A 55,127-nucleotide genomic window follows, 5' to 3' on the forward strand; every position below is an offset into this window, starting at 1 on the left:
GCCAGCACCGGGAAGGCGGTGATGGACATGGCGGTGCCGAGGAAGAGGGAGAAGCCCAGCGCGCCGGGGCTGCTGCCGTCCTCGGTCACCGGGGTGTGCCAGGCGTACAGCCCGGCGGCCACTCCCGCCCCGAGGGCGAACGGCAGGGCCACCGACCCCAGGGACACGGCGGTCACCTGGCGGCCGGCCCCGCGCAGCCGCCCCATGTCGAAGTGGTGGCCCACCCCGAACATGAAGAGCACCAGGCCGACCTGGGCCAGTACCTGGAGGTACGGACGGGCGGCCACCGGGAACAGCACCTCCACCGGGTCACCGGGAAACAGCCCGAGCAGGCTGGGCCCGAGCGCGATACCGGCGACGATCTCCCCCATGACGGCGGGCTGGCGCCACCGTTCGGCGAGCCGGCCGCACAGGAAGGCGGCGACCAGGATCAGGGCGAGCGCGGCCAGCACCGGTCCGAGCACACTGTCGACTCCGCCGGCCGCCAGATGGTGAGGGGCCGAGTTCACCGCTCGCCCGCCGCGGCGGACGGCGCGGCCTCGTGCATCACGGCGCCCGCGTAGGCACCGTTGGTGACGTTGACGACGCCTTCGCCGGACTCCACCGTGGTGGCCCGGGCGAGCGCCCCGCCGTAGCCGTTGACGACGGTGAACACGCCCCACGCCACGGTCCACTCGCGCAGCACGCCGTCGGCGTCGGGGAACAGCTCCGGGTCCGGGACGACCCGGCGCTGGATGACGTACGGGCCGTCGAGGGCGGCGGTCAGCCGCTCGCGCCAGATCTCCGGGGTGACGTCGTCCTGCCAGCCGAGCACCACGCCGTGGCCGCCGTGGAGCAGCGTCGGCTTCAGCGCGAGATCGTCCTGGTGGGCCAGCGCGTACTCCAGGAGGTCGACGCGGCTGCCGTCCTCCAGCGTGACCTCGCCGGCCCGGACCATCCGGGTCCACGGCAGGATCCGGTCCAGGCTCTCCAGCTCCGCCGCGTCGAACAGATGGCGGTTGGCCTCGTCGGAGAGCATCGCCAGGGCGCCCTTGCTGGCGAACAGCTCCGAGTCCATCGGCGTGAAGATCTTGACCTCGCCGCGGTGGGCCGCGTCCAGCACCGGCTCCATCAGGGCCGCCGCCTCGTCGGACTCCAGCAGGTCCTCGATGAGGAACATCCGCGAGATGATGTCGACCTTGCGCTCACCGAGCCAGACCGCGCCGTCGCGGATCTCCAGCTGACCGATGTGGCACGGGTGGGCGTCCAGGCCGAGGGCCTGCCAGCGCTCGCAGAACTGCTCCATGTACGGCGCCAGGCTCTCGAAGCTGCTGGGCCAGTCGGTGAGGGCGACCACCGGCCGCGAGCCCGGCGCGAAGCCGGTCTCCACGAACATGTTGTTGACCTGCTCCCGCATGGTGTCCACGTACGTCAGACCGCGGCGCTCGGCGTACCCGGACAGCACCGGGTGCTCCAGCAGGGCCCGGCACATGTCGGCGTTGTCCATCCCGCCGAGGGTGCTGCCCATGTTGAACTCCAGCAGGCGCAGCCCGGTCGCGTCGGCGTACATGTCGGCGCGGGCCTGCCGGGTGACGGACGTGCCCCGGCTGCGGAGGATGGCGGAGACCTGGAGGTCGGTCATCCCCACCGCGGAGGCGAAGGCGGCCAGATCGCCGCCGAAGAGCCGGTCGGGAAGGCTGACCAGGGCGGTCCGCAGGTGCTCCAGGTCCGCGGCGATACGGGCCTGCTCCTCGTGCCCGAGGAACACCGGACGGGAGAGAAAACGGCCCTGGTAGATCGTGTTGAGCAGCTTCGACTCGGGCTGGGAGCCGACGAGTTCGGCCGCCGTGGCGCCGCTTACGGCCACCTCGGCCAGATACTCCTTGGTCAGGGACACGCGATCCATGAATGTGACCTCTCGTAGCACCGGGATTCGACGGGGGAATCACGGCGTGAGCAGAAAGACGGTGGCGCCCGGTGCACTTGCGGGCTCTGCGCAGATTAGGTTCCGGACGGCAGCTCCCCAAGCTGCAACTTTTCCCCGGCCGGTCCGGTGATCCTGCACAAAAGTGCAGCACAACAACTTGCACCATCAGGGACGTTGCACCGCGCCCGCGCACTGAACAGACTTCAGGCGACGCCATGCGGCCTTAATCGGCTTGAGCAGGAGAGCCCTATGAATTTCGGAATAGTCGAATTCGGCTACGCGTTCGGTGAGACACAGGAGGTCGCCGAGGTGGCGGCCGACTACGTGCCGGACCCGGAGCGCATCATCGGGTGGGGCTACACCACCTTCCATCGCGCGCCGGAGGACGTGCACGCCCTCCAACTCGCCACGCAGGCCGGCGAGGAGGCCCTCAAGCGGGCCGGCATGACCGCGGCCGAGCTGGGCCTGGTCGTGTACGCCACCTCCGACCATCCGGAGTACCCCCACTGGGACTCCTCCGCCGCCCTGGCCCGGGAGCTGGGCACCCCGCTGGTGCAGACGCTGCTGCTGAACGAGGGCTGCGCCTCGGGTGTCACGGGCCTCGGACTGATCGCCGGCCAGCTGGCCATTCAGCCGGAGCTGGACAACGTACTCTTCGTCGCGGTGAACCGCACCAGCGAATTTCACCGGAACCGCATGACGGTCAACAATTCGGTGCACAGCGACGCCGCCGTGGCCGTGATTCTCAAGCGCGACCACGAGGACAACCAGTGGCTGTCCACCTCCCAGATCACCGACCCCGATCTGTGTGATTTCTTCCGCAGCGAATACGGCGGAAGCGTCGCCCCGCTGCCGCCGCTGAGCTGGAACAGCCTGACCGCGCCGAGCGGACTGCTGCGCGTGCAGGAGCACTTCGACCGTGACCCCAAGCGGCTCATGGCCTTCGTGCACGACCTGGAGCAGCGCGTCGTCCAGGTCGTCGAGGACGCCTGCCGGCGGGCCGGGGTGGAGCGCGCCGACCTGGCCCGGGTGATCTACATCAACGACGGCCGGTCCTCCATGCAGGAGATCGCCGACGCGCTGGAGATCCCGGTGGAGCGCACCAACGTCGAACTCGCCGCCGTCCATGGCCACATGGGCGCCGCCGACCAGCTGGTCTCGCTCGGCGAGCACCTGGAGCGGGGCGAACTGCGCAAGGGCGACATGGTGGCCCTGTGCGGCATCGCCATCGGCATGCGCTGGTACTGCACCCTCGTCCGGATCTGACGGGCGGCGAGGACACCACCATGGACATCACCCACCTGACCGAAGCCATCGGCACCGCGGTGGCCGAGGGGCGGGCGCCGGAACCCGGTGCCCGGCTGGCCCTCGCCGCCGTCGAGGACCCGGCCCCGCTGCGCCGGATCGGCGCCGCCCTGAAGTCCCTGGACCCCGAGGCCCCCGGCCTGCGCCCGGTCCGGCTCTCCGTGCTGGGCAGCGCCACCCTCGGCGCCCTGCCCGACCTGCTCCGGGCCACCCTGGTCGCCGCCGGGCTCGGCCCGCGCGTCCGGACCGGCGAGTACGGCCGGTTCGAGATGGAGCTGGCCCTCGGCACCTTCCAGGAGGAGCACCAGCCCGACGCGGTGCTGTGCGTGCTCTCGGAGGAGTTCTTCCTGCCGGCCACGCCCCAGGGCATGCCCGTCAAGGAGGTCGTCGCCCACGTCGAGAACAGGCTCGCCGAGCTGCGCGGCCTGCTCGGCGCCGCGGCCGGGCACACCCCCGCCGCCCTGGTCCTGAACACCGTGCCGCTGTCCCGGGCGGTACGGGACTCCTTCATCGCGGTCCGCGACCGGGCGGTCCTGGCGCAGGCGTGGCACCGGCTCAACGCCGACCTGCTGGGGCTCGCCGCCGAGGAGCCGCAGCTGGTCACCCTGGACCTGGCGGGGCTGCTGGCCCTGGACGCGGTGCCCGCCCGGGACCGGCGGCTGCACTCCTTCGCCGACATGCCGTACACCGACCACGCGCTGCTGCTGCTCGCCCAGGAGACCCGCCGGGTGCTCCAGGCCCGGGCCGGGCTGTCCCGGAAGGTGCTGGCGCTGGACGCGGACAACACCCTGTGGGGCGGGGTCCTCGGCGAGCTGGGCGCCCACGGTGTGCAGCTGGGCGGGCTCTACCCGGGCAAGGCCTACGCGGCCCTCCAGCGGGTGGCCGCCGGCCTGCGCAAGCAGGGCGTGGTGCTGGTCCTGGCCAGCAAGAACGACGCCTCCCTGGTCGAGGAGATGCTGACCGGGCACCCGGAGGCGGCGCTGCGCCCGGACACCTTCTCGGTGCTCGCCGCCAATTGGGACGCCAAGGCGGAGAACCTGAGCCGGGCCGCGGGCTCCCTGGGCCTCGGCATCGACTCGTTCGTCTTCATGGACGACTCCCCCTACGAGCGCGAGCACGTCGCGGCCGAGCTGCCCCAGGTGGCGGTGGTCTCCGCCGACGGCGATCCGGCCCATCTGGTGGAACGGCTCCTGCGGCAGGGCTGGTTCGACGTACCGGAGCTGACCGCGACCGACCACCAGCGGCCCGACCTGTACCGCTCGCGGGCCCTGCGCAGCGAGTACTCGGGGTCGTTCAGCTCATCCGAGGACTACCTCACGGCGCTCGGCATCACCGTGACCGCGGCCCCGGCCACCCCGTTCACCACCAGCCGCATCGCCCAGCTGGCCGCCCGTACCAACCAGTTCAACCTCACCGACGTGCGGTTCGACGACAGCGCGACGGCCGCGATGCGCGATTCCGCCGATCACCTGGTCGCCTCGTTCTCGGTGTCCGACCGGTTCGGTGACGAGGGCGTCGTCGGCGCGGCCTGGGTGGAGCGCGGGGAGCGCGAGTGGCGGGTGCTGAACCTGGTGCTCAGCTGCCGCGTCCTGGGCCGTGGCGTGGAACTGGCCGTCGCCGACTGGCTGTTCGAGCGGGCGGCGCAGGCCGGTGCCGACCGGGTCACCGCCCGGTTCGTGCCGACGGCGAAGAACGCGGTCGCGGCCGACGTCTGGGAGCGGGCCGGCCTGACGCTCGTCTCCGAGGACGCGGACGGCGTACGGGACTTCGCCGTCGACCTCGCCGGCCGCCCCCCGGTCGCCCCCGCCTGGATCGCCCTGACCTCCCCCACCCCCTCCCTCGACACTCAGGAGAACACCGCATGACCACCACCCCGGACCTGACGGACGAGACGGCCGCCAAGGTCGTGGACATCCTCAGCGGCATCCTCGGCACCACGCCGGCCACGCTGGCGGCACAGCCGCTGCTGGGCTCGTACAACTGGGACAGCCTGACCACCCTGGAGGCGCTGGTCGCCCTGGAGGGCGAGTTCGGCGTCGAGATCGACCTGCGCGCCCTGCACTCCCAGCGCACCGCGGGTGACCTCGTCGAGCTGGTGAGGGCGGCCCGCGATGGCCGCTGACGACTTCCACTTCCTGCACGGCAGCTGGACGGTCGCCAACCGCCGCCTGAAGACCCGGCTGGCCGGCGCCGACGACTGGGAGGAGTTCTCCTCCCAGGCCGTGATCCGCCCGCTGTTCGGCGGCGAGGCCAACGTCGAGGAGATCCACTATCCCGACGAGAGCATGTACGGGCTGACGTTGCGGCTCCACGACGCCCAGCGGGACATCTGGTCCCTGCACTGGGCCACCAGCGAAGGCCGGCTCTTCCCGCCCGTGGAAGGCCGCTTCACCGACGGCACCGGCGTGTTCGAGGGCGATGACGAACACCGCGGCACACCGGTGCGGGTCCGCTTCACCTGGACTCCGGGCGGTCCGGACGCGGCGCGCTGGGAGCAGGCGTTCTCCGCCGACGGCGGCCTCACCTGGGAGCTGAACTGGGTCATGGAGTTCTCCCGGACCGCACCGGCCGAAGGGACGGGGTAGATGCGCGTCGCGGTGGTCGGCGGCGGCCTGCTCGGCACCCTGCTGGCCTGGCGGCTGGCCACCGGGCCGGGCCGGGAGCGGCGCCGGGTCGAGCTGTGGGCCGGCGACCACCAGGAACGCGAGGAGGACGCCACCACCCGCTCCGGGGGCATGGTCCGGGCCTACGCGGGCACGGCCGTGGACAGTCTGCTGGCCGCGCGCAGCCTGGCCGAGCTGCGGTCCAGCCCGACCCTGCGGGACTGGGCCGGGTACCGGGAGACGGGCTCGGTCGTGGTGCAGGCGGCCGGTACCGGAGCGGCCGGAACGGACACCGCCGCTGCGCTCGCCGTGGTCGAGGATCTGCTGCCGGGTCACGCCGCGTGCGCGGAGGCGCCGGAGCTGGCCCGGAGGTTCTCCTTCCGCGATCTGCCCGACGGCGCCTGGGGCATCGTCGAGGAGCACGCCGGCTATCTCTTCCCCGACCGGCTGCGGGACGCCGTACTGACCCACCTGCCCGCCGACCGGGTCCGGGTGCTGCCGCGTGCGGCCGGATCGGTGGACCCCGCTCCCGCGGTCCGGCCCGCGGACGGCGGGCCGCCCATGGGCTACGACGCGGTGGTCCTGGCGACCGGGCCGTGGACGCCGGCGCTGCTGGAGCGCAGCGGGCTGGACGCGGCCGGGTACCGGACCAAGCAGATCCAGTACACGTGGTGCAGCGGCTGGCCGGCCGGGCTCGGCGTGTTCATGGACGAGACCTCCGGCCTGTACGGGCGTCCGGCGGACGGCGGCGGCATGATCGGCGTCCCCACCCGCCTGTGGGACGTGGCCCCGTCGGCCGCCGAGGTCCGCGACGGCGTCACCGACGAGCTGCGCAAGGCGGTGGAGACGCGGCTGCCGGGGACCGTTGCCCTCGGCTTCCGGACCGTGCCGGCGCTGGACTGCTACTACGAACAGCCCGGCGCGGCCCTGCGGCAGGTGGTGCCGGGCTCCGCCCTCTACACCTTCGCGGGCGGCAGCGGCGGCGCGGCCAAGACGGCTCTCGCCGCGAGCCGGGACGCGGCGGCGGCCCTGCTGGACGGGGACCCGCGAGGCGGATCGGCCCTCCCGGTGGCTCAGCCGACCGCGGCCTGATCCGGCCGGCTCCGGTCGCCCTGCTGCTCCACGGCGAGGAGCACCCCGAGCTGGACCAGGTTGGAGGCGCCCAGCTCGACCTTGATGGCGGCCACGTGGTTGTCGTAGGCGCGCTTGCGCAGTCCGACGCGCCGGGCGATGTACGCACCGCTGTGGCCGGCCATCAGCAGTTCCTTGATGCGCGTCCGGATCTCGGGCACGACCTCCGCGGAGGCGGCCCGGGGTCCCGTCAGGTTGAACGGCTTGCCGTGCGACCAGGCCCGTTCGTAGAGGTCGACGAGGAAGCCGACGACCCCCGGGTCGGAAATGGCGCTGGCGCTGCCGTGGTCCCTCGCGGTGGAGATGACCGCGACCCGCCGGTCGATGATCACCATCCGGTCGAAGTGCGAATCGGCCACGGTGCGGAACTCGCCGCCGAGTTCGGTGGCCCGCCGCACGTATTCCTTCATCGGCTCGTTGAACCGGGCGGCGTGCTGGTAAATGGTGCGCACGCGCACCCCGCTGGCCAGGCACGACTCCGTCTTGGCCAGGGCCTGGTCCAGCGCGTCGGGCGTCCGTGTCCAGCCCGGCTGGGCCGACGCGATCTCAACAGTGGCCGAACACGCCTGTTCCTCGATGAAGGCGTTGATGGCTGAAGCGGGCGAAAGGATGGTCAGCGCGGGGATTCTCCCCGCTGTCCTCTCGTTCCCCCCAGGTATGGCTGTGCTGTAGTGCGGCATCCTTACCCCCATATTGACGCAGCAACCCCAGGATCTTACGGCGTCCCTTTTGCGACGCGCATAGATTATTCACGCCAACCAGACCAAATTCCGCCCGTGATTCAGGTCACACACACCACCATCAGGGCCCGGCTCCGAAGCGCCGGGCCCTTTCTGACCTGCGGGTTCGCCGGGTCAGTCAGCTGTTGGTGCGTGCTCCTCCCGGCGAGCCTCGTAGGGCTCAGTCCTCGATTACCGGATTGCACGGCGAGAGAAACGGATCCAGGCGCTCCTCGACGAGCCCCCTGCGGACGACGCGCACCCGGAACGCGTTGTCGGCGTTCGGGATGTCGCCTTCGTCGGAGCGGTCGTAGAGCAGCCCCCACGAGCCGGGGAAGCGGCGCGCGATGTACGCCACCAGTTCGTCCAGCTGCCCGGCCTCGTAGCCGATGTGGTTCGTGTGGCCGGCGGCCGTGACGACGTCCAGCCCGTTGAAGACGTCGAGCACGACCTTGCAGCTGGAGGACCACTGGACCGCGTCGATCCGCGCACGCAACTCATCGACACCCGCCCTCAGAGACTGCGGGTCGTCCTCGTACGGGTCCTCGGAGATACCGAACCAACCATGGAACTCGTACATCCCTCACTCCAGCGGAGTCGTGTCGATCACCGGCTCGACGCCGTACCGGCGTCCGTATTCCTGGAGCTTATCGATCACCCCTGGTCCGGGCGGTCCGTCGAACTGGAAGTACGGCGTGCGGCCACTCTGGATCGCCGCCTCGAACGTGGCTTGCGCCTGCTTGCGGAACTTCTTGTTCAGGGTGAAGTCCGCGGGCTTCGCCTGGGCCACGTACTCGTCGCTGATCGCGTCGAACTCACGTCCGTCCGGGTCGTTCGCGAACCTCCTGCGGGGCTCTCCGCCAAGCTTCTCGGCCAGCTTGTCCGCGTCGGCGTCGGGCTTGTTGACCTCGATGAGGTCGCCGAGCCCCCCGTTGTCCTCGTACGGCGCGAGGCCCAGCGGATCGCTGAACCGGTGGGGGTTGTGCACGTACACCGTGGGGTTGGGCGCGGGCGCGAGACCCAGCGGATCGGGCGTGATGTACCGGGCGGTCTGCGGGTCGTAGTAGCGGTGGTGGTTGTAGTGGAAGCCGGAGCGCTTGCCGCGGGCGTCGCCACTGGCGTGGCGGTCCGGCCAGGTGGCGTCGATGTTGTTGCCACCGCTGTCGTACGCGTAGGACTCGCCTCTGGCCGGCCGTGACGGCGGTGACCCGGCCCGTCGCATCAAGGCCGAAGCGGCGCGGCCCGCGCAGGGCGTCGTCCACCCAGTCCGACGTCAGCGTCTCCCCGACGCTGCGGGTCAACGACAGCGCGCCTCCGGCGGCACGCAGCGTGGCAACCGGACGCACTGTCTCGTTGGGGGCCTCGACGCCCCGAGTGCCGTGGATTATGTGGGCGACCTTGAGGGACTCGGGCTTCACGGTGAGCCCCGTCTCCTCGTAGAGCTCGCGGACCAGCAGCGGACCCGGGCAGCCGTCGACAGGGCGTACGCGGACGAGTCCGCTGATACCCGGCCACAGGTCGACGAAGCGGCATAACCGTTCCGCGCGCTGACCGAAGTCAGCACGCTGCGGACTCCGCGCGGACCGCAAAGGCCGCCCAACCCGCTCCGTCGCAGGTCAGACGGCCTTTCGCCGTACGCATCAGACGTTGAAGCGGAACTCCACCACGTCGCCGTCCTGCATCACGTAGTCCTTGCCCTCCATGCGGGCCTTGCCCTTGGCGCGGGCCTCGGCGACCGAGCCGGTCTCGACCAGGTCGGCGAAGGAGATGACCTCGGCCTTGATGAAGCCCTTCTGGAAGTCGGTGTGGATGACACCGGCCGCCTCGGGGGCCGTCGCGCCCTTCTTGATGGTCCAGGCGCGGGACTCCTTGGGGCCGGCCGTCAGGTAGGTCTGAAGGCCGAGGGTGTCGAAGCCGACGCGGGCGAGGGTGGCGAGGCCGGGCTCGTCCTGGCCGACGGACTGGAGGAGTTCCAGGGCCTCCTCCTCGTCCAGCTCGGCGAGGTCCGCCTCGAGCTTGGCGTTGAGGAAGATCGCCTCGGCCGGGGCGACCAGGGCGCGCTGCTCGTTCTTGAAGTCCTCGTCCACCAGCTCGTCCTCGTCCACGTTGAAGACGTAGAGGAAGGGCTTGGTGGTGAGCAGGTGCAGGTCGTGGAGGAGTTCCGCGCGCTCGCTGCCCTGGACGATGCCGTGCGCGAAGAGCGTGTCGCCCTTCTCCAGGATCTCCTTGGCCTCCTCGACGGCCTTGACCTTGGGCGCGATGTCCTTCTTGATCCGCGACTCCTTCTGGAGGCGGGGCAGGACCTTCTCGATGGTCTGGAGGTCGGCGAGGATCAGCTCGGTGTTGATCGTCTCGATGTCGTCCTTCGGCGAGACCTTGCCGTCGACGTGGACGACGTTCTCGTCCTTGAAGGCGCGGATGACCTGGCAGATCGCGTCGGACTCGCGGATGTTCGCGAGGAACTTGTTGCCCAGGCCCTCGCCCTCCGAGGCACCGCGCACGATGCCGGCGATGTCGACGAAGTCGACCGTGGCCGGAAGGATGCGCTCCGACTTGAAGATCGAGGCGAGCTGGGCGAGGCGGGCGTCGGGCACGCCGACGACGCCGACGTTCGGCTCGATCGTGGCGAACGGGTAGTTGGCCGCCAGCACGTCGTTCTTGGTCAGGGCGTTGAACAGGGTCGACTTGCCGACATTGGGCAGGCCGACGATTCCGATCGTGAGCGACACGTTGCGACTTCCCGTAGTTGAGTGGGCCAGGGGCTGCCAGGGGCCAGAGACCGACACTGGCCGATCCACCAGTTTACGGCGTCCCGCGCGCCCGCCTCGCGAGAGCGGTGATCGCCCGGCCAAGCTCTGGCCATCGGCGTGTCTCACGGGCGATTCGGCACATAAACAGACCTAGGTTGGTCCCTGTGGAGCAACACGGATCGCGACCCCCGAACGACGGACCGCGACGCGGCACGCCCCCGTCGGCCCCGCTGCCGGCGCAGGGACGACGCCGGGTGGACGGCGAGCGCGGGCCCGGCGGCGGGCGTGGGCTCGGCGGTGAGCGCGGGCGCGGTGGTGAGCGCGGGCGCGGTGGTGAGCGCGGGCGCGGTGGTGAGCGCGGGCGCGGTGGTGAGCGCGGGCGCGGTGGTGAGCGTCGGCCCGCGCCGGGTGACGGGCGGGCCGTGCGGCCGGTACAGGGAGCGGGACCTGGTACGGCGGGCCGGCGGCTGCCGAACCCCCGGCTGACCGGGCTCGGCAGCGGGCTGTTCTGCCTGGCGGCGATGTTCCTGCTCGGCTTCCTGGACCAGCTGCTGTTCGGCTCCTCCCCGACGGTCTACGGCGTGCTGTTCCTGCCGGTGTGCGTGCTGACCGCGCTGTGGGTGCGTGGCGGGGACGTGCTGACCGCGCCCGTCGTCGTACCGATCGCGTTCGCCGTGGGGCTGCTGCCGGTCGCCGAGGACAGCGGGGGGCTGCTCGGCCGCCTGATGGGGCTGGTCACCGGGCTCGCCACCCAGGCGGGCTGGCTGTACGCCGGGACGCTCGCCGCCGGGGTCATCGTGCTCGTCCGCAGGGTGCGGTGGGTACGACGACGCCGGCGACGGAGCTGACGGCGGCCGGCCCGGCCCCTAGGCGCGCTGGGCCGCTCTCATCGCCGCGCCCACGATCCCCGCGTTGTTCTGGAGCTGGGCGGGGACCATCTCGGCCTTGACGCCCTCGATGAGGTGCAGGAACTTGTTCGCCTTGCGGCTGACCCCGCCGCCGATGATGAACAGCTCCGGCGAGAACAGCATCTCCACGTGGGCCAGGTACTTCCCGACGCGGTGCGCCCACTGCTCCCAGCTGAGGTCGTGGTCCTCCTTGGCCTTGCTGGAGGCGCGCTTCTCGGCGTCGTGGCCGTCCAGCTCCAGGTGGCCCAGCTCGGTGTTGGGGAGCAGGACGCCGTCCACGAAGACGGCGCTGCCGATGCCCGTGCCGAAGGTGAGCAGGATGACCGTGCCCTTGCGGCCCTGCCCGGCGCCGAACTCCATCTCGGCGACGCCCGCCGCGTCCGCGTCGTTGACCACGGTCACCGGGAGGCCGCCGAGCCGGCCGCTGAACAACGCGCGCGCGTCCGTGTCGATCCAGCTCTTGTCGACGTTCGCCGCCGTACGGACCGTGGCGCCGCCGGTGACCACGCCGGGGAAGGTCAGGCCGACCGGGCCCGTCCACCCGAAGTGGTCCACCACCTGTTTGACCCCGTCCGCCACGCCGTCGGGCGTCGCCGGGTGCGGGGTGAGCACCTTGCAGCGCTCCTGGGCCAGGTCGCCCCGGTCCAGATCCACAGGGGCGCCCTTGATGCCGGATCCGCCGATGTCCACGCCGAAGATCTGCATGGCTCCACGTTACGACGGACCACTGACGGTCACGCCCCCGAGGTGCCGCTCCCGCCGCGCTCGGCGACCAGGGCCGCCGCCTCTTCGCGCAGGTCGCGGCGGAGTTCCTTGGGCAGCGAGAAGGTGATCGACTCCTCGGCGGCCTTGACGATCTCCACGTCGCCGTAGCCGCGCTCGGCGAGCCACTGGAGGACCTGCTCGACCAGCACGTCGGGCACGGAGGCGCCGGAGGTGACGCCGACGGTCGTGACGCCCTCCAGCCATGCCTCGTCGATCTCGTCGGCGAAGTCCACCAGGTAGGCCTCGCGGGCGCCGGCGAGCTTGGCGACCTCGACCAGCCGCTTGGAGTTGGAGGAGTTGCGCGAGCCGACGACGATGACCAGCTCGGCCTCGGCGCCCATCTGCTTCACGGCGAGCTGCCGGTTCTGCGTGGCGTAGCAGATGTCGTCGCTGGGCGGGGAGACGAGCCCGGGGAACTTCGTCTTCAGGGCGTCGACGGTCTCCATGGTCTCGTCCACGGAGAGGGTGGTCTGGGAGAGCCAGACGACCTTCGACGGGTCGCGGACCTCCACCTTCTCGACGTCCCCGGGACCGTCGACCAGCTGGATGCGCTCGGGGGCCTCGCCGGAGGTGCCGATGACCTCCTCGTGCCCCTCGTGGCCGATCAGGAGGATGTCGTAGTCCTCGCCCGCATACCGGACGGCTTCCTTGTGGACCTTGGTGACCAGGGGGCAGGTGGCGTCGATGGTGGCGAGCCGGCCCTGCCGGGCCTCCTCGTGCACGACGGGGGCGACGCCGTGCGCCGAGAACATGACGATGTTGCCGGGCGGCACCTCCTCCGTGCGCTCGACGAAGATCGCGCCCTTCTTCTCCAGGGTCTGCACGACGTACTTGTTGTGGACGATCTCGTGCCGGACGTAGATCGGGGCCCCGTACTGTTCGAGGGCCTTCTCGACGGCGATCACGGCGCGGTCCACGCCGGCGCAGTAGCCCCGGGGGGCGGCGAGCAGGACACGGCGGCCAGAGGAAGCGGTCATGCGTCCCATCGTAAGGCCGCGTTCGGGGGCGGAGAGATCGCGTGCCCATGGCCGCGCGGGGAAGACTTGTGCGTATGTCCGACACCGGAACGACAGCCTCCGCGACCGGCACGCACCACCGGTTGCGGCGCAGCCTCGGCTTCCGGGACCTCGTGGTCTACGGGCTGCTGTTCATCGCGCCGATGGCACCGGTCGGGGTGTTCGGCACGCTGGACGCGAAGTCGCACGGCGCGGTGGCGCTGGTGTACGTGGTGGCCACGGTCGCCATGGCGTTCACCGCTTTCAGCTACGCGCAGATGGTGCGGGTCGTACCGCAGGCCGGGTCGGTGTTCGCCTACGCGCGCGCGGGGCTCGGAAAAGGGGCCGGGTTCATCGCGGGCTGGATGGCGATGCTCGACTACGTGCTCATCCCGGCGGTGGCCTACCTCTTCTCCGGCATCGCGATGAACGCGCTGGTCCCCGAGGTGTCCCGGTGGGTGTGGACGGCCCTGGCCGTGGTCGTCACCACCCTCCTGAACCTGTGGGGCGTACGGGCCGCCGCGCGCGTGGGCCTTCTCGTCCTGGCCCTGGAGATCGTGGTCCTGGTCGTGTTCGTGGTGTCGGCGGTCGTGGTGCTGGCGCGGGACGGGGCGCAGCGGGGGGTGCTGTCACCGCTGTCCGGGGACGGCACGCAGGGCGCGTTCGCGCTGTCGGCGGTGATCGGCGCGGTGTCCGTGGCGGTCCTGTCCTACCTGGGCTTCGACGCGATCGCGACGTTCGCCGAGGAGGTCACCGGGGGCTCGGCGAAGGTGGCGCGGGCGCTGCTGTTCTGCCTGGCGCTGGCCGGGGTGCTGTTCGTCGCGCAGACGTATCTGGTGGCGCTGCTGGAGCCGACGACGTCCGCGCGGCTCGCACGGCATCCCGGGGCTCAGGGGTCGGCCTTCTACGACGCGGTGGACTCCGCCGTCGGCACGTGGCTGCACGACCTGGTGGCCGCGAGCAAGGCGATCGGGGCGGCGTTCGCGGCGCTGGCCGGGCAGGCGGCGGCCGGGCGGCTGCTGTTCGCGATGGGCCGCGACCGGCGGCTGCCGCGGGCCCTGTCCCGCACGGACGCCGGTGTGCCGCGGGTGGCTCTGCTGTGCGCGGCGGTGATCACGCTGGTCGCGGCGGGGTGGGCGGCGCGGCGGGACGACGGCCTGGACAAGCTGGTGTCGGTGGTCGACATCGGGGCGCTGTCCGCGTTCACGCTGCTGCACGCGAGCGTGGTGGGGTACTTCGTGGTGCGGCGGGGGGAGCGGAACTGGTGGCGGTATGTCGTGGTGCCGGTGGCGGGGGCGGCGATCACGGTGGCCGTCATCGCGGAGGCGGCGGGCGCGGCCCAGGCGGTGGGCGCGGTGTGGCTGGCGATCGGCTTGCTGGTACTGGTGGGCCAGCGGGGCCGGCGGGGCCGGCGGGAACCGCTCAGCAACTGACCGGCGCGACTGCCCGCAGCTACGGCGGCGTGGGGCCGACGGCCGGGTAGCGCCCCGAAGGGGCGCGGGGAACCGCGCGGTCAGCCGTGACGGAGTCGCGGACGGAAACGGCCCGCAGCCCTACGGCGCGTAGCCGGACTGTCGGTGGCGGCCACTACGCTCGACGCCATGGCTGTGAACACGTCCCCCCGAACCCCGCTCCCCGTGGGCGAGGTCTCCCGGCTGATCGGCGGCTGGATCGACCGGCTCGGCGCGGTGTGGGTCGAGGGGCAGATCACGCAGCTGTCCCGCCGCCCCGGCGCCGGTGTCGTGTTTCTCACGCTGCGCGACCCGTCGTACGACATCTCCGTGAGCGTGACCTGCTACCGCCAGGTGTTCGACGCGGTCGCGGACGTCGTCGGCGAGGGCGCCCGTGTCGTCGTCCTGGCGAAGCCCGAGTGGTACGCCCCCCGCGGTCAGCTGTCCCTGCGCGCCGCCGAGATAAGGCCCGTAGGCGTCGGCGAGCTGCTGGCCCGGCTGGAGCAGCTGAAGAAGGCTCTCGCGGCCGAGGGCCTGTTCGCGCCGGAGCGGAAGAAGCCGCTGCCGTTCCTGCCGCAGCTGATCGGGCTGGTGTGCGGCAGGGCCTCCGCCGCGGAGCGGGACGTGCTGGAGAACGCCCGGCACCGCTGGCCCGCCGTCCGCTTCGAGGTGCGCAACGTCCCGGTGCAGGGCGTCCACGCGGTCCCCCAGGTCGTGCAGGCGGTGAAGGAACTCGACGCGATCGACGAGGTGGACGTGATCATCGTCGCGCGCGGCGGCGGCAGCGTGGAGGATCTGCTGCCCTTCTCCGACGAGCAGCTGGTGCGGGCCGTGGCCGAGTGCCGTACGCCCGTGGTGTCCGCGATCGGGCACGAGCCGGACAACCCGCTGCTGGACCACGTCGCCGACCTGCGCGCCTCCACGCCGACCGACGCGGCGAAGAAGGTCGTGCCGGACGTCGGCGAGGAGCTGGAGCGGGTGCGGATGCTGCGGGACCGGGCGCGGCGCTGCATGAACGCGTTCGTGGAGCGGGAGGAGCGGGGGCTGGCGCACGCCCTGGCACGGCCGTCGATAGAGGATCCGCACCGGATGATCGACGAGCGCGCCGACCATGTGGCCGCGCTCCTCGACCGCGGCCGGCGGACCCTGGGGCATCTGCTGGACCGCGCGGACTCGGAGCTGACGCACACGCACGCGCGCGTGGTGGCGCTCTCCCCCGCGGCGACGCTCCAGCGCGGTTACGCGGTGCTGCAACGGGCGGACGGGCACGTGGTGCGCGATCCGGCCGAGGTGACGGCGGGCGAGGCGCTGCGCGCCCGCGTCGCCGACGGTGATTTCACAGTGAAGGTGAGCGAATGACGAGCAAGGTGGACGAGACGCTGTCGTACGAGCAGGCGCGCGACGAGCTGATCGAGGTCGTACGGCGGCTGGAGGCGGGCGGTACGTCGCTGGAGGAGTCCCTGGCGCTGTGGGAGCGCGGCGAGGAGCTGGCCAAGGTGTGCCGGCGCTGGCTGGAGGGGGCCCGGGCCCGGCTGGACGCGGCGCTGGCCGAGGAGGAGGAGACGGACGGGGAAGCGGAGAAGGGCGGCGAGTAGGGGCGGCGCGGGGTTGTGAAGCGAGTCACCACACCCCCGATTTAGTTGAACGTTAAACCTCACGTGTCGTAGGGTCGGTGACGTCAGCCGGTCCGGCGCCCCGGGCCGGACACGCCCCCGAGGAAGTCACCCATGTCTCTCGTTCTTGACCCCGCCGCCCAGGACCTGCTGTTCCGCGAGGCCCGCACCGCGAACGCCTTCACCGACGAGCCGGTGACCGAGGAGCAGGTGCAGGCGATCTACGACCTGGTCAAGTACGGCCCGACCGCCTTCAACCAGACCCCGCTGCGCATCACCCTGGTCCGCTCGGCCGAGGCCCGTGAGCGCCTGGTGAAGCACATGGCCGAGGGCAACCAGGCCAAGACCGCCACCGCGCCGCTGGTCGCGATCCTCTCCGCGGACAACGAGTTCCACGAGGAGCTGCCGACCCTGTTCCCGGCCTTCCCGCAGGCCAAGGACGTCTTCTTCGCCGAGCGCCCGGTCCGCGAGGGCTCCGCCACGCTGAACGCCGCGCTCCAGGCCGCCTACTTCATCGTCGGCGTCCGCGCCGCCGGCCTCGCCGCCGGCCCGATGACCGGCTTCGACCACGAGGGCGTCCGCAAGGAGTTCCTGGACGACGACCACACCCCGCTGATGGTCGTCAACATCGGCAAGCCGGGCCCGGACGCCTGGTACCCGCGCTCCCCGCGCCTGGCCTACGAGGACGTCGTCACGACCGTCTGAGCCACGCGAGCACGACAGAGGCCCCCGGCACCGCCGGGGGCCTCTTCACGTACGCGGAGGTGGTACGGGCCCACCTCATGGCTCACCGCATCTTCAGCGCCGCCGCCATCGTCGTCAGCTCCCCGAAGGAGCCGGTGCCCGCCACCACCGTCGTGGAGCCGGGCGTGTCCTCGAGCACCAGGGCGTCGTACCGGCCGCCGGTGTAGCGGGTCCAGGTACGGCCGTCGATCCGCTCGGTCCGCTTCGTCGCCGACGCGCCCTGACTGGCCTGGTCGATGAAGTCGGCGGGCTTCTCCGTGGACTGCTCGATCTGCACGTACTGGCCGTCCGGCGTCTGGTAGCCGAGGTGCCAGCGGTCGGACTTCTCACCCTGGAAGCGCACGGAGGTCGGCTTCCAGGTGCTCGGCAGGCCCTCCGGCGCGGCCACCGGGTAGCTCGCCGCGCGGCGGGCCGTGACCAGTTCGACCCGGTAGTCGACCCGCTTGAGATCGGGAGCGTGATCGTCGTGCGGGATGGCGATGAAGTAGACGACCAGCCCCGCGATGCCGATCAGGGCCAGGGAGAGAATCATGTCCCGGGCCGTCTTCTGCTTGCCGTTCGAACCTGCCACGCCCCCTATCGTCGCAGGTGCCCCAAGCGCTCATCCGTGGGGTCCCCTGCTCATTTTGTCTGCCTAACGATAGAGTCGGGACCAAGACCCTCATCCGGCCGTCGTCGTATCAGAAAGGTGCGCTCCGATGACCGAAAATCACCACCTGCCGTCCGAGCTGGACGTCCCCTCCGAGGCTCCCGACCGCAACCTCGCCCTCGAACTCGTCCGCGTGACCGAAGCCGCCGCGATGGCCGCGGGCCGCTGGGTCGGGCGCGGCGACAAGAACGGCGCCGACGGTGCCGCGGTGCGCGCCATGCGGACCCTCGTCTCCACCGTGTCGATGAACGGCGTGGTCGTCATCGGCGAGGGCGAGAAGGACGAGGCCCCGATGCTCTTCAACGGGGAGCACGTGGGCGACGGCACCGGTCCCGAGGTCGACATCGCCGTCGACCCGATCGACGGCACCACGCTGACGGCCAAGGGCATGCCGAACGCGATCGCCGTCCTCGCCGCCGCCGAGCGCGGCGCGATGTTCGACCCGTCCGCCGTGTTCTACATGGACAAGCTGGTCACCGGCCCGGAGGCGGCGGACTTCGTCGACATCAACGCGCCCGTGGAGGTGAACATCCGGCGGATCGCCAAGGCCAAGCGGTCCTCACCGGAGGACGTGACCGTCGTCATCCTGGACCGGCCGCGGCACGAGCGTCTGATCCGCGAGGTCCGGGAGGCCGGCGCCCGCATCAAGCTGATCTCCGACGGTGACGTGGCCGGCTCGGTGTACGCGCTGCGCGAGGGCACCGGCGTCGACCTGCTGCTCGGCATCGGCGGCACCCCGGAGGGCATCATCTCGGCCTGTGCCGTCAAGTGCCTGGGCGGGACCATCCAGGGCAAGCTGTGGCCGAAGGACGACGAGGAGCGTGCGCGGGCCATCGACGCCGGGCACGATCTGGACCGGGTGCTCACGACGGATGACCTGGTGTCCGGGGAGAACGTGTTCTTCGTCGCGACCGGGATCACCGACGGGGAGTTGCTGCGGGGGGTCCGGTACCGGTCGGAGACCGCGCTGACCGAGTCGATCGTGATGCGGTCGAAGTCGGGAACGGTGCGGCGGATCTTCTCCGAGCACCGGCTGAGCAAGCTGCGGGCCTACAGCGCGATCGACTTCGACCGGGCGAAGTAAGGGCGGCTGCCCGGAGGGGGCGCGTGGAGCGTCGGCGGCCGCGGGTCGTCCGTGGTCGCTCGCGCGGTTCCCCGCGCCCCCGGATCAGGAAGCGCCCTCGGTGCGGAGAGGGCGCTCCTTGTCCACGTGTTTCAGCCCGCCATGCGGTTCGCCCCTGCCCGCGCCGCCTTCTTCAGTTCCAGGTCCCTGCGGCGGCGCCTCGCCAGGACCACTCGGCGTTCGGCTGCCGTGAGGCCGCCCCAGACGCCGTAGGGCTCGGGCTGGAGGAGGGCGTGTTCGCGGCACTCGACCATGACCGGGCAGCGGGAGCAGACCCGCTTGGCCGCCTCTTCGCGGGACAGCCGGGCGGCGGTCGGTTCCTTCGACGGGGCGAAGAACAGGCCGGCCTCGTCGCGCCGGCACACCGCCTCGGTGTGCCAGGGTGCGTCTTGGTCCCTGTCTCGCGCTGGCACCCGCTGGGCCGGAACGGCAGCGACCTGCAAGGACGAATGCGGCGGTTGCAGCACGGTCTACTCCTGACGACGGCTTCGCGAGCGAGAGACGATGCAGCAAGGCCTACCCGCTGTGCGCGCGCCTATGCACAGCGTTCCCGTCCGCAGGCGCGCGGCACGCCGTTCACGCCCCGGGGTCAGTGCCCCAGGTGTTTGCGCAGCTTGCGGTCCACCTTGTCCTGAACACGCTCCAGGATGTCCGCGACGCTTTTGCCCCGCTTCGGCCGCGCCTCCACGTTGCCGAGGACGGCCCAGCCGTCGACGTAGACCACCGGCGCGTCGGAGTCGACCGAGTCCAGCGGGCTCACCTCGAAGTTGCCGAGCACGCCACCGCCGGTGCCGCGCAGCGAGATGTTCTCCGGGACGCGGATCTGGACGTCACCGAAGACGGAGACCGCCTTGATGACCACCTGCTGGTACTCGAAGATCGCCTCGCTGAGGTCGATCTCGACGCTGCCGAAGACCGCGTACGCGTGCAGCCGCCGCCCGGCCCGCCAGCGGCCCCGGCGCATGGCGCTGCTGAACACCGCCACCACGTTCGCGTCGGCCTCCACCGGGATCGCGCCAGGGGTGGGCCGGGGCGGCACCGGGGTGTAGGCGGGCGCGGTGGGGCCCTGGTGGGCGGCGGGCAGGTCCCGGATGAAGACCTCCAGCTCACCCACCGTCTTGGCGTGCAGCACCCCGTCCACGCGCTCGGCGTGCTCGTCGGCGGTCAGCCGGCCCTCGGCCAGGGCCTCGCGGAGGATGTCGGCGACCCGGTCGCGGTCGGCGTCGGAGGCCCGCAGCGCGGTGGCGGGTGTGGGTGCGGTCTGCTTCTGAAGGTCCACGACGGCAGCGTACCCAAACACGATAGATCGCGACACCCCCAACTGAGCCCCACCTCACAGGTTCGCTGTCGGCGGCAGGTTCTACGCTGGGGAGGCTCGCCGGCGTCGGCGGGCCGCCGTCCGTCAGAGTGAGGAATGGGCTGAGATGCCGAGTAGTTCCCCCCCAACCCGCCCAGCGTTCGCGTACACCGATCTGCTCCCCCAGGGCGAGGACACCACCCCGTACCGGCTGGTGACGTCCGAGGGCGTCTCCACCGTGGAGGGCCCGGACGGGCGGACGTTCCTCAAGGTGGAACCGGAGGCGCTGCGCAAGCTGGCCGAGGAGGCCATCCACGACATCCAGCACTACCTGCGCCCGGCCCACCTCGCCCAGCTGCGCCGGATCATCGACGACCCGGAGGCGTCCGGCAACGACAAGTTCGTCGCGCTGGACCTGCTGAAGAACGCGAACATCGCGGCCGCCGGCGTGCTGCCCATGTGCCAGGACACCGGCACGGCGATCGTCATGGGCAAGCGCGGCCAGAACGTGCTGACGGCCGGCGAGGACGAGAAGCACCTGTCCCACGGCATCCACGACGCCTACACCAAGCTGAACCTGCGCTACTCGCAGATGGCTCCGCTCACCATGTGGGAGGAGAAGAACACCGGCACCAACCTGCCGGCCCAGATCGAGCTGTACGCCACCGACGGCGGCGCCTACAAGTTCCTGTTCATGGCGAAGGGCGGCGGCTCCGCCAACAAGTCCTTCCTGTACCAGGAGACGAAGGCCGTCCTGAACGAGGCCTCCATGATGAAGTTCCTGGAGGAGAAGATCCGCTCGCTCGGTACGGCCGCCTGCCCGCCGTACCACCTGGCGATCGTCGTCGGCGGCACCAGCGCCGAGTACGCGCTGAAGACCGCGAAGTACGCCTCCGCGCACTACCTGGACAACCTGCCGGCCGAGGGCTCGCCGCTCGGCCACGGCTTCCGGGACGAGGAGCTGGAGGAGAAGGTCTTCGAGCTGACCCAGAAGATCGGTATCGGTGCCCAGTTCGGCGGCAAGTACTTCTGCCACGACGTCCGCGTGGTCCGCCTGCCCCGGCACGGGGCGTCCTGCCCGGTCGCCATCGCCGTCTCCTGCTCCGCCGACCGGCAGGCGGTCGCGAAGATCACCGCCGAGGGCGTCTTCCTGGAGCAGCTGGAGACCGACCCGGCACGCTTCCTGCCGGACACCACGGACGCGCACCTGGAAGAGGGCGACGTCGTCAAGATCGACCTCAACCAGCCGATGGACACGATCCTCGCCGAGCTGACCAAGTACCCGGTCAAGACGCGGCTGTCGCTGACCGGCCCGCTGGTCGTGGCCCGTGACATCGCCCACGCCAAGATCAAGGAGCGGCTGGACGCGGGCGAGGAGATGCCGCAGTACCTGAAGGACCACCCGGTGTACTACGCCGGTCCGGCGAAGACGCCCGAGGGCTACGCCTCCGGTTCCTTCGGCCCGACCACCGCCGGCCGCATGGACTCCTACGTCGAGCAGTTCCAGGCGGCGGGCGGCTCCAAGGTGATGCTCGCCAAGGGCAACCGCAGCAAGCAGGTCACCGACGCGTGCGCCGCCCACGGCGGTTTCTACCTCGGCTCCATCGGCGGCCCGGCCGCCCGTCTCGCCCAGGACTGCATCAAGAAGGTGGAGGTCCTGGAGTACGAGGAGCTGGGCATGGAGGCGGTCTGGAAGATCGAGGTCGAGGACTTCCCGGCGTTCATCGTGGTGGACGACAAGGGCAACGACTTCTTCACCGACCCGGCCCCGCAGCCGACGTTCACGTCGATTCCGGTGCGGAGGCCCGGGCTGGCGTGACCCCGCTCCCGCCGTCGCTCCCGGGCCGGTACCGGCCCGGGGCGACGGACCACGGGGGCCGGCGCGGGCCGTGACACACGATCAGCGGCCTGGCCACCCGCCCGGCTCAATCCCCGGAACATTCCGGTCCCGGCGACCGCTGTACCCGGCATGAGCGAATACCGCATCGAACATGACTCCATGGGCGAGGTCCGGGTCCCGGCCCATGCCAAGTGGCGGGCGCAGACGCAGCGTGCCGTGGAGAACTTCCCGGTCTCCGGACAGCGCATCGAGCGGGCGCACATCGAGGCGCTGGCCCGCATCAAGGCGGCGGCGGCGAAGGTGAACGCCGAGCTGGGCGTGCTGGACAAGGAGGTCGCGGAGGCGATCCAGGACGCGGCCGGCGAGGTCGCCGCGGGGAAGTGGGACGAGCACTTCCCGGTGGACGTGTTCCAGACGGGCTCGGGCACCTCGTCCAACATGAACACCAACGAGGTCATCGCGACGCTGGCGACCGAGCGGCTCGGCCGGGACGTGCATCCCAACGACCACGTGAACGCCTCGCAGTCGTCCAACGACGTCTTCCCGTCGTCCATCCACATCGCGGCCACCGCGGCCGTCACCCATGACCTGATCCCGGCCCTGGAGCACCTCGCCGCCTCCCTGGAGCGCAAGTCCGAGGAGTTCGCGGACGTGGTGAAGTCGGGGCGGACGCACCTGATGGACGCGACCCCGGTGACGCTCGGGCAGGAGTTCGGCGGGTACGCGGCCCAGGTGCGGTACGGCGTCGAGCGCCTCAGGGCCTCGCTTCCGCGCCTCGCCGAGCTGCCGCTGGGCGGCACGGCGGTCGGCACCGGCATCAACACGCCGCCCGGGTTCTCCGCCGCCGTCATCGAGGAGGTCGCCCGGGTCACCGGGCTGCCGCTGACCGAGGCCCGCGACCACTTCGAGGCGCAGGGCGCCCGGGACGGCATCGTGGAGACCAGCGGACAGCTGCGGACCGTCGCCGTCGGCCTGACGAAGATCGCCAACGATCTGCGCTGGATGTCCTCCGGGCCGCGCACCGGTCTCGCCGAGATCCGGCTGCCCGACCTCCAGCCCGGCTCCTCGATCATGCCGGGCAAGGTCAACCCGGTGGTCCCGGAGGCCGTGCTGATGGTCGCCGCGCAGGTCGTCGGGAACGACGCCACCATCGCCACCGCCGGTGCCGCCGGGAACTTCGAACTGAACGTCATGCTCCCGGTCATCGCCAAGAACGTCCTGGAGTCGGTCCGGTTGCTCGCCAACGTCTCGCGGCTGCTGGCCGACCGGACCGTCGACGGCATCACCGCCGACCGCGAACGCGCCCGTGAGTACGCCGAGTCGTCCCCGTCGGTGGTGACCCCGCTGAACAAGTACATCGGGTACGAGGAGGCCGCGAAGGTCGCCAAGAAGTCCCTCGCCGAGCGCAAGACGATCCGCCAAGTCGTCCTGGAGGGCGGGTACGTGGAGCGCGGTGACCTGACGCCGGAACAGCTGGACGAGGCGCTGGATGTCCTGCGGATGACGCGCCCGTAACCGGGAGCGAACCTTTCCGGCCACCCCGGACCGCCGTGACCCGCGCCGCAGCGTCGTATGCCCGCGGCACCTAATATCTGTGCATGACGGACGACGGAGCGATGACACGAGTGGCGGCGGGACCGGCGACCTACTGGACCCCGGGGACGCACATCCTGTGGCGCTACCGGGCGAACGGCGGCGACCAGTACCACATCGCCCGGCCCGTCACCGTCGTACGCGACGACGCGGAGCTGCTGGCGGTGTGGCTGGCCCCCGGCACCGAGTGTGTGAAGCCGGTCCTGGCCGACGGCACGCCCGTGCACCTGGAGCCGCTGGAGTCCCGGTACACCAAGCCGCGCACGGTCCAGCGGGACCGCTGGTTCGGCACGGGCGTGCTGAAGCTGGCCCAGCCCGGCCGGCCCTGGTCGGTGTGGCTGTTCTGGGAGCCGGGCTGGCGGTTCAAGAACTGGTACGTCAACCTGGAGGAGCCGCTGGCCCGGTGGGCGGGCGGGGTGGACTCCGAGGACCACTTTCTGGACATCTCCGTGCATCCGGACCGGAGTTGGCACTGGCGCGACGAGGACGAGTTCGCGCAGGCCCAGCGGGACGGACTGATGGACCCGGCGACCGCCGAGCGGGTGCGGGCGGCGGGCCGGGAGGCGGTGGAGGTGATCCGCGCGTGGGGGACGCCGTTCACGGACGGCTGGCCGCGCTGGCGCCCGGACCCGTCCTGGACGGTACCTTCTCTCCCCGAGGACTGGGGCCGCACACCCGCGCGCGTATCCTCATGAGACCCTTGATGCGCCCCCAGGCAAGAAACGTAGGATCGTCCTCCGCAAGGGTGTAGAAGAGCAACTGCCAGGGCATGCGCCGGGCTTGACCGATCGTCACCGAGGGGCGGCAGGACGTGAGCGAGGGGTACCAGGGCACCACCACGAAGGCACGCGGCGACCGGGCCGCCGGCCGCGCGGATCTCGCCACCGGCACAGCGACCGCCTGCGACCCGGCCGGAATTCCGTTCCTGGGGCACGTATTGCGGGTATCGGGACTTCGGCGGGACCAACTGCGCGCCCGGCGCACCCGGCGCACAGCCCCGGACGGATGGATGCGACACGCGTGACGGAGCAGCCCACCTCCTTCGAACGCCCCCAGCCGGGCGTCGACCCCGCGGAGGCCCGCGGGGCGCTCCTGCGTACCCAGCAGCAGCCCCCGACGCAGCTCGGCAGCCCGGCCTTACCCGTACAGGCCCGGGCCGACGGAACGCCCTCCGGCCCGGGCACGGCCACGCCCTGTGGCAAGGGGAAGGAGTCCGCAGCCGGCCAGGGGAAGGAGCCCTCAGTCAACGGCCCCGAGCACGCTCAGCCCGCCACCACCGAACCCGACGCCCACCGCCCGCGCCCCGCGCCGGAGGTCATCCCGGCGCAGCCCGGCGCGGAGCAGGAGCGGGCGCCGGGCGGTCAGGAGCGCCGTACCGGGCGGGGTCTGCCGCCGGGGCGGCCGATGCCCATGCGGCGGGACGGGGACCGGCTCAGGTTCGTGGGCGCCGCCACCCGGCGGATCGCACGCGGGCTCGACCTCGACGAGATCGTGATGGGGCTGTGCCGGGCCACCGTGCCGACGTTCTCCGACGCGATCCTCGTCTATCTGCGCGAACCGCTGCCGGTCGGTGACGAGCGGCCCAGCGGTCCGGTGGTGCTGCGGCTGCGCCGCACCGACCGGATACCTCAGGAGCGGGACACCGACGGGGTGCTGCTGCCGCCGGCGTTCGAGCCGGAGCCGGAGCCGTCCGTGCTCGCGGACCTGTCGACGCTCACCACCGAGCTGTGCGAGGTGCGGCCGGGCGGTGCGCTGAACGAGGTGCTGCGCGGGGTGCGCCCGGTGTTCGCCGACGCGCCCGCCGCCCGGGACGCGCTGCCGGAACTGCTCGGCGAGGGCGGTGAGGCGGTCGTACCGGGCGAGCGGCACGCGATCCTCGCGCCGCTGCGCGGCCGGCGCCGGGTGATCGGCGCGGCCCTGTTCCTGCGGCGCCCGGACCGGATCGCCTTCGAGGCGGACGATCTGCTGGTGGCCGCGCAGCTGGCCACGCACAGCGCGCTGGGCATCGACAAGGCGGTGCTGTACGGCCGCGAGGCGTACATCGCCGACGAGTTGCAGCGCACGATGCTGCCCGAGACCCTGCCCCGGCCGACCGGAGTCCGGCTGGCCTCCCGCTATCTGCCGGCGGCGGAGACCGCGCGGGTCGGCGGCGACTGGTACGACGCGATCCCGCTGCCGGGCAGCCGGGTCGCGCTGGTCGTCGGCGATGTGATGGGCCACTCGATGACCTCGGCGGCGATCATGGGCCAGCTGCGCACCACCGCGCAGACCCTGGCCGGGCTCGATCTGCCGCCGCAGGAGGTGCTGCACCACCTGGACGAGCAGGCGCAGCGCCTGGGCACCGACCGCATGGCGACCTGCCTGTACGCGGTCTACGACCCGGTGACGCACCGCATCACGATCGCCAACGCCGGCCATCCGCCGCCCGTGCTGCTGCATCTGGGCGGCCACGCGGAGGTGTTGCGGGTGCCGCCGGGCGCGCCGATCGGGGTCGGCGGGGTCGACTTCGAGGCGGTGGAGCTGGAGGCGCCCGCCGGGGGCACCCTGCTGCTGTACACCGACGGCCTGGTGGAGTCCCGGCTGCGGGACGTGTGGACCGGCATAGAGCAGCTGCGGGAGAAGCTGGCCGCGACCGCGCGGCTGACCGGTCCGGATCATCCGCCGCCGCTGGAAGCGCTGTGCGACGAGGTGCTGGACATGCTCGGCCCGGGCGACCGGGACGACGACATCGCGCTGCTCGCCGCCCGCTTCGACGGGATCGCGCCGAGCGATGTCGCCTACTGGACGCTGGAGCCGGAGGACTCCGCTCCGGGCCAGGCCCGTCGGCTGGCCCGGCGCGCGCTCGCCCGCTGGGACCTGGAGGACCTGACGGACTCGGTGGAGCTGCTGGTCAGCGAGGTCGTGACGAACGCCGTACGGTACGCGTCGCGGCCGGTGACGCTGCGGCTGCTGCGCACGGACGTGCTGCGCTGCGAGGTCGGCGACGACGTGCCGCAGCTGCCGCGTCTGAGGCAGGCACGGGCCACGGACGAGGGCGGGCGCGGCCTGTACCTGGTCAACAAGCTGGCCCGGCGCTGGGGCGCGACCCGGCTGAGCACCGGCAAGGTGGTGTGGTTCGAACTGAACCGCGGCTGAACCTCCGTGACGTGCGCGGGCTGAGGCCCGCTGACGTGCGCGGGCGGGACCCGTGACGTGCCGAAGGGCGCCCGGTGTGCACCGGGCGCCCTTCGCTGTCGTGTCCTGTCGTGGGGCTACTGGAGGTTCTCCGGGTCGAGCGGGTTCTCCGGGGTGATCGAAGCCGTCGGCGGCCGGCTCGTCGGAGTCTGGCTCGGGGTCTGGGTGGGCGTCTGGCTGGGGGTCTGGGTCGGCGTCTGCGACGGCGTCCGGGTCGGCGACTCGGACGTCGGCGGCGCGCTGGTCGGCGTCTGCGACGGCGTCTGGGTCGGCGTGTGCGTCCGCGTCGGCGTCTCGGTCGGCTCGACGGCCGCGCCCTGCGTGGTGTTCAGGTCGAACGAGGCCTTGTCGGTGACGCCGAAGGTGTACGTGGCCCAGATCTGCGCCGGGTAGCCGCCGCCGTTGATCCGGCCGGGCGGCGGGAGCAGGCCGGTCGCGCCCTTCATGGAGACGTGTGCCTTGGTCTTCGGGTCCTCGCCGAACAGGCCGACGGAGGTGACCAGGTCGGGGGTGTAGCCGGTGAACCAGGCCGACTTGTTCTCGTCGGAGGTGCCGGTCTTGCCCGCCACCTGCTGGCCGTCGCGCAGCGGGTTGTTCGCCACGGACTGCTTGGCCGTACCGTCGTCGACCACGCCGGTGAGCACCGAGGTGACCGTGTCGGCGGCCGTGCGGCTGATCACCGAGCCGCCGACCGGGTCCGGCATGTCGACCGTACGGCCCTTGTTCTCCGCCGACTTGATGATCGTGGGGGTCACCTTGTAGCCGTGGTTGGCGAAGGTGGCGTAGATCCCGGCCATCTCCAGGGGGCTGGCGCCCATCGAGCCGAGGGTCTGGGCGGGCACCGCCTGCATGCCCTTGGTGTTCATGCCGAGCCTGCCCGCCGTGCTCATGACCTTGTCCATGCCGACGTCCACGCCCATCTGCGCGAAGACGGAGTTGACGGACTTGTTCATCGCCTGCTGCACGGTGATCTCGTCGTAGTCGACGTCGTCCTCGTTGGGCGGGGCGAAGCCGACCTTGGCGCCGTGGTCCAGGACCTGGCGGCGGCTGGTGCCGTCGTAGAGGGTGCTCGCGGTGATCGGCTTGCCGTCCTGGGTGGTGGCGTTCTGCTCCAGGGCGGCGGCGAGGATGACCGGCTTGAACGTGGACGCCGGCTGGTAGTCCCGGCGGGTGGCGTTGTCGAAGTAGTGCGTGTAGTAGTCCTGGCCGCCGTAGAGCGCGACGATCCTGCCCGTCTTGGGGTCGACGGAGACGGCGCCGGCCTGGATGTCGCCGTCGACCTTGCGCTTCTTCGGGTCGAGCTTGCCGGTCAGCTGGCTCTTGACGGCCTTCTCCAGGGCGGCCTGCTTCTTCCGGTCGATGTTGAGGGTGATGGTCCAGCCCTTGTCGACGACGGCGTTCTCCGCCTGGGACTGGGTCAGGCCCTCCTGCGCCATGAGCTGCTGCTCCAGCTGCTGGTTGGCGAGTTCGACCAGGTAGCCCTTCTGCCCGCCGAGGCCCGGGGCGCCCTTGGGCTCCTTCGGGTACGGGAAGTGCATGGCGTCCCGTTTGGCCTTGGAGAGCCAGCCCTCCTCGACCATGTTGTCCAGGACGTAGTTCCAGCGCTGCGTGACCAGCCGCTTGCCGGTCTTGGTCGCGACGGCCCAGTCGTACTGGCTCGGCGCCTGGAGCAGGGCGGCGAGGTAAGCGCCCTGCTCGACCGTGAGGTCCTCGGCGTCGACGCGGTAGTAGGCCTGGGCGGCGGCCTGGATGCCGTAGGCGTTACGGCCGTAGTAGCTGGTGTTGATGTAGCCGGCGAGGATGTCGTCCTTGGACTTCTCGCGGTCCACCTTGAGCGAGATGACCAGTTCCTTCAGCTTGCGCGTGACGGTCTGGTCCTGGTTCAGGTAGTAGTTCTTGACGTACTGCTGGGTGATCGTGGAGCCGCCCTGCTTGCCCTTGCCGGACAGCGTGTTGATCAGGCCGCGGGCGGTCCCGCGGAGGTCGACGCCGGAGTCGTGGTAGAAGCTCTTGTTCTCGGCGGCGACGAAGGTCAGCTGGACCTTGCGGGGCACCCTGGACAGGTCGACGATCTCGCGGTTGACCTCGCCCTTGCGGGCCAGAACCGTTTTTCCGTCACTGAACTTGTAGACGTTGCTCTGCTGCTGGGCGGCGGCGTTGCCCTCGGGGATGTCCACGTACAGGTACAGGCCGATGAAGCCCAGGATGCCGAGCAGGCACACGCCGAAGAAGGTCCCGAGGATCTTCTTCCAGGTGAAGATCCGGCGTATGAGGGGCCTGGTGTCGGCCGCGGGCTTGGAGCGGCGCTTGGGCGCCGCGCGGTGGCCACCGCGCTGTCGCGCTCGTCTCTCTTCCGCTCGTCCCATGGCTCCCTACGCTCGCTTCCGTCTCGGGGTCAGCTCCGAAAGCTAACACCCCTCTATATGACAAAGGGCGTCCGATCCGTTCTTTTACGGACGTGACAATCAGCACCCGCCCCATCGGAACCGACGGCTATGACTGGTCCAGGGTTGCTTGGCGGCGTAAAGTGATATCACTTGGATAGAACAGAGCTAGGCAAGACGAGAACCGGGGGGTCCCCTATGTCCATATCCGAGCCGGCCGCCACCGCCGACGTCCCCGAGATGCCCGCGCCACAGGTACGGGAGTTCACCGCCCACAGCATCGGCGGCGGGCTCGCCCTGCTGCTCGGCCTGCTCGGGCTCGGCGCCTCGGTCGCGCTGTTCGGGGCCTCCGGGGCGGTCCCCTCCGGCGGCGCCGAGGGCGGGCTCATCGTGGCCGGCGTCGTCGTCCTGCTGGCGTCCGTCATCGCGATGAGAGGACTGAACACGGTCGCGCCGGGCGAGGCCCGGGTCGTCCAGCTCTTCGGGCGCTACCGGGGCACGATCCGCCAGGACGGCCTGCGCTGGGTGAACCCCTTCACCTCCCGGACCCGGATCTCCACCCGGGTGCGCAACCACGAGACGCCCGTCCTGAAGGTCAACGACGCCTACGGCAACCCGATCGAGCTGGCCGCGGTCGTGGTGTGGAAGGTCCAGGACACCGCGCAGGCCACCTTCGAGGTGGACGACTTCGCAGAGTTCGTCGCCACGCAGACCGAGACGGCCGTACGGCACATCGCCATCGAGTACCCGTACGACGCCCATGACGAGGACGGCCTGTCGCTGCGCGGCAACGCCGAGGAGATCACCGAGAAGCTGGCCGTCGAGCTCCAGGTGCGGGTGGAGGCGGCCGGGGTGCGGATCATCGAGTCCCGCTTCACGCATCTCGCGTACGCTCCCGAGATCGCCTCGGCGATGCTCCAGCGGCAGCAGGCGGGGGCGGTCGTCGCGGCCCGCCGGCAGATCGTGGACGGCGCGGTCGGGATGGTCGAGGCGGCGCTGGCCCGGATCGCGGACGCGGACATCGTGGAGCTGGACGAGGAGCGGAAGGCGGCGATGGTGTCGAACCTGATGGTGGTGCTGTGCGGGGACCGGGCCCCGCAGCCGGTCCTCAACACAGGAACGCTGTACCAGTGACGGACCCGATGACGGGCCCTTCGGAGAGCCCGAAGCGCCGGCCGCGGCAGCGCAAGCAGGTGCTGCTGCGGCTGGACCCGCTGGTGTACGAGGCGCTGGCGCGGTGGGCCGGGGACGAGCTGCGGTCGGCGAACGCCCAGATCGAGTTCCTGCTGCGGCGCGCCCTCGCGGAGGCGGGGCGCCTGCCGAAGGACACCGGACCGCTGCCGCGGCGGGGCCGCCCGCCTGTATCGGAACCGTGACAATCGGCCCCCACCTGCGGGGCCGTACCGCCCGCCACGAGCCCTGCACGGCGCGTATACATCCCGCGTATACACCGTGTGTAGAGTGCTGCCATGTCCATCGGTCACACCCTTCTGGGGCTCCTGGAGTCCGGCCCGCGCCACGGCTACGACCTCAAGCGGGCCTTCGACGAGAAGTTCGGTCACGACCGGCCGCTGCACTACGGCCAGGTCTACTCGACGATGTCCCGGCTGCTGAAGCACGGCCTCGTGGAAGTCGACGGGATCGAGGCCGGCGGCGGCCCCGAGCGCAAGCGGTACGCCATCACCGACGCCGGCGTCACCGACGTCGAGCGCTGGCTCGCCACCCCGGAGAAGCCGGAGGAGTACCTCCAGTCGACCCTCTACACCAAGGTCGTCCTCGCCCTCCTCACCCGCCGCGACGCGTCCGACATCCTCGACACCCAGCGGGCGGAGCATCTGCGCAGCATGCGCATCCTGACCGACCGCAAGCGCAAGGGCGACCTCGCGGACCAGCTGATCTGCGACCACGCCCTGTTCCACCTGGAGGCCGACCTGCGCTGGCTGGAACTGACCGCCGCGCGCCTCGACAAGCTCCGCGCGGAGGTGGTGGCCAAGTGACTCCCCCGCCCGGCACCCTGCTGGCCGCCGAGAACCTGCGCAAGTCGTACGGCCCCACGGTCGCGCTCGACGGCGCCGCGTTCTCCATCCACCCCGGCGAGGTCGTCGCCGTCATGGGCCCCTCCGGCTCCGGCAAGTCCACGCTGCTGCACTGCCTCGCCGGCATCGTGCCGCCCGACTCCGGCTCCATCACCTACGACGGCCGCGAACTGGCCGGCATGAGCGACGCCGGGCGCAGCGCCCTGCGCCGCAGCGAGTTCGGCTTCGTCTTCCAGTTCGGGCAGCTCGTCCCGGAGCTGACCTGCGTGGAGAACGTGGCGCTGCCGCTGCGGCTGAACGGCACCTCCCGCAAGGAGGCCGAGCGGGCCGCGCTGACCTGGATGGAACGCCTGGAGGTGGACGACCTCAAGGGCAAGCGGCCCGGCGAGGTCTCCGGCGGCCAGGGCCAGCGGGTCGCGGTGGCGCGGGCGCTGGTCACCGGGCCCCGGGTGCTGTTCGCCGACGAGCCGACCGGCGCGCTCGACTCCCTCAACGGCGAGCGCGTGATGGAGCTGCTGACCGACGCGGCCCGCTCCACCAACGCGGCCGTGGTCCTGGTCACGCACGAGGCCCGGGTGGCCGCCTACTCCGACCGGGAGATCGTCGTACGCGACGGCAGGTCCCGGGACATGGAGCGGGCCATATGAACGTCGGACAGTGGTGCAGAGACCTGGGCATGGGGGCCCGGTTCGCCCTCACCGGCGGGCGCGAGGGCTGGGTCCGGATGCTGCTGACGGCGGTCGGCGTCGGCCTGGGCGTGGCCCTGCTGCTGTTGACCACAGCGCTGCCGAGCGTGCTGTCGGCACGGCACCAGCGCGAACAGGCCCGCCAGGACCTCACCTACGGCGTGGCCGTGCCGCCCAAGGGCGAGAACACCGTGCTGGTCGGCATGAGCGACACCGAGTGGCACTCCAAGGACATCCGGGGCCGGCTGCTGGAGCCCGAGGGTGCGCGGGCGCCGCTGCCGCCCGGCGTCGAACGCTTCCCGGCGAAGGGCGGGATGGTAGCCTCGCCCGCGCTGAAGGAGCTGCTCTCCTCGGACGGAGGGAAGCTCCTGCGGGAGCGGCTGCCGTACCGGATCACCGGCACGATCGGCGAGCCCGGACTGATCGGCTCGCACGAACTGGCCTACTACGCCGGTGCCGACGGTCTGAAGGCGACCAAGAACAGTTCCCGGGTGGTGCGGCTGACCGCGTTCGGCGATCCGCACCCGACGACCGAGCGGGCCGACCCGGTGCTCATCCTGATGACACTGGTCGTGTTCGTCGCCCTGCTGACGCCGGTCGCCGTCTTCATCGCCGCGGCCGTGCGGTTCGGCGGCGAGCGGCGCGACCGCCGGCTGGCCGCGCTGCGGCTGGTGGGCTCCGACAGCCGGATGACCCGCCGGATCGCGGCGGGCGAGGCGCTGGCCGGGTCGCTGCTCGGACTGGCCGTCGGCACGGTGTTCTTCCTGATCGGACGCCAGGTGGCGGGCTCGGTGGAGGTCATGGGGGAGAGCTTCTTCCCGAGCTACCTCGACCCCTCTCCCACGCTGGTCGCGCTGGTCGCGGTGGCGGTTCCGGCGGCCGCGGTGCTGGTGACGCTGCTCGCGATGCGCGGGGTGGTCGTGGAACCGCTCGGCGTGGTGCGTACGGCCAAGCAGGCCCGGCGGCGCCTGTGGTGGCGGCTGCTGCTGCCGCTGGCGGGTCTCGCGATGCTGTACCCGATGATCGGGGACGGCCGCTCCCACGGCTCCTTCAACGAGTACCTGGTCACCGGCGGCGTGCTGCTGCTCCTGATCGGCGTCACCGCGCTGCTGCCCTGGCTCGTGGAGGCGTTCGTCACCCGGCTCGGCGCGGGCGCCGTCTCCTGGCAACTGGCCGTACGACGGCTCCAGTTGAGCAGCGGTACGGCCGCCCGCATGGTCAACGGCATCGCGGTGGCGGTGGCCGGGGCGATCGCGCTACAGATGCTGTTCGCGGGCGTGGAGGGCCAGTACACGAAGGACACCGGCCGTGATCCGAACCGGGCGTCCATGGAGGTCGACCTGTCGGACCGGTCCCGGCTGCCGGTGGCCGCCCGCGAGTTCGCCCACACCAAGGGCGTACGGGCGTCGGTGGCGATCTCCTCCGGCGGGCTCGGCGACAAGCGCCGCGACCCCGGCACCACGGCGAGCCTCACCGTCGGCGACTGTGCCGCGCTGCGCGAGCTGGCCCACCTGCCGTCCTGCCGGGACGGTGACGTCTTCGTCGTGCCCGGCACGGAAGACGACGCCGCTCTGCGGGCCCTCATGCGGCCGGGCCGGCACGGCTTCATCGACGCCACCTACACGGGCGGCGACCGCGGACGCGAGATCCCCTGGACGGTGCCGGCCGGTCTGCGGCAGGCGACCGCCCGCAAGGACGCGCTCCGGTCCGACGTCAACGGCCTGCTGCTGACCCCGTCCGCACTGCCCGCCGGGGCCGCGTCGACGATGTACCACCAGGTCTACGTCCGCCTCGACCTGTCGGTGCCGGACGCGGACGAGTACGTGCGGAACACGGCCGCACGGGTGGACCGCCTCGCCAGCGCCTGGCGCTGGGCGGCGACCGCCCAGTCCAGCAAGTACACCTCCCTGCGCACCGGCCTGTTCATCGGCGCGGTCTGCGTGCTCGCGCTGATCGGGGCGAGCCTGCTGGTCTCCCAGCTGGAGCAGTTGCGCGACCGGCGCAAGCTGCTGTCGTCGCTGGTCGCCTTCGGCACCCGGCGTCGCACGCTCGGCCTGTCGGTGCTGTGGCAGACGGCCGTACCGATCGCGCTCGGTCTGCTGCTGGCCTCGGCGGTGGGCCTGACCCTCGGCACGGTCCTGCTGAAGATGGCGGCGACCCCGGTCTCCGTCGACTGGGCGAGCGTCCTGTCCCTGACCGGCGCCGGCGCGGGGGTGGTCCTCGCGGTCACGGTGCTCAGCCTGCCGCCGCTGGTTCGGATGATGCGGCCGGAGGGGCTGCGCACGGAGTAGGCCCGTCCCCGCGCCCCGAAGGGGCGCGGGCACCGCGCGACCGGCCACGACGCACCCGCACGCGACAGACGGCGGCTCCGGCCGAGCTCTCAGTCGAGAACCCGCACCGGCAATGCCCGCAACGCCTCCCGCAAGGCGCCCGCCAACTCCTCGTACTCCGCGGCGCGAGCCGCCCCCGCACGCATCGCGAACGCGACCCGGCGGCTCGGGGCCGGCTCGGCGAAGTACCCGGTCAGCAGCTGGCTGCTGCGAGTGGTCTCCAGCTTCAGCGCGGTGCGCGGGAGCAGCGTGCAGCCGAGGCCGCCGGCCACCAGCTGGACCAGCGTGGACAGGCCGGCGGCCGTCGTGGTGACCGGCGCGTCCTTTCGGCCGGCCTCCCGGCAGATGTCCAGCGCCTGGTCGCGCAGGCAGTGCCCCTCGTCCAGGAGGAGCAGGTTCAGCTCCTTCAGCGCCTCGCGCGGGATGCCCTCCCGGCCGCCGAGCCAGTGGTCGAGCGGGGTGACGAGCACGAAGTCCTCGTCGAAGAGCGGAAGTTCGACGACCCCGGGGACACCGAGCGGCACGGCCAGCAACAGCAGGTCGAGCCGCCCGGAGTTCAGTCCCTCGACCAGGTTGGCGGTCTGCTCCTCGTGCACCTGGAGGTCGAGGTGCGGGTAGCGGTCGTGGACGAGCCGCAGCACGGTCGGCAGCAGATACGGCGCGACCGTGGGGATCACACCGAGGCGCAGCACGCCCGTGAAGGGCGCCCGGACCGCCTCGGCCTCCTCCAGCAGCGCGCCGACCGCGTCCAGCACCGCCTTGGCCCGCACGGCCAGCCGCTCCCCCGCGGGCGAGAGCAGCACCTTGCGGGTCGTACGCTCGAGGAGGGTCACTCCGAGGGTCTCCTCCAGGGCCGAGACCGCACCCGACAGGGCGGGCTGGCTCATCCCGATGGCCGCCGCCGCGTCCCGGAAGTGCAGATGCTCGGCCACGGCGGCGAACGCCCGCAGCTGCGCCAGGCTCGGCTGCCTGCGTTTGCCGTTGCTCACGGTCACTGATAACTACCTCCGATCAACATGACCGAGTGTAGCTATTTCACTAATCAATGCACCCTGTGCCAACATCGATCACGTCCAACCCATGGGAAACACCCCGAAAGGGAAGTTTCTTCGCTGCAAGGAGAGCGTGTGCTCACTGTCGGTGACAAGTTCCCCGAGTTCGATCTGACCGCCTGCGTCTCGCTGGAGAAGGGCAAGGAGTTCGAGCAGATCAACCACAAGTCCTACGAGGGCAAGTGGCTCGTGGTCTTCGCCTGGCCCAAGGACTTCACGTTCGTGTGCCCGACCGAGATCGCCGCGTTCGGGAAGCTGAACGACGAGTTCGCCGACCGCGACGCCCAGATCCTCGGCTTCTCCGGTGACTCCGAGTTCGTCCACCACGCCTGGCGCAAGGACCACCCGGACCTGACCGACCTGCCGTTCCCGATGATGGCGGACCCCAAGCACGAGCTGATGCGCGACCTCGGCATCGAGGGCGAGGACGGCTACGCCCAGCGCGCGGTCTTCGTCGTGGACCCGAACCACGAGATCCAGTTCACGATGGTCACCGCCGGTTCCGTGGGCCGTAACCCCAAGGAGGTCCTGCGGGTCCTGGACGCCCTCCAGACCGACGAGCTGTGCCCCTGCAACTGGACCAAGGGCGAGCAGACCCTTGACCCGGTCGCGCTGCTGGCTGGTGAGTGACCCGTGTCGCTCGACTCCCTCAAGTCCCGTATCCCGGACTACGCCAAGGACCTGAAGCTCAACCTGGGCTCGGTCGTCGGCAACTCGGAGCTGCCGGCGCAGCAGCTGTGGGGCACGGTGCTGGCGACCGCCATCGCCTCCCGTTCCCCGATCGTGCTGCGTGAGCTGGAGCCGGAGGCGAAGGCGAACCTCTCGCCGGAGGCGTACCAGGCCGCCAAGTCGGCCGCCGCCGTCATGGCGATGAACAACGTCTTCTACCGCACCCGGCACCTGCTGTCCGACCACGAGTACGGCACCCTGCGCGCGGGCCTGCGGATGAACGTCATCGGCAACCCGGGCGTGGAGAAGGTCGACTTCGAGCTGTGGTCGTTCGCGGTCTCCGCGATCAACGGCTGCGGCATGTGCCTGGACTCGCACGAGCAGGTGCTGCGCAAGGCCGGCGTGGAGCGCGAGACCGTCCAGGAGGCGTTCAAGATCGCCTCCGTGGTGCAGGCGGTCGGTGTCACGCTGGACGCCGAAGCCGTGCTGGCTGAATAAGCCGTACGTCGGGGACCCCGCTCACCCTTGGTGGGCGGGGTCTTCCGCGTTCTGGGCCACGACCTCGTCCGCGGGCTCGGCAGCGGCGTGCTGCTGAACCTCCTGCGAATACTGCCGCAGGTACCCCACCACCGTGTTCGTCACCGCCACCAGCGGTACGGCCACCACCGCGCCGCCGATGCCGGCCACCATGCCGCCGGCGGCGACGGTCAGGACGACAGCCAGCGGATGGACCCGGACCGCGCGCCCGAGGATGAACGGCTGTAGGACGTGCCCCTCGATCTGCTGCACCGCGAGAACGACGACGAGGGTCATGACGGCGGTGAAGACGCCCTGGGTGACCAGCGCCACGATCACCGCGAGCGCGCCCGAGGCGACCGCGCCGACCAGCGGGATGAACGAGAACAGGAAGATGAAGACGGCCAGCGGGACGGCCATCGGCACGTCCAGGAAGTAGATGCCGATGCCGATGAAGATGGCGTCGATGAGGGCGACCAGGACCGTGCCGCGCACATAGGCGGTCAGGGTGCGCCAGGCGCGCGGACCGGCACCGGCCACGCCCGGGCGGGCGGCGGCGGGCACCAGCTTCAGGAACCACTCCCAGATCCGCTTGCCGTCGTAGAGCAGGAACAGGGTCGAGAAGAACACCAGCAGGATGCCGGTGAGGGCCTCCACGATGACCTGGACGCCCTCCAGACCGGCGGACGTTATCTGGTCGGCGTTGGCGCCGATCGCCTCGCGGAGGTTCTTGGCGATCTGGTTGATCTGCTTGTCGGTGACATGGAACGGGCTCTTCAGCAGCCAGTTGCGCAGGTCGTCGATGCCGCTCTGGATCTGGTTGGAGAGCGTGTCGATGTTCTCCATGACCTGCCAGGTCACGAACCAGCCCATCAGGCCGATGACGACGAAGCCACTGATGGCGGTGAGCGCGGTGGCCGGGCCGCGCGGCACCCCGCGCCGGGTGAGCCGGGCGACCGTCGGCTGGAGCAGCGCGGTGACCAGCAGGGCGATGACGAAGGCGAACACCACCAGCTGGACGGCGCTGATGACCCGCATCAACACCCACACCGTGCCCGCCAGTACCAGCAGCCGCCAACCGGCCTCGGCGGCCACCCGGACGCCCCAGGGGACGGCCTCGGCCGGGTCGGGGCGGGGGCCGGACGGCGGTGCGGTCCTGCGGGCGGGCGGAGCCGTGGCGGCAGGCGCGTCGGCCGGCCGCGCATCGGCGGGGGCGGCGGGCTCGACGGACTCGGCGGCCTCGCCGTGCTCCTTCTCCACCTCGGCGCGGCGCTCGTCCAGGCGCTCGCTCATCTCGGTGAGTCCGGCCCCCAGCCGGCCGAGCCACCCTGGCACTCGCGACATGATCCGTCCTCTTCCCCCGCGTCCCCGGGTGCTCGCCACCACTCCCCCCTGGAGTCGTTCGGATACGACCGTACAGGGCGAAAGCCCCTCCCCTAAGGACGGGGAGGGGCTGCGCGAGGTTGAGAGGGCACCGGCGAAGGGCGCGGTGCCGGCAGAGCGCCTAATACCAGTGGTTGGCCTGCCAGAACGACCAGGCCTGGCACGGGCTGCCGTACCGGCTGTTCATGTAGTTGAGGCCCCACTTGATCTGGGTGGCCGGGTTGGTCTGCCAGTCGGCGCCGGCCGAGGCCATCTTGGAGCCGGGCAGGGCCTGGAAGAGGCCGTAGGCACCGGAGGAGGCGTTCACCGCGCGGTAGTTCCAGCTGGACTCGTGGTCCACGATGTTGCTGAAGCACCCGAACTGGTCGCCGGCCACCATCTGACGCGCCATCGCCTGGATCTGCGCCACGCTGTAACTGCCCTGGACCGGGAAGCTGGAGGAGTCGCGGACGTCGGTCCCGCGGCTGGCCGCGGTCTTGGCCTCGGCGCGCTCCTTCGCCTCCTTGGCCGCCTCCTTGGCCGCCTTCTCGGCGAGTTCCTTCTTGGCGATCGCGGTCTCGGCGGCGGCCTTGCGGGCCGCTTCCTCGGCGTCCTTCTTGGCGCTCGTGTCCGCGGCGATGGCCTGCGCGTCGGCCTGCTGTGTCAGGGACGCGGTCTGCACCTGCGCCTGCTGACCGGCGGGTATGTCGGCGAGGAGCGTGGTGTCGGCTGCCGTCGCCTCGGCGTCGTTGGTCTGCGCGGTGCTGCCCGAGGCAACGCCGACGACGCTTCCGACAGCGGTGACCGCGGTGGCCGAGGCCACTGCGAATCCCCGGACCGAAATCCGGCTCACACGGTTTCCTTCCAGCATCGCCCGCTTCGGTGACCCTGGCGGACGCAATCGTGCCCCTGACACTGGCCTCCCAACTGCGGGGTCACGGGAGGCGCGGGCCCGGTGGGCAACTCCCCCGAAGGGAGCGCCGCTTGGTGCTCGGGCGGCATACGACGAACTCTATGGAGTTGGTGATGCTCAGGTGGCGCCGTACCGCTGGGGGTACAACTGTGTCGTATGCGGGGCCTGACAGGAACGAGACTCTGCCGTAACCGGACGCCGCGTGGCAATTCTGTGTTGCGTGTGAAAGCTCACATCCCGTTTGGCCCTAGGGATTTCAGGAAAGCTCCACGCGCGAAGGCGCCGCCCGGCTAGGCTCGTGGCCTTTGCCGGACGGCGCCAACAGCCGTCAGTGGTGCGTCAGACGCGTCAGACGCGTCAGATGTGTCCGTCCTCCAGCATTTCGGTCACAAGCGCCGCAATCTGGGACCTCTCGGAACGCGTCAGCGTGACGTGCGCGAAGAGCGGGTGCCCCTTCAGCTTCTCCACCACGGCGACCACGCCGTCGTAGCGGCCTACGCGCAGATTGTCCCGCTGTGCCACGTCGTGCGTGAGAATAACCCGTGAATTGGCGCCGATCCGGGACAGAACGGTCAGCAGTACGTTCTTCTCCAGGGACTGCGCCTCGTCCACGATCACGAACGCGTCGTGCAGCGAGCGCCCGCGGATGTGGGTGAGCGGGAGCACCTCCAGCATCCCGCGCGCGGTGACCTCCTCGATGACCTCCCGGCTGGTGACCGCCGAAAGAGTGTCGAAGACGGCCTGCGCCCACGGGCTCATCTTCTCCGCCTCGGTGCCCGGCAGATAGCCCAGCTCCTGCCCGCCGACCGCGTACAGCGGGCGGAAGACCATCACCTTCTGGTGCTGGCGGCGCTCCAGGACCGCCTCCAGGCCCGCGCACAGCGCCAGCGCCGACTTGCCGGTGCCGGCCCGGCCGCCCATCGAGACGATGCCGATGTCCGGGTCGAGCAGCAGGTCGAGCGCGATGCGCTGCTCGGCGCTGCGGCCCTTGATGCCGAACGCCTCCCGGTCGCCGCGCACCAGCCGGACGTTGCCCTCGGGGGTGACCCGGCCGAGCGCCTTGCCGCGCTCGGACTGGATGGTCAGGCCGGTGTGCACGGGGAGGTCGGCCGCCTCCTGGACGTACACGTGCCCTTCCTCGAAGAGGATGTCGACCTGCTCACCCGGCAGGGTGAGTTCGGTCATCCCGGTCCAGCCGGAGTTCTCCGTGATGGCCAGTTCGGCCCGGTACTCCTCGGCGAGGAGGCCGACCGAGGACGCCTTGATCCTGAGCGGCAGGTCCTTCGACACGACGGTGACGTCGAACCCCTCGGCCTGGAGATTGCGGGCCACCGCGAGGATGCGCGAGTCGTTGTCTCCCAGGCGGTAGCCGGTGGGCAGCACGCTGGGGTCCGAGTGGTTGAGCTCGACCCGGATCGTCCCGCCCAGTTCCCCGATCGGGATGGGGGCGTCGAGGCGACCGTGCTTCACCCGGTAGTCGTCCAGCAGGCGCAGCGCCTGGCGGGCGAAGTAGCCGAGTTCGGGATGGTGCCGCTTGGCCTCCAGCTCCGTGACCACCACGACGGGGAGCACGACCTCGTGCTCGTCGAAGCGGGCCAGGGCGTTCGGGTCGGCCAGCAGGACGCTGGTGTCGAGAACATACGTGCGCCGGTCGGGCTTGTGGCGCTTTGTGCTGGTCACCACGGAAGGACGTACCCCCTCGGATGAGGTCGGGGAGCGACGAAGTGATGCTGGACCGGTGTCTGGCCCCCGCGCACGGCGGGCCATGAACCGGCCCTCCGCGGCTGTTTCCGTGCGGTGACCGCACGGTCGGGCTGGTGCAAAGGGCCTCCCGGGCGGACGACCCCGTGCCGCCCGCTGAGATCCGACGCCCGTGGTTCGGGCGTCGACCTGCTTGCCTTATGCCCTCGAACACGCGCGGCCATGCAAATGCGGCCACCGGCGCGCTGGTGAACTCCTTGTTACGTCCCCGCCAATCGGGGTAAACGACAACGCCCCGTCACCGGGCGGCGACGGGGCGGGGCGGGCGGGTCAGCCGCCGTACCGGCGGTGACGTGCGGCGTAGTCGCGCAGGGCGCGCAGGAAGTCGACCTTCCGGAAGGCCGGCCAGAAGACCTCGCAGAAGTAGTACTCCGAGTGAGCGGTCTGCCAGAGCATGAATCCGGACAACCGCTGTTCACCGCTGGTGCGGATCACCAGGTCGGGGTCGGGCTGGGCGCCGGTGTACAGGTGACGGCCGATCATGTCGATGTCGACGGACTCGGCGAGGTCCTCCATCGACACGCCCTTGTCGTGCGCGTCGAGCAGCATGGAGCGCACGGCGTCGGCGATCTCCTGCCGGCCGCCGTAGCCGATGGCCACGTTGACGAGTATGCCGTCGATGTGGGCGGTGGTCTCCTCGGCCTCCTTCAGGGCCGTCTGCATCTGCGCGGGCAGCAGGTCCATCGTGCCGACGTGGTGCACCCGCCAGCGGCCGTCGGCGGCGAGGGTGCGCACGACGTCCTCGATGATGCCGAGCAGGGGGACGAGTTCCTCCTGCGGCCGGTCGAAGTTGTCGGTGGACAGCAGCCACAGGGTGACGACCTCGACGTCGGTCTCGGTGCACCAGCCGAGGAACTCCTCGATCTTCTCGGCACCGGCCCGGTGCCCGTGGACGGTGCTGGAGCCGGACGCCTTCGCCCAGCGGCGGTTGCCGTCCATGATGACGCCGATGTGCTTGGGCACCTGAGCGTGGTCCAGGTGGCCTTCCACCCGGCGTGCGTAGAGCCTGACGAGCAGGCCGCGCAGCTTGTCGCGCAGGTTCACGTGACCCTCCGGGGGTTGGGCGCGGGGGATGGGGTGCCGGAGCCGTTGAGCCTACCGCTGCTCGGGGGTTGGTCATGGCCCGCCCCGTCAGTGGGGACGGCGGACCGGTGCCGAGAGGTTCCCGGATCGGGTGCCCGGATTTCCGGGACCGGTTCCCGCATCGGGTTCCCGTGTCGGGGACGAAAAACGGGCCGGTCCGTGGGGGGGAGACGGACCGGCCCGAGGGGGGGTTTCCACCATAACCCTTCGTAAGGGATGGTGGGTGCATCGGCGTGCCACAACTACTCTCCGGAATCGTCCGGCAACGCCCCGGTGGCTGCGGAATGCGGTATTCATGGCACTTCATGGCCGGTTCACGGCGGAATCCCAGGGAAATCCGGTCGCATACGAACGGATTCGTAAGGATTAGGCCATCTTGGGGGCTCATCGGCGAGTTGCCCCGGGTCCCTCCGACGGGCGACGCCGTCAGCGAACGGCGGACTTGACGGTTCCGCTACGGCACCGGGCGAAGGTCGCGCGGCTCCACGGCACCGCGCAGCCCCCTCCACTGCGCGGTACCGCCCGCGCAGCTTTGCTCACGCGAATAACCTTGGTCTGAACTTACGTGGCCGAAGAGACGGATGCGAACCGCTCTCGATAACAATGTGGAAACCATGGGCAAACTCTGGCCGAACTCCGGGCGACCTCTGGTCGACCTCCGGTCAGCGATCGGGCTTCCGTACGTCGAAGAGATGCCGGGCGCTGTGCGCGACGAACGGGCCCTCCTTCTCGATCCGCTCGTGCAGCGCGCGGAGCCGCGCCTCGTACGCCTCGACCGTGAAGCCCGGGACCATCCACACCACCTTCCGCAGGAAGTGGACGACGGCGGCGATGTCATGGAACTCCATCCGCAGCCGCTCCGCCCGCAGCCCGGCCACCTCCAGGCCCGCCGCCTCGGCGTCGGCCCGCTCCCGCTCGGGGTCGCGGCCACCGCGCACCTCCTCCGGCTGCGGCCCGAGGAAGTACTCGACCAGCTCGAAGGCGCTGCCCGGCCCCACGTGCTGGGCGAAGTAGGTGCCGCCGGGCCGCAGCACCCGGGCGATCTCCTCCCAGTACGGCCGCACCGGGTGCCGGCTGAGCACCAGGTCGAACGCCTCGTCCGCGAACGGCAGCGGCGCGTCGTCCGGGGCGGCGACCACCACGACACCCCGGGGCCGCAGCAGGGCGGTGGCCTTCGCCACGTTCGGCGGCCACCCCTCGGTGGCCGCGACCAGCACCGGCCGGGCGGGCTCCGCCCGGCTCAGCGCGAAGTCCAGCACCTCCCCGCCGCCCGTCTGGATGTCCAGCGCGGCCTCCGCCCGGGCCAGCCGCTCCCCCGCCGACCGGGCATACCCCCACGACGGCCGCTCCTCGGTGGCCCGCCCCTCGAACCAGGAGAAGTCCCACCCCGCGGTCGGTACGGCGGCACCCTCGGCCACGAGGTCTTCGAAGGAACGCTGGGCAGTCATACGGCAATGATCCCAGCGGGGCCCCGGCGGTTCCCCTGTTTTTCCGCTCCCGGGCGCCGAGGTGCTCTCAGTTCTCCCCGGACGGCGCCGCGAGTACCAGCAGGACGTGCTCGTCCGTCCCGTGGCGGACCGTGCCGGCCCGCTCGAAGCCGTGTCTCTCCAGCAGCCGCACGGAGGCGGTGTTGCCGGCGAAGGGGTCCGCGTACAGCGGACGCACCGGCTCCAGCTCCAGGAACTGTCCGAGCGCCCGGGTGCCGATGCCGCGGGCCCAGTACGGCCGCCCGAGCCAGTAGCCGACGAACCGCCGCCCGTCCTGCGTCCAGGACACGACGCTCCCGGCAACCTCACCGCCGACGGTGACCGTCCGCACCAGGCAGTCGGGGTCGCCGAGCACCCGCTCCCGCCAGTGCCGGAAGAAGGCGTCCCGCGGCCGGGGGGTGAACCTCGACCGCCGGACGGCTTCGGGGTCGTGCTCGTAGACGAAGAGGGCCTCCAGATCCTGATCCGTGACGGCCCGCAGCCGCACGGCGCGGGCCGGGCCGGGCGTAGCGATCCCGCGCTCACCGGCCATGCCGGCCTTGCGTTCACCGGCCATGTCGGTCTCGCGTTCACCGGCCATGCCGGTCTCGAGTTCACCGGTCACGTCGGCCTTGCGTTCACCGGCCATGCCGGTCTCGAGTTCACCGGCCATGTCGGTCTTGCGTTCACCGGTCATGCCGGCGTCGCGTTCGTCGGTCATGCAGGGGAGTGTGACACCCGCCACTGACAATGCCCCTGACCTGCGCCGGCTCCCCGCCCCGCGCGGTCCGCTCAGGGCACCAGCGGCCGGACCTCCTCCGCGGCGAACCGCACGAAGCCCTCCGGGTCGGGCTCGTCCGCCGTCGGCTGGAGGACCACGGTGTCCGCACCGGCCTCGGCCAGCCGCCGTACCGCCTCGGCCACCGCCCCCGCGTCCCCGGCGACGCCCACGCCCGCCGTCGGCTCCAGCCCCTCGGCGGCGAGTTCGGCGCGCAGCCGGGCCTCCGCGCCGGCACCCGTGGCGGCCAGTAGATAGACGACGATCCGGTGCGCACCGCCGCGTCCGGCCGCCTGCCGCCCCTCCTCCACGAGCTTGCGGGCCCGCCGCACGCCGTCCGCCGACGTGGCGGCGGTGAGCAGGGTGCCGTCGGCCTTCTCGCCGGAGAGCCGGAGCGTACGGGGTCCGGTGCCGCCCGCGAGGACGTCGACCGGGCGCGTCGGGGGCCAGTCGAGGGCGACGCCGTCCAACTGGACGTACCGTCCTCGCACGCTGAGCCGCTCGCCGCGCAGCAGGGCACGCAGGGCGTCGAGATGCTCGCCGAGGAGGCCGAGCGGGGAGGCGGGCCGGGCGCCGACCTGGCCCATCCAGTCCTGCACCCCGTGCCCCACGGTCAGGATGGCCCGGCCGGGGAACATGCGCTCCAGCGAGGCGGCCTCCATGGCGGTGACGGCCACGTTCCTGAGCGGCACGGGCAGCAGGCCGATCCCGACCCGCACCCGCTCGGTCCACGCGAGCGCGGCGGCGGCCGTGGACACCCCGCCCTCCAGGAAGCAGTCCTCCCACAGCCACAGTTCTTCGAGCCCCACGTCATCCGCGAGGCGGGCGACGGCCCGCAGCCGCTCGGGAGGAAGCTGGGGGCGGAATACGACACCGAGTCCTGTCATAGCGCCCTTCCTAGTGGGGAGGACGGAAAAGAACAACGCTTTGTTCTTCCGGGCGAGTTGACGACACGGGTGACCGTGGGGTGGGGAGGTCGGGGCATGAGGCGGCGCTGGCGGGACGGGCGGGGACGGCTGATCGTGCGGGCGGGCTCTGCCTCCGCCTCCGGCGGGGAACGGTCCGCCGCCTCCGTCCCCCTGGAGATCGCGACCTCCTACCGGGCACGGACCAAGGGCCTCCTGGGCCGGGACGCGGTCGACGGGGCGCTGCTGCTGTCACCGGCCGGCGGGGTGCACACGTTCGGGATGCGGATCCCGATCGACGTCGCCTACCTGGACCACCGCCTGACCGTCATCGCCGTCCGCACGATGCGCCCCGGCCGCCTGGGCCTGCCACGCCTGCGGGCACGGCACGTACTGGAGGCGGAGGCGGGGGTGATGGCGGGCTGGGGGGTGCGGCCGGGAGCACGTGTGGAGGTCGAGGCGGAGGTGGATGTGGAGGTGGACATGGAGGTGGATTCGGACACGGACGCGGGGGCGGGGACGGGCACGGGCACGGGGACGGGGACGGGGACGGAAATGGACCGGGGGAACTAGCCGGGGTGGTGGTGCCTCACTGTTGGGTACGGGGAAAGGACACCTCGACCCGGCGGTTCTTCTTCCGGCCGGCCTCGGTGGAGTTGTCGGCGATCGGGTACTGCTCTCCGTAGCCGCGGACGTCGAAGGTGATGGCCGGGGCGTTCAGGTCCTGGTCCAGTACGGCCTGTACGGCGTTGGCGCGCTGTTTGGAGAGGGTGTCACCGTGGGCGGAGGAGCCGAGGTTGTCGGTGAAGCCGAAGACGCGGATCTGGGTCGCGTTCTGCTTCCTGATCTCCTCGGCGATGCCGGCGATGCGGGCCTTGGCCTCCGCGCCGAGCTTGGCGCTGTCCTTGTCGAACAGCACCTCGGCCTGTAGGGCGAAGGTCACGTCCGCGTTGGTGTCCTCGCGCCGTTCGTCCCCGCTCTGGTCCTCCACGACCGACTTGATGTCCAACACCTTGGCCTCGGCAAGCGTGGCCCCCTCCGGAAGCTTCAGATCCGGATCCGTGGGGTCAACCTTCACCGGGGCGGCGGCGGAGGGTTCGGTGCCGGGGGGTTCACTGGGGCCGGTGTCGTCCGCGAGTGCTGTGGCGGCGGGCAGATGCACGAGGATCAGCAGAACAGCGGCTGTGAGGGCAATCCGGGGTGTGGTGATCACTTGAGCCTCACCCGGAGATCTTGATGGGGGCACTGGCGAAGGTGGGCAGTTGGAGAGTCACCTCGGTGGTGTTCGCGGGTGGGGAGGGGAATTGCATGAAGACCGGCAGGGACTGTCCCCCCTGGAGTGTGCCGAGGCCTGTCGTGGTGAGGGGGCGGCCTTCTGTGTCACGCAGTACGTAGTAGCGCTTTTTCCCCTCGGCGTCGACGAGAGTGGCACCACCCAGGGAGAGACCGTGCTTGACGATCTCTGTTTCGTCACCACTCATCTGCGGCGGCACGACGACCGACTTCCCCCCGTCGTTCTTCAGATTGCCGCTCACCGTGACGAAGCCGCCCGAGTCACGCTGGACCGAGGTGACTTGGAGAAGCAGTCCCTCAGTGCCCTTGAGTTCGGCCAAAGGCGCCGTGGATTCCCCTTCTTGCGTACTCGGATCCGATCCCCCGCCCTTGGAGACGGATGCCGACGCGTGAGGCTCCTTGGCATCGTCCCCGCCACCACCGCAGCCGGCCACACTGACGGCGAAGCCCACCACGAGGGTCAGCGCGATCACGCCCTTGCGGGCCTTCGCAGTGCACCGAATGCTCATCGCTCCGCTTCCTTCTTCCCTCGTCGTTCGCATGTCAGTCGGCCAGGTGGACATCGAAGAGATCCTCGGGCTTGGGCAGCCCTGCTTGGTCCTCGGGTTCCAGCTCCCAGACCTTGCCGTCACACGTGAGTTCAGGCAGCGTGTCGTCTTCCGCGTCGTCGCCCGGGAGCTGGAACGTACAGAGCGGCTGGATCTCGGCAGTGGCAGAAGCCGTCGACTTGATGTTTTCTGTCGTGGGCACTACGGAATCGCCAACAGATTTGTTGGTCGTGACTTCCGCCTTGTACTTGAGAGGCGGGAGCGGATAACAGTGGTCGAGATGCGCGTCGTTCTGCGCGGCGAGTTGTCCGGCACGCCCGCACGGGTCGGCTATGTCCGCATCCCCGTGGAAGATGTCCTGCCATTTGGTGGGATCCGTCAGATCCTTCACCCACTGACCCGCTAGCTGGTCGCGTACGTCCTGAGCCGCCGCCAGGGCCGCTGCGTCAGCCGCTGTCTGTGCGCCACTTCTGTTCACTGCGGCTTGGCCGACCGCAAGGTAGGCGAACGCAAGAAAGAGCAGGCCCGCCACCACCGTGATGTAGATGGGAAAGGCCTGCCCGTCGTCCTGATGCCTCAGAAGAGGCATCAAGTGATTTCGTTGATCTTCGCAAGAATCTTCTGCAAGATCGACTGACCGATGCTGGTGCCCGTAACCGCCAGCACGATCGCCACCACCACCGCGATGATCCCGAGGTACTCGACGGCGGTCTGCCCCTTGTCGTCGGTGCGGCGCTGCATCGCCACCATCAACTTCAGCATCCAGTCGCTCATGACGCTCCCCTCCGGCTTCGCTTCGGATTCCGGAAACGTAAAGCTCGGAGCAGCGACCGTCAGAGGGCCCCAGGGCCCAACGCCAGGCCCATTTGGGGTTCGGGGTTTTCTTCCGGTGGGTCATATCAAGCCACCCCCAGCCACTTCGCCGTCGCCTGGGATCGGGTCGTGCTGTGGAGCTTGGCGAAGATGCGGTTGATGTGGTTCTTGACCGTCTTCTCGCTGATGAAGCAGGCGGCGGCGATCTGCTGGTTCGTCATGCCGGACGCGATGAGGTCCATGATCTCCGCCTCCCTACTGCTCAGCCGGAACCGTGACCGGAACGACTGTCCCATAGGTGGTTGCATTTGCGAAAGGGGTCGGGGGGGTAAGTCTGCCGTGACAGCGGGGTGTTCCGGGTTCTCGTGTGCAGGTGCATCCCCTCTCAGCCCCGCCAGCAACGCCCTCGCCGCCCCCGGTGTCACATGCGGGCGCCCCTCCCGTACATCCCGCACCGCCGTCACCAACTGCTCCGTCGTGAACTCGCCGTGCACCAGATATCCACCCGCCCCCAGCCGCAGCGCCTCCCGCACGGTCTCCGTCTCATGGCTGTAGGTGAGCATCATGACGGGGGCCAGCCCCACCAGGTGGGGCAACGCCGAGATTCCGTCGACTCCGGGCATGCGGACGTCGAGGAGGATGACGTCCGGCCGGTGCCGAAGCGCCGCCTCGTACGCCTCCCGCCCGTCCCTCGCCTCCGCCACCACCGTGGTGTCCGGGTGACCCGAGAGCAGGGCCGTCAGACCGGCGCGGACCACGGGGTTGTCGTCGGCGACCAGCAGCCGCAGCGGCGGGGACACCGGCGCCGGGGGCGGGAACGGCTGTGGTTGGTGTCGTGGACGCATGTGCCTCCTCTCAAGCATTCCGGGACACGGGGGTGGACGCCGGCGGTGTCAGCAACGGGACCTCCAGGCGGACCTCCGTGCCTCGTTCGTGGGTGCCCCTTCCGATGCGGATCCGGGCGCCGGCCTGTGCGGCCCGTTCCACCATGCCGAGCAGGCCGAAGTGGCCGGAACCGCGTAGTTCTTCGAGCGTCGTGCCGGGCGGGAGGCCCGTGCCGTCGTCGTGGATCGTGAGGCGGAGCAGGTGGCCGTCGACCGCCGCCCGCATGTCCACCCGGGTCGCGGACGCGTGGCGGTGGGCGTTCTCCAGTGCCTCCGTGGCGATGGAGAGGACCTGGCGGGAGAGGGGGGCCGGCAGCGGCGGCAGACCGGTCCCGTCGCTCGCCTTGTCCTCCCCCTCCTTGTCCTCCCTCTCCTTCCCTCCCCAGTCGCACGTCACCCTCAACCCCGTGCGTCTCGTGAAGTCCGCCGCCCGGTGCGCCAGTTCCTGCCAGAACGGCACCCGGTCCGGCGCGTCCGGCTGCTCCCGGCGTAGGTCCGTCAGCAGTTCCCGGGACTCCGCCGCCGCCCTGCGCGCCGAGCGGGACACCAGTTCCGCCTGTTCCCTGATGCGGGCCGGGTCGGGGGTCTCGGCCGACGCCGTGGCCGCCAGGCCGTCCGCCGCCATGGCCACGCCGTACAGGGTCTTGGCCACGGAGTCGTGCATCTCGCGGGCCAGCCGGGCGCGTTCCGCGCTCACCGCCTCCGCCGCCGCGAGGCGGGTCTGGACCGTCGTCAGGGCCTGGGTCGCCGCGCCGAAGCGGAGCATCAGGTTGCGCAGGGTGGAGCCCATGGCACCGGCGATGACGCACAGGCCGGGCAGGAGGAGGGCCTCGGCGACGGGCGCGTGACGGTCGGCCTTCAGGGTCGCGTGGACCAGCAGCAGGATCAGGGACTGGAGCGAGGCGAAGCAGGCCGCGCCGCGCCAGCTGTAGACCAGGCCGGCCAGGAGCGGGGTGCAGACGCTGACGTAGGCGAGGGTGGTGTCCGGGCCCGCCGAGATGAGGAGGAAGGAGCCGAAGAGGGTGTCGGCGGCCAGCAGGCTGGGATGGCGCAGGAGGAGGGGGCCGAAGCGTTCCCAGTCGCGGAAGAGGACGTAGGACACCATGAAGGTGACGACCACGGCCGCGCCGACCAGGCGGGCGCCCAGGCCGGGGGCCGCGTTGAGGAGGGCTGCGGGGGCCGACAGGACGATCATCGCCAGGCGGAAGCCGAAGACCTGGCGGCACATGGCCTGGAGGGCACGGACCTGGAGCTTCTCGGAGGGCTCGGCCGGGGCGACGACCGGGGGCGCCTCCGCCGCGGCAGCCCCCGGCGTCACAGCCCCCGCCGCAGCAGCCCCCGCCGCCGCCCTTGTCGCCGCCACCGCCGGGTCCGGCGAGCCTTCCTGGGGCGTCCCCACCGCTTCAGCCGTTGTCGCGCCCGCCCTTGCCGCCGCCGGGTCCGGCGAAGCCTCCCGGGGCGCCCCCGCCGCAGCAGCCCCCGCAGCCGTTGTCGCCGCCGCCGGGTCCGGCGCCCCCGCCGCCGCACCCGCCGCCGCAGCCCTCGTCGCCGCCGCCGACCGGTCCGGCGAGCCCTCCTGGGGCGCCCCCACCGCCTCAGCCGTTGTCGCGCCCGCCCTTGTCGCCGCCGCCGGGACCGGCGAACCCTCCCGGGGCGCCCCCGCCGCAGCAGCCCCCGCCGCCCTTGTCGCCGCCGCCGGGTCCGGCGCCCCCGCCGCCGCAGCCGTCGTCGCCGCCGCCGACCGGTCCGGCGAGCCCTCCGTCCCAACGCCGCCCGCCCCGGGATTCCGCCTCCGCCCGGCCCCCCTCGCCCACGCCCCGACCCGCACTCCCCCCACCCGCATGCCCCGCCCCGCGAGCCCCCTCAGCCCCGTCGACCCCGTCACCGCCACGCCCGTCCTCACTCCCCCGTGAGCGAGCCGAAGTCCACGCCGGAGCCGAGGAGCAGGCCGGCGCCCAGCAGGAGCATCGTCGCCGGGACCATGAACGTGGTGATCATCAGCGTGGCCTTCGGTACCGCCCGCGCGGCCTTGCGGCGGGCGTTCTGGGCGTCGGTGCGGCGCATGTCCTTGGCCAGGGAGACCAGCGTGTCCACGATGGGCGCGCCCAGCTCCTCCCCCTGCTGCAACGCCGTCACGAACATGGCCACCTGCTCGGAGTCGTTGCGCCGGCGCAGCTCCGCGAAGGCCTCGCGGCGGCTCATGCCGAGGTCCATCTGGCGCAGGGTGATGCGCAGTTCGTCGGCCCACGGGCCCTCGTAGCGGGAGGCGACCCGGTCCAGGGCCTGCCGGAAGCCGAGCCCCGCGCTGACGACCACCGCCAGGACGTCCAGGAAGTCCGGCAGGGTGCGTTCGATGACGTCCTTGCGGACCCGGATCGCCGACCAGAGGCCGACCTCCGTCCAGAACGCGCCGAACAGGAGCAGCAGGACGGCCACGAACCACTGGCCGCGCAGAAGGAAGACGAGGAAACCCACGCCGCCCAGCGCGCCGTAGACCGCGCGGCGGGCCGCGTAGCGGTCGATGGTCAGGCCGCCGGGGTTGCCCGCGAGGTCGATCTTCCGGCGGTACCTGGCCACCAGGCGCGGGCCCATCAGGCGCAGCACGGCCGGGGCGTAGCGCATGCCCATGCGGTCGATGACCGAGCCGACGGCGCCGGTGCGGGTGGCGCCGACCTCCAGGGCGACGGCGAGGTCGCCGGGGAGCCTGGCGTCCGCGCGGTACATGCGGATGCCGGCGAAGACGCCCCAGACGCCGAGGCCCATCAGCAGGGCGAGCAGGTATGCCATCGGGTCACCTCCCTCAGACGTCGATCCGGCTCATCCGGCGGATGAGGACGAAGCCGACGGCGTACATGGCGAACGCGATGATCACGCACGCCTGGCCGACCGGGGAGCCGGTCATGCGGTCCAGCGCGCCGTCCTTGACGCCGTTCATCAGGAACAACGCGCCGATCCCGAGGACGGGCACGGCGTACGACGTCATGGTCACCTGGGAGAGCTGGGTGCGGATCTCGCGCCGGGTCTCCTTGCGCTCCTCCAGGGTCTCGGTCAGGTTACGCAGCGCGGAGACGACCTGGCCGCCCGCCCGGTTCGACAGCACCAGCGTGGTGACCAGGACGACCAGTTCGCGGGAGGGGAGACGGTCGGCCAGCTCGCCGAGGGCGTCATCCAGGGAGTGGCCGATGGCCAACTGGTCCGCCACCTTGGCCAGTTCCTCGCCGGCCGGGGCCTCCAGCTCCTCCGCCGCCATGCCGATCGCGGTGCGCAGGGCGAGGCCGGCCTGGGTGGCGTTGGCCAGGATGCGGGCCAGTTCCGGGAGTTGGTTGATGAAGCGTTCGATGCGCTTCTGCCGCTGCCAGTTGAGGAACTGGACCGCCCCCCAGATGCCCAGCAGGCCCGCGAGCGGGCCGAAGAACGGGGCCAGGGTGGCCTGGCCGACCAGCCAGAGCGCGGCCACCGTCGCGAGCATGGCGGCGAAGAACTCCCCCGGCGTGACGTCCAGGCCGGTCGCCGCCAGGCGCAGCTCCAGCCGGCGGCCGAGGCGGGTACGGCGCAGCCGCCGGTCCAGGTCGCGGAAGTGGCGTCTGCGGCCGGTCGCGGACGGCGGGCCGGTGTGCGCGAGGCGGTCCACGAGGGCGGCGCGCCGGGCCCGGCCGGAGGCGTAGGCGTGGACGCCGGCCACCGCCAGGACGCAGGTCAGCAGCGTCACGCCGGTGGTGAGCTGGACGAGGGTGTGGAGTTCCATGGTCCTGGGTCCTACCTGGCTTCTCGGGTGGCGAGCTGGTCGGCGGAGCGGGCGACGCCGAAGGCCTGCGGGATGGGCTGGCTCGCCATGTAGAGGCGGTCGGCGGTACGGCGGGGCAGCGGGAAGTACCGGAAGGCGCCGTACACGCGGCCGTCCGGGGTCATGGGCTGTGCGTCGAAGCGCGCCACGGTCGCCAGCCGGTACGGCTCCCCGCCGTGGCTGTCGAGCAGCGCGATCTCGGTGATCCGGCGGGCGCCGTCGGCGAACCGGGTGAGCTGGACGATGACGTCGACCGCGCTGTTGATCTGGTCGTGCAGGGCGACGAAGGGCACCTCGACGTCGGACATGGAGGCCAGGGTCTGCAACCGCGTCAGCGCGTCCTCGGCGCTGTTCGCGTGCACGGTCGCCAGCGAGCCGTCGTGACCCGTGGACATCGCCTGGAGCATGTCGAGTGACTCGCCGCCGCGGACCTCACCGACCACGATCCGGTCGGGTCGCATCCGGAGGGAGTTGCGGACCAGGTCGCGGATGGTGACCTGGCCCTTGCCCTCCACGTTCGGCGGGCGCGACTCCAGGCGGACCACATGGGTCTGCTGGAGCTGGAGTTCGGCGGAGTCCTCGATGGTGATGATGCGCTCGTGCGACGGGATCAGCCCGGACAGGGCGTTCAGCAGGGTGGTCTTCCCGGTGCCGGTCGCGCCGGAGACGATGATGTTGAACTTCGCCTGCACCAGGCCAGCCAGCAGATACACCATGTGCTCGTCCAGCGAGCCGAAGCCGATCAGCTCCTGGAGGGTGAAGGAGCGCGGGAAGCGGCGGATGGTGAGGATCGGGCCGGTCAGGGACAGCGGCGGGATGATGACGTTGACCCGCTCGCCGGACGGCAGACGCGCGTCCACCATCGGGTTCGACTCGTCCACGCGGCGGTTGACCGTCGACACGATCCGCTCGATGGTCTGCATCAGCTGGTCGGCGGAGACGAAGCGGAGGGGGAGTTGTTCCACCCGGCCGCCGCGCTCGACGAAGATCGCGTCGGGGCCGTTGACCATGATCTCCGTGATCGACGCGTCCTCCAGCAGCGGCTCCAGGATGCCGAGGCCCAGCGCCTCGTCCACGACCCGGCGGATCAGCTGCGACCGCTCGACCGTCGACAGCACCGGGCCCTCGCGGCTGATGATGTGCCCGAGCACCCGCTCCAGCCGCGCCCGGCGTTCGGCGGCGGCCAGCGAACTCATCTCCGCGAGGTCGATCTCCTCCAGCAGCTTGGCCCGGTAGGAGGCGACCAGATGCCCGTCCTCGCCCCGGCTGCCGTGCTCCTCCGGGGTGCTGATGCGTGCCCGCAGACTCATGGGATCGCTTCTCCTCGGTCAGTGGTCGAGCGGCATGGTGGCGGACTTGGTGGCGTTGCCGAGGTCCCAGACGATGGTGGGGATGTGGACGGTCGCGGTGACGGTGACCGAGTCATCCCCTGGGGCGGACGAGCAGGACACCTGGAGTCCGCCGCTCACCGCGTCGGCGCAGGCCTGCGTGTACGACTGGTCCAGCGAGGCCGCCCGCGCCCCCGCCCTGGCCGCCGTACCGGCCTGCTCGGCGGCGTAGGCGACGGCGCCGATCTGGAAGCCGGCCAGGCCGACGATCAGCAGGACGGGCACGAAGCCGAGGTATTCGATGGCCACTTGGCCCCGGTCGCGTCTCGGGCGGTACGGCATCTCAGCGCTTCACCTCCTCGACGGCTCCGGCGTGGCCGTGCACGGTGACGGGGAAGGAGATCACGCCCGGGAAGAGGACCGGGACCTTGAGGGAGACATCGGCCGTGACATAGCCGGACGGACTGCACTGCACCGACGCGTCCCCCTTCCACGCTCCCGACAGGTGCTTGAGCCCCGCCTCCGCGCACGCGGCCTCACGCGCGCCTCCCCGTGGCGCGGCCGTACCCGCCCGCGCCGCCTCGTCCGCAGCATTCCCGGCGAGCGTGAAGGTGTATCCCACGAGCACGGCCTGCCACATGAGCACCAGCGTCATAACGATCAGCGGGGTCATGCCCAGGAACTCGATGCTCACCTGCCCCCGGTCCCCGTCCGGCCTTCTCATCAGGGGCTCACTCCTTCCGCCGCCGCAGGCTCACGGAACCGCGCCCGCCCCCGCGATGGGAGGCTCCCTCCGCCGCCTTCACCAGACCCAGCTCCCCCGCGAGCCCCCACAGCGCCTGCCTCACCGTGCTCCTGGCGTCGAGTTCATGGACCCGCCCGGCGTCCACGACCCCTTGCAGCTCCTTGAAGTTGGCGGGTACGGCCGTACGTGCCAGCGCCGTCCCCGTGATGCGCTGCACGAGCGCGGGCTGGATCTCCGTACTGCGTGTGTGCCGGTTGACGACCACGGTCGTCTCCTCGGCCTTGCGGATCTGGAGCCGGTCCCACATCCGTACGGTCCGTTTCGCGGCGCGTACGGCGATGACGTCCGGGGTGGTGACCAGCAGCGCGGTGTCGGCCATCTCGACGGCCGCCGCGCCGGCGCCGCTGAGCTGGGCGCCGCAGTCGATGACGACGACCTCGTAGCGGGAGCGCAGGGCGCTGACGAGCTGGCGGGTGGCGCGGTCGGTGACCTCCTCGCCGCGTTCGCCCTCGCCGGGCGCGAGGAGCAGGGCGAGGCCGGTGTCGTGGCGGAAGACGGCGTCGGCGAGGACGCGGGGCGAGATGTCGGTGATGGCGGCCAGGTCGGCCACCGACCGACGGAACTGGATGTCCAGGTAGGAGGCGATGTCGCCGGTCTGGAGGTCGAGGTCGACGAGGGCGGTGGCGCGGCCGGAGGCCTGGGCGGCGAGGGCCAGCTGGATGGCGGTCAGTGTCGCGCCCACGCCTCCCTTGGCGCCGCTGACCGTGACGACGGTGCCGCCGGCCCCGGCGAGCATCTCGGCGCCGTGCCCGAGGTGCCGTCGTACCCCCGTCGACCACTGGGCGACGGCCTGCACGCGGTTGGCGAGTTCCTCGTACGACAGCGGGAGCGCGACCAGGCCGCGGGCGCCGGAGTCCATGGCGGCGGCGAACAGGCCGGGGCTCGCGTCGGTGGTGACGAGGATGACGCCGACGGCCGGGAAGCGCAGGGCGACCTCGCGGATCAGTTCGAGGGCCGGGACGGGCCCGATCCGCTCGTGGACGACCACGACCTCGGGCAGTTCGTCGACGGACTCGGCGGCGAGCCGGGCGAGGGTGTCGACCACCTGGGTGGAGTCGGTCACCGGGGGCTGTGGCTCGGCGTCGGGGAGCTGGCTGAGCAGGGTGGTGAGGGAGCGGACGGCGTCCGGGTCCGCGCCGGCCGGGAGAATCCTGGTGGGCATGGC

Annotated in this window: 54 protein-coding genes and 3 pseudogenes (1 of these 57 only partly in view); 24 read left to right on the forward strand and 33 right to left on the reverse strand. The window is 71.3% G+C overall.

Going from position 1 to position 55,127, the window contains the following annotated elements; genetic code table 11:
- Together ACZ4WH_RS18375 and ACZ4WH_RS18380 are read right to left on the reverse strand one after the other, a co-directional pair.
- Positions 1-509, reverse strand: partial view of a cation:proton antiporter gene (locus tag ACZ4WH_RS18375; protein ID WP_468181571.1) — the start only. It extends 835 nt beyond the left edge of the window; the window shows 509 of its 1,344 coding nt (coding positions 1-509); the start codon lies at positions 507-509; its stop codon lies off the left edge, out of view.
- Entirely contained in the window at positions 506-1,885 is a 1,380-nt protein-coding gene (locus ACZ4WH_RS18380; protein WP_468181574.1) for a hypothetical protein, read from the reverse strand. The genes ACZ4WH_RS18375 and ACZ4WH_RS18380 overlap by 4 nt, the downstream gene beginning before the upstream one ends.
- 270 nt (positions 1,886-2,155) lie before the next feature.
- Between ACZ4WH_RS18380 and ACZ4WH_RS18385 the strand changes: the two genes are divergently transcribed.
- Genes ACZ4WH_RS18385 through ACZ4WH_RS18405 form a run of 5 tightly spaced genes read left to right on the forward strand, consistent with a single transcriptional unit; the run spans position 2,156 to position 6,906 of the window.
- On the forward strand, positions 2,156-3,172 hold the full coding sequence (locus tag ACZ4WH_RS18385) for a 3-oxoacyl-[acyl-carrier-protein] synthase III C-terminal domain-containing protein (protein ID WP_468181576.1): 1,017 nt from the start codon (positions 2,156-2,158) through the stop codon (positions 3,170-3,172).
- Positions 3,173-3,192: 20 nt separating this feature from the next.
- Positions 3,193-5,076 (forward strand): HAD-IIIC family phosphatase, encoded by a 1,884-nt coding sequence (locus ACZ4WH_RS18390; RefSeq protein ID WP_468181578.1) that lies wholly within the window; start codon positions 3,193-3,195, stop codon positions 5,074-5,076.
- The gene (locus tag ACZ4WH_RS18395) at positions 5,073-5,333 is read left to right on the forward strand and encodes an acyl carrier protein (RefSeq protein ID WP_468181579.1); all 261 of its coding nucleotides are present in this window, start codon (positions 5,073-5,075) and stop codon (positions 5,331-5,333) included. The genes ACZ4WH_RS18390 and ACZ4WH_RS18395 overlap by 4 nt, the downstream gene beginning before the upstream one ends.
- Positions 5,323-5,796 carry a hypothetical protein gene (locus tag ACZ4WH_RS18400; RefSeq protein ID WP_468181581.1) on the forward strand — a complete coding sequence of 158 codons (474 nt, stop codon included), beginning with the start codon at positions 5,323-5,325 and terminating at the stop codon, positions 5,794-5,796. The genes ACZ4WH_RS18395 and ACZ4WH_RS18400 overlap by 11 nt, the downstream gene beginning before the upstream one ends.
- Positions 5,797-6,906, forward strand: coding sequence for an FAD-dependent oxidoreductase (locus ACZ4WH_RS18405; RefSeq protein WP_468181583.1), 1,110 nt, complete (start codon positions 5,797-5,799; stop codon positions 6,904-6,906).
- Here the strand turns inward: ACZ4WH_RS18405 and ACZ4WH_RS18410 are convergent.
- The 5 genes and pseudogenes from ACZ4WH_RS18410 to ychF form a co-directional block, all read right to left on the reverse strand.
- Positions 6,888-7,625, reverse strand: coding sequence for a LuxR family transcriptional regulator (locus ACZ4WH_RS18410; RefSeq protein WP_468181585.1), 738 nt, complete (start codon positions 7,623-7,625; stop codon positions 6,888-6,890). The genes ACZ4WH_RS18405 and ACZ4WH_RS18410 overlap by 19 nt on opposite strands.
- A gap of 220 nt (positions 7,626-7,845) precedes the next feature.
- Positions 7,846-8,244 carry an Imm7 family immunity protein gene (locus ACZ4WH_RS18415; RefSeq protein ID WP_468181587.1) on the reverse strand — a complete coding sequence of 133 codons (399 nt, stop codon included), beginning with the start codon at positions 8,242-8,244 and terminating at the stop codon, positions 7,846-7,848.
- A 3-nt stretch (positions 8,245-8,247) separates the two neighbouring features.
- Positions 8,248-8,757: pseudogene (locus tag ACZ4WH_RS18420) on the reverse strand (restriction endonuclease fold toxin); the annotation flags it as partial.
- A gap of 259 nt (positions 8,758-9,016) precedes the next feature.
- Positions 9,017-9,115: pseudogene (locus ACZ4WH_RS18425) on the reverse strand (NUDIX domain-containing protein); the annotation flags it as partial.
- 189 nt (positions 9,116-9,304) lie between these two features.
- Complete coding sequence (ychF, locus tag ACZ4WH_RS18430) at positions 9,305-10,393, reverse strand: redox-regulated ATPase YchF (protein ID WP_468181589.1); 1,089 nt, start codon at positions 10,391-10,393, stop codon at positions 9,305-9,307.
- 443 nt (positions 10,394-10,836) lie between these two features.
- Here ychF and ACZ4WH_RS18435 point away from each other — a divergent pair, with 443 nt between their 5' ends.
- Positions 10,837-11,262: a DUF6542 domain-containing protein gene (locus ACZ4WH_RS18435; protein ID WP_468181591.1), complete on the forward strand. Its 426-nt coding sequence runs from the start codon at positions 10,837-10,839 to the stop codon at positions 11,260-11,262.
- A gap of 18 nt (positions 11,263-11,280) precedes the next feature.
- Here the strand turns inward: ACZ4WH_RS18435 and ppgK are convergent, their stop codons facing one another.
- Entirely contained in the window at positions 11,281-12,027 is a 747-nt protein-coding gene (gene ppgK, locus ACZ4WH_RS18440) for a polyphosphate--glucose phosphotransferase (protein WP_468181593.1), read from the reverse strand.
- A 29-nt stretch (positions 12,028-12,056) separates the two neighbouring features.
- Positions 12,057-13,073, reverse strand: coding sequence for a 4-hydroxy-3-methylbut-2-enyl diphosphate reductase (locus ACZ4WH_RS18445; RefSeq protein ID WP_468181595.1), 1,017 nt, complete (start codon positions 13,071-13,073; stop codon positions 12,057-12,059).
- A gap of 65 nt (positions 13,074-13,138) precedes the next feature.
- Here ACZ4WH_RS18445 and ACZ4WH_RS18450 point away from each other — a divergent pair, with 65 nt between their 5' ends.
- The 4 genes from ACZ4WH_RS18450 (at position 13,139) to ACZ4WH_RS18465 (ending at position 16,851) form a co-directional block, all read left to right on the forward strand.
- Positions 13,139-14,515, forward strand: a complete 1,377-nt coding sequence (locus ACZ4WH_RS18450; protein ID WP_468181597.1) for an APC family permease — start codon at positions 13,139-13,141, stop codon at positions 14,513-14,515.
- Between the two features lie 168 nt (positions 14,516-14,683).
- A complete protein-coding gene (gene xseA, locus ACZ4WH_RS18455; RefSeq protein WP_468181599.1) occupies positions 14,684-15,892 on the forward strand; it encodes an exodeoxyribonuclease VII large subunit in 1,209 nt (402 codons plus the stop codon).
- Positions 15,889-16,128, forward strand: coding sequence for an exodeoxyribonuclease VII small subunit (locus tag ACZ4WH_RS18460; protein ID WP_468181601.1), 240 nt, complete (start codon positions 15,889-15,891; stop codon positions 16,126-16,128). Before xseA ends, ACZ4WH_RS18460 begins: the two co-directional genes overlap by 4 nt.
- Positions 16,129-16,260: 132 nt before the next feature.
- Positions 16,261-16,851, forward strand: a complete 591-nt coding sequence (locus ACZ4WH_RS18465; protein ID WP_468181603.1) for a malonic semialdehyde reductase — start codon at positions 16,261-16,263, stop codon at positions 16,849-16,851.
- Between the two features lie 82 nt (positions 16,852-16,933).
- On the opposite strand, the gene ACZ4WH_RS18470 is transcribed toward ACZ4WH_RS18465, so the two are convergent.
- Positions 16,934-17,461: a DUF4245 domain-containing protein gene (locus ACZ4WH_RS18470; protein WP_468181605.1), complete on the reverse strand. Its 528-nt coding sequence runs from the start codon at positions 17,459-17,461 to the stop codon at positions 16,934-16,936.
- A gap of 127 nt (positions 17,462-17,588) precedes the next feature.
- On the opposite strand from ACZ4WH_RS18470, the gene glpX reads away from it, so the two are divergent.
- Positions 17,589-18,623, forward strand: coding sequence for a class II fructose-bisphosphatase (glpX, locus tag ACZ4WH_RS18475; protein ID WP_468181607.1), 1,035 nt, complete (start codon positions 17,589-17,591; stop codon positions 18,621-18,623).
- A 131-nt stretch (positions 18,624-18,754) separates the two neighbouring features.
- Here the strand turns inward: glpX and ACZ4WH_RS18480 are convergent, their stop codons facing one another.
- Positions 18,755-19,129, reverse strand: a complete 375-nt coding sequence (locus ACZ4WH_RS18480) for a WhiB family transcriptional regulator (protein ID WP_468181609.1) — start codon at positions 19,127-19,129, stop codon at positions 18,755-18,757.
- Between the two features lie 122 nt (positions 19,130-19,251).
- Positions 19,252-19,941, reverse strand: a complete 690-nt coding sequence (locus ACZ4WH_RS18485) for a DUF1707 SHOCT-like domain-containing protein (protein ID WP_468181611.1) — start codon at positions 19,939-19,941, stop codon at positions 19,252-19,254.
- Positions 19,942-20,086: 145 nt separating this feature from the next.
- Between ACZ4WH_RS18485 and ACZ4WH_RS18490 the strand changes: the two genes are divergently transcribed.
- The 4 genes from ACZ4WH_RS18490 to ACZ4WH_RS18505 all read left to right on the forward strand — a co-directional run bounded on the left by ACZ4WH_RS18490 (position 20,087) and on the right by ACZ4WH_RS18505 (position 26,527).
- A complete protein-coding gene (locus ACZ4WH_RS18490; protein WP_468181613.1) occupies positions 20,087-21,778 on the forward strand; it encodes a fumarate hydratase in 1,692 nt (563 codons plus the stop codon).
- A 150-nt stretch (positions 21,779-21,928) separates the two neighbouring features.
- Positions 21,929-23,314, forward strand: a complete 1,386-nt coding sequence (locus ACZ4WH_RS18495; RefSeq protein WP_468181615.1) for a class II fumarate hydratase — start codon at positions 21,929-21,931, stop codon at positions 23,312-23,314.
- Positions 23,315-23,397: 83 nt separating this feature from the next.
- The gene (gene fomD, locus ACZ4WH_RS18500) at positions 23,398-24,087 is read left to right on the forward strand and encodes a cytidylyl-2-hydroxypropylphosphonate hydrolase (RefSeq protein WP_468181617.1); all 690 of its coding nucleotides are present in this window, start codon (positions 23,398-23,400) and stop codon (positions 24,085-24,087) included.
- A 325-nt stretch (positions 24,088-24,412) separates the two neighbouring features.
- Complete coding sequence (locus tag ACZ4WH_RS18505; RefSeq protein WP_468181619.1) at positions 24,413-26,527, forward strand: SpoIIE family protein phosphatase; 2,115 nt, start codon at positions 24,413-24,415, stop codon at positions 26,525-26,527.
- A 116-nt stretch (positions 26,528-26,643) separates the two neighbouring features.
- On the opposite strand, the gene ACZ4WH_RS18510 is transcribed toward ACZ4WH_RS18505, so the two are convergent.
- Positions 26,644-28,932 (reverse strand): transglycosylase domain-containing protein, encoded by a 2,289-nt coding sequence (locus ACZ4WH_RS18510; RefSeq protein ID WP_468181621.1) that lies wholly within the window; start codon positions 28,930-28,932, stop codon positions 26,644-26,646.
- A gap of 216 nt (positions 28,933-29,148) precedes the next feature.
- On the opposite strand from ACZ4WH_RS18510, the gene ACZ4WH_RS18515 reads away from it, so the two are divergent.
- From ACZ4WH_RS18515 to ACZ4WH_RS18535, 5 genes are all read left to right on the forward strand, one after another.
- Positions 29,149-30,084 carry an SPFH domain-containing protein gene (locus tag ACZ4WH_RS18515; RefSeq protein ID WP_468181623.1) on the forward strand — a complete coding sequence of 312 codons (936 nt, stop codon included), beginning with the start codon at positions 29,149-29,151 and terminating at the stop codon, positions 30,082-30,084.
- Between the two features lie 8 nt (positions 30,085-30,092).
- On the forward strand, positions 30,093-30,326 hold the full coding sequence (locus tag ACZ4WH_RS18520; RefSeq protein WP_468181625.1) for a type II toxin-antitoxin system antitoxin: 234 nt from the start codon (positions 30,093-30,095) through the stop codon (positions 30,324-30,326).
- A gap of 93 nt (positions 30,327-30,419) precedes the next feature.
- Positions 30,420-30,947, forward strand: coding sequence for a PadR family transcriptional regulator (locus tag ACZ4WH_RS18525; RefSeq protein WP_468181627.1), 528 nt, complete (start codon positions 30,420-30,422; stop codon positions 30,945-30,947).
- The gene (locus tag ACZ4WH_RS18530; protein ID WP_468181629.1) at positions 30,944-31,633 is read left to right on the forward strand and encodes an ABC transporter ATP-binding protein; all 690 of its coding nucleotides are present in this window, start codon (positions 30,944-30,946) and stop codon (positions 31,631-31,633) included. Before ACZ4WH_RS18525 ends, ACZ4WH_RS18530 begins: the two co-directional genes overlap by 4 nt.
- The gene (locus ACZ4WH_RS18535; protein WP_468181631.1) at positions 31,630-33,963 is read left to right on the forward strand and encodes an ABC transporter permease; all 2,334 of its coding nucleotides are present in this window, start codon (positions 31,630-31,632) and stop codon (positions 33,961-33,963) included. The genes ACZ4WH_RS18530 and ACZ4WH_RS18535 overlap by 4 nt, the downstream gene beginning before the upstream one ends.
- 89 nt (positions 33,964-34,052) lie before the next feature.
- Here ACZ4WH_RS18535 and ACZ4WH_RS18540 read toward each other — a convergent pair whose 3' ends face one another.
- Positions 34,053-34,997, reverse strand: coding sequence for a LysR substrate-binding domain-containing protein (locus ACZ4WH_RS18540; protein WP_468181633.1), 945 nt, complete (start codon positions 34,995-34,997; stop codon positions 34,053-34,055).
- A 132-nt stretch (positions 34,998-35,129) separates the two neighbouring features.
- Between ACZ4WH_RS18540 and ACZ4WH_RS18545 the strand changes: the two genes are divergently transcribed.
- The gene (locus ACZ4WH_RS18545; RefSeq protein WP_171153230.1) at positions 35,130-35,684 is read left to right on the forward strand and encodes a peroxiredoxin; all 555 of its coding nucleotides are present in this window, start codon (positions 35,130-35,132) and stop codon (positions 35,682-35,684) included.
- Positions 35,685-35,687: 3 nt separating this feature from the next.
- On the forward strand, positions 35,688-36,221 hold the full coding sequence (locus tag ACZ4WH_RS18550; protein ID WP_468181636.1) for an alkyl hydroperoxide reductase: 534 nt from the start codon (positions 35,688-35,690) through the stop codon (positions 36,219-36,221).
- Positions 36,222-36,242: 21 nt separating this feature from the next.
- Here the strand turns inward: ACZ4WH_RS18550 and ACZ4WH_RS18555 are convergent, their stop codons facing one another.
- The 7 genes from ACZ4WH_RS18555 to ACZ4WH_RS18585 all read right to left on the reverse strand — a co-directional run bounded on the left by ACZ4WH_RS18555 (position 36,243) and on the right by ACZ4WH_RS18585 (position 44,489).
- The gene (locus ACZ4WH_RS18555) at positions 36,243-37,583 is read right to left on the reverse strand and encodes an AI-2E family transporter (RefSeq protein WP_468181638.1); all 1,341 of its coding nucleotides are present in this window, start codon (positions 37,581-37,583) and stop codon (positions 36,243-36,245) included.
- 160 nt (positions 37,584-37,743) lie between these two features.
- Positions 37,744-38,454, reverse strand: a complete 711-nt coding sequence (locus ACZ4WH_RS18560; RefSeq protein ID WP_468181640.1) for an aggregation-promoting factor C-terminal-like domain-containing protein — start codon at positions 38,452-38,454, stop codon at positions 37,744-37,746.
- Between the two features lie 417 nt (positions 38,455-38,871).
- The gene (locus tag ACZ4WH_RS18565; RefSeq protein WP_468181642.1) at positions 38,872-40,197 is read right to left on the reverse strand and encodes a PhoH family protein; all 1,326 of its coding nucleotides are present in this window, start codon (positions 40,195-40,197) and stop codon (positions 38,872-38,874) included.
- A 348-nt stretch (positions 40,198-40,545) separates the two neighbouring features.
- On the reverse strand, positions 40,546-41,319 hold the full coding sequence (locus ACZ4WH_RS18570; RefSeq protein WP_468181644.1) for an isoprenyl transferase: 774 nt from the start codon (positions 41,317-41,319) through the stop codon (positions 40,546-40,548).
- Positions 41,320-42,020: 701 nt separating this feature from the next.
- Positions 42,021-42,806: a class I SAM-dependent methyltransferase gene (locus ACZ4WH_RS18575; protein WP_468181646.1), complete on the reverse strand. Its 786-nt coding sequence runs from the start codon at positions 42,804-42,806 to the stop codon at positions 42,021-42,023.
- A gap of 67 nt (positions 42,807-42,873) precedes the next feature.
- The gene (locus ACZ4WH_RS18580) at positions 42,874-43,377 is read right to left on the reverse strand and encodes a GNAT family N-acetyltransferase (protein ID WP_468181676.1); all 504 of its coding nucleotides are present in this window, start codon (positions 43,375-43,377) and stop codon (positions 42,874-42,876) included.
- Positions 43,378-43,616: 239 nt separating this feature from the next.
- Positions 43,617-44,489: an LLM class flavin-dependent oxidoreductase gene (locus ACZ4WH_RS18585; RefSeq protein ID WP_468181648.1), complete on the reverse strand. Its 873-nt coding sequence runs from the start codon at positions 44,487-44,489 to the stop codon at positions 43,617-43,619.
- Between the two features lie 96 nt (positions 44,490-44,585).
- Between ACZ4WH_RS18585 and ACZ4WH_RS18590 the strand changes: the two are divergent.
- Positions 44,586-44,972: pseudogene (locus ACZ4WH_RS18590) on the forward strand (DUF192 domain-containing protein); the annotation flags it as partial.
- A 124-nt stretch (positions 44,973-45,096) separates the two neighbouring features.
- Here ACZ4WH_RS18590 and ACZ4WH_RS18595 read toward each other — a convergent pair.
- The 6 genes from ACZ4WH_RS18595 to ACZ4WH_RS18620 all read right to left on the reverse strand — a co-directional run bounded on the left by ACZ4WH_RS18595 (position 45,097) and on the right by ACZ4WH_RS18620 (position 49,273).
- The gene (locus ACZ4WH_RS18595; protein WP_468181650.1) at positions 45,097-45,720 is read right to left on the reverse strand and encodes an OmpA family protein; all 624 of its coding nucleotides are present in this window, start codon (positions 45,718-45,720) and stop codon (positions 45,097-45,099) included.
- 7 nt (positions 45,721-45,727) lie between these two features.
- The gene (locus ACZ4WH_RS18600; protein ID WP_468181652.1) at positions 45,728-46,309 is read right to left on the reverse strand and encodes a hypothetical protein; all 582 of its coding nucleotides are present in this window, start codon (positions 46,307-46,309) and stop codon (positions 45,728-45,730) included.
- Positions 46,310-46,343: 34 nt separating this feature from the next.
- Positions 46,344-46,937: a pilus assembly protein TadG-related protein gene (locus ACZ4WH_RS18605; RefSeq protein ID WP_468181654.1), complete on the reverse strand. Its 594-nt coding sequence runs from the start codon at positions 46,935-46,937 to the stop codon at positions 46,344-46,346.
- A complete protein-coding gene (locus ACZ4WH_RS18610) occupies positions 46,937-47,122 on the reverse strand; it encodes a hypothetical protein (protein WP_468181656.1) in 186 nt (61 codons plus the stop codon). The genes ACZ4WH_RS18605 and ACZ4WH_RS18610 overlap by 1 nt, the downstream gene beginning before the upstream one ends.
- Before the next feature lie 125 nt (positions 47,123-47,247).
- On the reverse strand, positions 47,248-48,006 hold the full coding sequence (locus ACZ4WH_RS18615) for a response regulator (protein WP_468181658.1): 759 nt from the start codon (positions 48,004-48,006) through the stop codon (positions 47,248-47,250).
- A gap of 10 nt (positions 48,007-48,016) precedes the next feature.
- Positions 48,017-49,273, reverse strand: coding sequence for a sensor histidine kinase (locus tag ACZ4WH_RS18620; RefSeq protein WP_468181660.1), 1,257 nt, complete (start codon positions 49,271-49,273; stop codon positions 48,017-48,019).
- On the opposite strand from ACZ4WH_RS18620, the gene ACZ4WH_RS18625 reads away from it, so the two are divergent.
- A complete protein-coding gene (locus tag ACZ4WH_RS18625; protein WP_468181662.1) occupies positions 49,272-49,958 on the forward strand; it encodes a hypothetical protein in 687 nt (228 codons plus the stop codon). The genes ACZ4WH_RS18620 and ACZ4WH_RS18625 overlap by 2 nt on opposite strands.
- On the opposite strand, the gene ACZ4WH_RS18630 is transcribed toward ACZ4WH_RS18625, so the two are convergent.
- The 6 genes from ACZ4WH_RS18630 to ACZ4WH_RS18655 are packed head-to-tail and all read right to left on the reverse strand — an operon-like array spanning position 49,945 to position 55,124.
- Entirely contained in the window at positions 49,945-50,832 is an 888-nt protein-coding gene (locus tag ACZ4WH_RS18630) for a DUF5936 domain-containing protein (RefSeq protein WP_366748775.1), read from the reverse strand. The two genes, ACZ4WH_RS18625 and ACZ4WH_RS18630, sit on opposite strands and share 14 nt — an antisense overlap.
- Positions 50,833-50,845: 13 nt before the next feature.
- Positions 50,846-51,790 (reverse strand): type II secretion system F family protein, encoded by a 945-nt coding sequence (locus ACZ4WH_RS18635; protein ID WP_468181664.1) that lies wholly within the window; start codon positions 51,788-51,790, stop codon positions 50,846-50,848.
- A gap of 11 nt (positions 51,791-51,801) precedes the next feature.
- Positions 51,802-53,139: a CpaF family protein gene (locus ACZ4WH_RS18640; RefSeq protein ID WP_468181666.1), complete on the reverse strand. Its 1,338-nt coding sequence runs from the start codon at positions 53,137-53,139 to the stop codon at positions 51,802-51,804.
- An 18-nt stretch (positions 53,140-53,157) separates the two neighbouring features.
- A complete protein-coding gene (locus ACZ4WH_RS18645; protein WP_468181668.1) occupies positions 53,158-53,499 on the reverse strand; it encodes a TadE/TadG family type IV pilus assembly protein in 342 nt (113 codons plus the stop codon).
- A gap of 1 nt (position 53,500) precedes the next feature.
- Positions 53,501-53,881 carry a TadE family protein gene (locus ACZ4WH_RS18650; RefSeq protein ID WP_468181670.1) on the reverse strand — a complete coding sequence of 127 codons (381 nt, stop codon included), beginning with the start codon at positions 53,879-53,881 and terminating at the stop codon, positions 53,501-53,503.
- Between the two features lie 7 nt (positions 53,882-53,888).
- Positions 53,889-55,124 carry an AAA family ATPase gene (locus ACZ4WH_RS18655; protein WP_468181672.1) on the reverse strand — a complete coding sequence of 412 codons (1,236 nt, stop codon included), beginning with the start codon at positions 55,122-55,124 and terminating at the stop codon, positions 53,889-53,891.
- Positions 55,125-55,127: the final 3 nt, after the last annotated feature.

This window comes from Streptomyces sp. NPDC029138 (assembly GCF_055564375.1).

Excerpts from the sequence above, each read along its gene's own strand:
- ACZ4WH_RS18380 (WP_468181574.1), bottom strand. The coding sequence starts at position 1,885 with ATGGATCGCGTGTCCCTGACCAAGGAGTATCTGGCCGAGGTGGCCGTA.
- ACZ4WH_RS18385 (WP_468181576.1), top strand. The coding sequence starts at position 2,156 with ATGAATTTCGGAATAGTCGAATTCGGCTACGCGTTCGGTGAGACACAG.
- ACZ4WH_RS18390 (WP_468181578.1), top strand. The coding sequence starts at position 3,193 with ATGGACATCACCCACCTGACCGAAGCCATCGGCACCGCGGTGGCCGAG.
- ACZ4WH_RS18395 (WP_468181579.1), top strand. The coding sequence starts at position 5,073 with ATGACCACCACCCCGGACCTGACGGACGAGACGGCCGCCAAGGTCGTG.
- ACZ4WH_RS18400 (WP_468181581.1), top strand. The coding sequence starts at position 5,323 with ATGGCCGCTGACGACTTCCACTTCCTGCACGGCAGCTGGACGGTCGCC.
- ACZ4WH_RS18405 (WP_468181583.1), top strand. The coding sequence starts at position 5,797 with ATGCGCGTCGCGGTGGTCGGCGGCGGCCTGCTCGGCACCCTGCTGGCC.
- ACZ4WH_RS18410 (WP_468181585.1), bottom strand. The coding sequence starts at position 7,625 with ATGCCGCACTACAGCACAGCCATACCTGGGGGGAACGAGAGGACAGCG.
- ACZ4WH_RS18415 (WP_468181587.1), bottom strand. The coding sequence starts at position 8,244 with ATGTACGAGTTCCATGGTTGGTTCGGTATCTCCGAGGACCCGTACGAG.
- ppgK (WP_468181593.1), bottom strand. The coding sequence starts at position 12,027 with ATGCAGATCTTCGGCGTGGACATCGGCGGATCCGGCATCAAGGGCGCC.
- ACZ4WH_RS18445 (WP_468181595.1), bottom strand. The coding sequence starts at position 13,073 with ATGGGACGCATGACCGCTTCCTCTGGCCGCCGTGTCCTGCTCGCCGCC.
- ACZ4WH_RS18450 (WP_468181597.1), top strand. The coding sequence starts at position 13,139 with ATGTCCGACACCGGAACGACAGCCTCCGCGACCGGCACGCACCACCGG.
- xseA (WP_468181599.1), top strand. The coding sequence starts at position 14,684 with ATGGCTGTGAACACGTCCCCCCGAACCCCGCTCCCCGTGGGCGAGGTC.
- ACZ4WH_RS18460 (WP_468181601.1), top strand. The coding sequence starts at position 15,889 with ATGACGAGCAAGGTGGACGAGACGCTGTCGTACGAGCAGGCGCGCGAC.
- ACZ4WH_RS18465 (WP_468181603.1), top strand. The coding sequence starts at position 16,261 with ATGTCTCTCGTTCTTGACCCCGCCGCCCAGGACCTGCTGTTCCGCGAG.
- glpX (WP_468181607.1), top strand. The coding sequence starts at position 17,589 with ATGACCGAAAATCACCACCTGCCGTCCGAGCTGGACGTCCCCTCCGAG.
- ACZ4WH_RS18490 (WP_468181613.1), top strand. The coding sequence starts at position 20,087 with ATGCCGAGTAGTTCCCCCCCAACCCGCCCAGCGTTCGCGTACACCGAT.
- ACZ4WH_RS18495 (WP_468181615.1), top strand. The coding sequence starts at position 21,929 with ATGAGCGAATACCGCATCGAACATGACTCCATGGGCGAGGTCCGGGTC.
- fomD (WP_468181617.1), top strand. The coding sequence starts at position 23,398 with ATGACGGACGACGGAGCGATGACACGAGTGGCGGCGGGACCGGCGACC.
- ACZ4WH_RS18510 (WP_468181621.1), bottom strand. The coding sequence starts at position 28,932 with ATGGGACGAGCGGAAGAGAGACGAGCGCGACAGCGCGGTGGCCACCGC.
- ACZ4WH_RS18515 (WP_468181623.1), top strand. The coding sequence starts at position 29,149 with ATGTCCATATCCGAGCCGGCCGCCACCGCCGACGTCCCCGAGATGCCC.
- ACZ4WH_RS18520 (WP_468181625.1), top strand. The coding sequence starts at position 30,093 with ATGACGGGCCCTTCGGAGAGCCCGAAGCGCCGGCCGCGGCAGCGCAAG.
- ACZ4WH_RS18525 (WP_468181627.1), top strand. The coding sequence starts at position 30,420 with ATGTCCATCGGTCACACCCTTCTGGGGCTCCTGGAGTCCGGCCCGCGC.
- ACZ4WH_RS18535 (WP_468181631.1), top strand. The coding sequence starts at position 31,630 with ATGAACGTCGGACAGTGGTGCAGAGACCTGGGCATGGGGGCCCGGTTC.
- ACZ4WH_RS18555 (WP_468181638.1), bottom strand. The coding sequence starts at position 37,583 with ATGTCGCGAGTGCCAGGGTGGCTCGGCCGGCTGGGGGCCGGACTCACC.
- ACZ4WH_RS18575 (WP_468181646.1), bottom strand. The coding sequence starts at position 42,806 with ATGACTGCCCAGCGTTCCTTCGAAGACCTCGTGGCCGAGGGTGCCGCC.
- ACZ4WH_RS18580 (WP_468181676.1), bottom strand. The coding sequence starts at position 43,377 with ATGGCCGGTGAGCGCGGGATCGCTACGCCCGGCCCGGCCCGCGCCGTG.
- ACZ4WH_RS18585 (WP_468181648.1), bottom strand. The coding sequence starts at position 44,489 with ATGACAGGACTCGGTGTCGTATTCCGCCCCCAGCTTCCTCCCGAGCGG.
- ACZ4WH_RS18600 (WP_468181652.1), bottom strand. The coding sequence starts at position 46,309 with ATGAGCATTCGGTGCACTGCGAAGGCCCGCAAGGGCGTGATCGCGCTG.
- ACZ4WH_RS18605 (WP_468181654.1), bottom strand. The coding sequence starts at position 46,937 with ATGCCTCTTCTGAGGCATCAGGACGACGGGCAGGCCTTTCCCATCTAC.
- ACZ4WH_RS18610 (WP_468181656.1), bottom strand. The coding sequence starts at position 47,122 with ATGAGCGACTGGATGCTGAAGTTGATGGTGGCGATGCAGCGCCGCACC.
- ACZ4WH_RS18615 (WP_468181658.1), bottom strand. The coding sequence starts at position 48,006 with ATGCGTCCACGACACCAACCACAGCCGTTCCCGCCCCCGGCGCCGGTG.
- ACZ4WH_RS18625 (WP_468181662.1), top strand. The coding sequence starts at position 49,272 with ATGGCCTGGAGGGCACGGACCTGGAGCTTCTCGGAGGGCTCGGCCGGG.
- ACZ4WH_RS18620 (WP_468181660.1), bottom strand. The coding sequence starts at position 49,273 with ATGTGCCGCCAGGTCTTCGGCTTCCGCCTGGCGATGATCGTCCTGTCG.
- ACZ4WH_RS18630 (WP_366748775.1), bottom strand. The coding sequence starts at position 50,832 with ATGGCATACCTGCTCGCCCTGCTGATGGGCCTCGGCGTCTGGGGCGTC.
- ACZ4WH_RS18635 (WP_468181664.1), bottom strand. The coding sequence starts at position 51,790 with ATGGAACTCCACACCCTCGTCCAGCTCACCACCGGCGTGACGCTGCTG.
- ACZ4WH_RS18640 (WP_468181666.1), bottom strand. The coding sequence starts at position 53,139 with ATGAGTCTGCGGGCACGCATCAGCACCCCGGAGGAGCACGGCAGCCGG.
- ACZ4WH_RS18645 (WP_468181668.1), bottom strand. The coding sequence starts at position 53,499 with ATGCCGTACCGCCCGAGACGCGACCGGGGCCAAGTGGCCATCGAATAC.
- ACZ4WH_RS18650 (WP_468181670.1), bottom strand. The coding sequence starts at position 53,881 with ATGAGAAGGCCGGACGGGGACCGGGGGCAGGTGAGCATCGAGTTCCTG.
- ACZ4WH_RS18655 (WP_468181672.1), bottom strand. The coding sequence starts at position 55,124 with ATGCCCACCAGGATTCTCCCGGCCGGCGCGGACCCGGACGCCGTCCGC.